The organism is Chloroflexota bacterium (assembly GCA_018829775.1).
GTDB lineage: Bacteria > Chloroflexota > Dehalococcoidia > Dehalococcoidales > RBG-16-60-22 > E44-bin89.
On record JAHJTL010000082.1, the window covers coordinates 1 to 42262 of the forward strand.

37 protein-coding genes and 1 tRNA gene are annotated in these 42262 nt (G+C 53.8%); 16 read left to right on the forward strand and 22 right to left on the reverse strand.

The genetic code is table 11. The annotated features are described in order from the left end of the window. Nucleotides 1–447: N-acetyltransferase (locus KKD83_08090; protein MBU2536104.1), on the reverse strand; the 447-nt coding region annotated here is incomplete at its 3' end. Nucleotides 448–583: 136 nt separating this feature from the next. Between KKD83_08090 and KKD83_08095 the strand changes: the two genes are divergently transcribed. The 3 genes from KKD83_08095 (at nucleotide 584) to panB (ending at nucleotide 3160) form a co-directional block, all read left to right on the forward strand. After that, nucleotides 584–1252 carry an endonuclease III gene (locus KKD83_08095; protein ID MBU2536105.1) on the forward strand — a complete coding sequence of 223 codons (669 nt, stop codon included), beginning with the start codon at nucleotides 584–586 and terminating at the stop codon, nucleotides 1250–1252. Between the two features lie 93 nt (nucleotides 1253–1345). Beyond that, nucleotides 1346–2281 carry a U32 family peptidase gene (locus KKD83_08100; protein MBU2536106.1) on the forward strand — a complete coding sequence of 312 codons (936 nt, stop codon included), beginning with the start codon at nucleotides 1346–1348 and terminating at the stop codon, nucleotides 2279–2281. 21 nt (nucleotides 2282–2302) lie between these two features. Continuing rightward, the gene (gene panB, locus KKD83_08105; protein MBU2536107.1) at nucleotides 2303–3160 is read left to right on the forward strand and encodes a 3-methyl-2-oxobutanoate hydroxymethyltransferase; all 858 of its coding nucleotides are present in this window, start codon (nucleotides 2303–2305) and stop codon (nucleotides 3158–3160) included. A gap of 65 nt (nucleotides 3161–3225) precedes the next feature. On the opposite strand, the gene KKD83_08110 is transcribed toward panB, so the two are convergent. From KKD83_08110 to KKD83_08135, 6 genes are all read right to left on the reverse strand, one after another. Next, entirely contained in the window at nucleotides 3226–5052 is a 1827-nt protein-coding gene (locus KKD83_08110; protein ID MBU2536108.1) for a DUF4445 domain-containing protein, read from the reverse strand. Further along, the gene (locus KKD83_08115) at nucleotides 5053–5847 is read right to left on the reverse strand and encodes a dihydropteroate synthase (GenBank protein ID MBU2536109.1); all 795 of its coding nucleotides are present in this window, start codon (nucleotides 5845–5847) and stop codon (nucleotides 5053–5055) included. Between the two features lie 25 nt (nucleotides 5848–5872). Next, a complete protein-coding gene (locus KKD83_08120; GenBank protein MBU2536110.1) occupies nucleotides 5873–7072 on the reverse strand; it encodes a hypothetical protein in 1200 nt (399 codons plus the stop codon). Between the two features lie 72 nt (nucleotides 7073–7144). Beyond that, on the reverse strand, nucleotides 7145–8065 hold the full coding sequence (locus tag KKD83_08125) for an ADP-ribosylglycohydrolase family protein (GenBank protein ID MBU2536111.1): 921 nt from the start codon (nucleotides 8063–8065) through the stop codon (nucleotides 7145–7147). Nucleotides 8066–8124: 59 nt separating this feature from the next. Then, entirely contained in the window at nucleotides 8125–9492 is a 1368-nt protein-coding gene (locus KKD83_08130) for an aminotransferase class III-fold pyridoxal phosphate-dependent enzyme (protein ID MBU2536112.1), read from the reverse strand. A 26-nt stretch (nucleotides 9493–9518) separates the two neighbouring features. Then, nucleotides 9519–10688, reverse strand: a complete 1170-nt coding sequence (locus KKD83_08135) for an iron-containing alcohol dehydrogenase (protein MBU2536113.1) — start codon at nucleotides 10686–10688, stop codon at nucleotides 9519–9521. 253 nt (nucleotides 10689–10941) lie between these two features. On the opposite strand from KKD83_08135, the gene KKD83_08140 reads away from it, so the two are divergent. Both KKD83_08140 and KKD83_08145 read left to right on the forward strand, forming a co-directional pair. Then, the gene (locus KKD83_08140; GenBank protein ID MBU2536114.1) at nucleotides 10942–11940 is read left to right on the forward strand and encodes a hypothetical protein; all 999 of its coding nucleotides are present in this window, start codon (nucleotides 10942–10944) and stop codon (nucleotides 11938–11940) included. A gap of 28 nt (nucleotides 11941–11968) precedes the next feature. Beyond that, nucleotides 11969–12877: a PAC2 family protein gene (locus KKD83_08145; protein MBU2536115.1), complete on the forward strand. Its 909-nt coding sequence runs from the start codon at nucleotides 11969–11971 to the stop codon at nucleotides 12875–12877. A gap of 16 nt (nucleotides 12878–12893) precedes the next feature. Here the strand turns inward: KKD83_08145 and KKD83_08150 are convergent, their stop codons facing one another. From KKD83_08150 to dnaA, 7 genes are all read right to left on the reverse strand, one after another. Next, nucleotides 12894–13928 carry an MtaA/CmuA family methyltransferase gene (locus KKD83_08150; GenBank protein MBU2536116.1) on the reverse strand — a complete coding sequence of 345 codons (1035 nt, stop codon included), beginning with the start codon at nucleotides 13926–13928 and terminating at the stop codon, nucleotides 12894–12896. An 11-nt stretch (nucleotides 13929–13939) separates the two neighbouring features. Next, the gene (locus KKD83_08155) at nucleotides 13940–15064 is read right to left on the reverse strand and encodes a hypothetical protein (GenBank protein MBU2536117.1); all 1125 of its coding nucleotides are present in this window, start codon (nucleotides 15062–15064) and stop codon (nucleotides 13940–13942) included. 21 nt (nucleotides 15065–15085) lie between these two features. Further along, entirely contained in the window at nucleotides 15086–16207 is a 1122-nt protein-coding gene (locus KKD83_08160) for a hypothetical protein (GenBank protein MBU2536118.1), read from the reverse strand. A 29-nt stretch (nucleotides 16208–16236) separates the two neighbouring features. After that, nucleotides 16237–16872 (reverse strand): corrinoid protein, encoded by a 636-nt coding sequence (locus KKD83_08165; GenBank protein MBU2536119.1) that lies wholly within the window; start codon nucleotides 16870–16872, stop codon nucleotides 16237–16239. Nucleotides 16873–16979: 107 nt separating this feature from the next. Next, the gene (gene nadD / locus KKD83_08170) at nucleotides 16980–17582 is read right to left on the reverse strand and encodes a nicotinate-nucleotide adenylyltransferase (GenBank protein ID MBU2536120.1); all 603 of its coding nucleotides are present in this window, start codon (nucleotides 17580–17582) and stop codon (nucleotides 16980–16982) included. A gap of 4 nt (nucleotides 17583–17586) precedes the next feature. After that, on the reverse strand, nucleotides 17587–18852 hold the full coding sequence (gene obgE / locus KKD83_08175) for a GTPase ObgE (protein ID MBU2536121.1): 1266 nt from the start codon (nucleotides 18850–18852) through the stop codon (nucleotides 17587–17589). Nucleotides 18853–19097: 245 nt separating this feature from the next. Beyond that, nucleotides 19098–20459: a chromosomal replication initiator protein DnaA gene (gene dnaA / locus KKD83_08180; GenBank protein ID MBU2536122.1), complete on the reverse strand. Its 1362-nt coding sequence runs from the start codon at nucleotides 20457–20459 to the stop codon at nucleotides 19098–19100. 354 nt (nucleotides 20460–20813) lie between these two features. On the opposite strand from dnaA, the gene fmt reads away from it, so the two are divergent. The 4 genes from fmt to KKD83_08200 all read left to right on the forward strand — a co-directional run bounded on the left by fmt (nucleotide 20814) and on the right by KKD83_08200 (nucleotide 23104). After that, complete coding sequence (gene fmt / locus KKD83_08185; GenBank protein MBU2536123.1) at nucleotides 20814–21761, forward strand: methionyl-tRNA formyltransferase; 948 nt, start codon at nucleotides 20814–20816, stop codon at nucleotides 21759–21761. Between the two features lie 32 nt (nucleotides 21762–21793). Next, complete coding sequence (mazG, locus tag KKD83_08190) at nucleotides 21794–22555, forward strand: nucleoside triphosphate pyrophosphohydrolase (protein MBU2536124.1); 762 nt, start codon at nucleotides 21794–21796, stop codon at nucleotides 22553–22555. Nucleotides 22556–22656: 101 nt separating this feature from the next. Next, a complete protein-coding gene (locus KKD83_08195; GenBank protein ID MBU2536125.1) occupies nucleotides 22657–22857 on the forward strand; it encodes a hypothetical protein in 201 nt (66 codons plus the stop codon). Next, entirely contained in the window at nucleotides 22829–23104 is a 276-nt protein-coding gene (locus tag KKD83_08200; GenBank protein MBU2536126.1) for a type II toxin-antitoxin system RelE/ParE family toxin, read from the forward strand. The genes KKD83_08195 and KKD83_08200 overlap by 29 nt, the downstream gene beginning before the upstream one ends. 3 nt (nucleotides 23105–23107) lie before the next feature. Here the strand turns inward: KKD83_08200 and KKD83_08205 are convergent. After that, nucleotides 23108–23185, reverse strand: a tRNA-Pro gene (locus tag KKD83_08205). A 47-nt stretch (nucleotides 23186–23232) separates the two neighbouring features. On the opposite strand from KKD83_08205, the gene KKD83_08210 reads away from it, so the two are divergent. Then, entirely contained in the window at nucleotides 23233–24426 is a 1194-nt protein-coding gene (locus tag KKD83_08210) for a cofactor-independent phosphoglycerate mutase (protein ID MBU2536127.1), read from the forward strand. After that, a complete protein-coding gene (locus tag KKD83_08215) occupies nucleotides 24426–25643 on the forward strand; it encodes an aspartate kinase (GenBank protein ID MBU2536128.1) in 1218 nt (405 codons plus the stop codon). The genes KKD83_08210 and KKD83_08215 overlap by 1 nt, the downstream gene beginning before the upstream one ends. 17 nt (nucleotides 25644–25660) lie before the next feature. Here KKD83_08215 and KKD83_08220 read toward each other — a convergent pair whose 3' ends face one another. Then, a complete protein-coding gene (locus tag KKD83_08220; protein MBU2536129.1) occupies nucleotides 25661–25879 on the reverse strand; it encodes a NifU family protein in 219 nt (72 codons plus the stop codon). Between the two features lie 167 nt (nucleotides 25880–26046). On the opposite strand from KKD83_08220, the gene KKD83_08225 reads away from it, so the two are divergent. The 4 genes from KKD83_08225 (at nucleotide 26047) to KKD83_08240 (ending at nucleotide 31532) form a co-directional block, all read left to right on the forward strand. Further along, complete coding sequence (locus KKD83_08225) at nucleotides 26047–27312, forward strand: hypothetical protein (protein MBU2536130.1); 1266 nt, start codon at nucleotides 26047–26049, stop codon at nucleotides 27310–27312. A 104-nt stretch (nucleotides 27313–27416) separates the two neighbouring features. Next, on the forward strand, nucleotides 27417–28235 hold the full coding sequence (locus KKD83_08230; GenBank protein ID MBU2536131.1) for a tetratricopeptide repeat protein: 819 nt from the start codon (nucleotides 27417–27419) through the stop codon (nucleotides 28233–28235). Between the two features lie 13 nt (nucleotides 28236–28248). Next, the gene (gene gyrA / locus KKD83_08235) at nucleotides 28249–30771 is read left to right on the forward strand and encodes a DNA gyrase subunit A (protein MBU2536132.1); all 2523 of its coding nucleotides are present in this window, start codon (nucleotides 28249–28251) and stop codon (nucleotides 30769–30771) included. Beyond that, nucleotides 30768–31532: a 3-oxoacyl-ACP reductase FabG gene (locus KKD83_08240; protein ID MBU2536133.1), complete on the forward strand. Its 765-nt coding sequence runs from the start codon at nucleotides 30768–30770 to the stop codon at nucleotides 31530–31532. The genes gyrA and KKD83_08240 overlap by 4 nt, the downstream gene beginning before the upstream one ends. Here the strand turns inward: KKD83_08240 and KKD83_08245 are convergent. The 4 genes from KKD83_08245 to hrcA form a co-directional block, all read right to left on the reverse strand. Continuing rightward, nucleotides 31529–33361 (reverse strand): TIGR03960 family B12-binding radical SAM protein, encoded by a 1833-nt coding sequence (locus KKD83_08245; GenBank protein MBU2536134.1) that lies wholly within the window; start codon nucleotides 33359–33361, stop codon nucleotides 31529–31531. The two genes, KKD83_08240 and KKD83_08245, sit on opposite strands and share 4 nt — an antisense overlap. A 210-nt stretch (nucleotides 33362–33571) precedes the next feature. Next, a complete protein-coding gene (gene dnaK / locus KKD83_08250; protein ID MBU2536135.1) occupies nucleotides 33572–35497 on the reverse strand; it encodes a molecular chaperone DnaK in 1926 nt (641 codons plus the stop codon). Beyond that, nucleotides 35498–36046: a nucleotide exchange factor GrpE gene (locus KKD83_08255; protein MBU2536136.1), complete on the reverse strand. Its 549-nt coding sequence runs from the start codon at nucleotides 36044–36046 to the stop codon at nucleotides 35498–35500. It abuts the gene before it with no gap. A 64-nt stretch (nucleotides 36047–36110) separates the two neighbouring features. Then, a complete protein-coding gene (gene hrcA, locus KKD83_08260) occupies nucleotides 36111–37121 on the reverse strand; it encodes a heat-inducible transcriptional repressor HrcA (protein MBU2536137.1) in 1011 nt (336 codons plus the stop codon). Between the two features lie 124 nt (nucleotides 37122–37245). Between hrcA and KKD83_08265 the strand changes: the two genes are divergently transcribed. Continuing rightward, on the forward strand, nucleotides 37246–37878 hold the full coding sequence (locus tag KKD83_08265) for an MBL fold metallo-hydrolase (protein MBU2536138.1): 633 nt from the start codon (nucleotides 37246–37248) through the stop codon (nucleotides 37876–37878). 38 nt (nucleotides 37879–37916) lie between these two features. Here the strand turns inward: KKD83_08265 and KKD83_08270 are convergent, their stop codons facing one another. After that, entirely contained in the window at nucleotides 37917–38933 is a 1017-nt protein-coding gene (locus KKD83_08270) for a hypothetical protein (protein MBU2536139.1), read from the reverse strand. A 103-nt stretch (nucleotides 38934–39036) separates the two neighbouring features. Then, on the reverse strand, nucleotides 39037–42096 hold the full coding sequence (locus KKD83_08275; protein MBU2536140.1) for a hypothetical protein: 3060 nt from the start codon (nucleotides 42094–42096) through the stop codon (nucleotides 39037–39039). Nucleotides 42097–42262: the final 166 nt, after the last annotated feature.

Below are 42262 nucleotides of genomic sequence, written 5' to 3' on the forward strand. Positions count from 1 at the left end.
CCGTAACTCTAAAACCATCCAGGCTTCTGCAGGAACTTCAAATTCGCAATCAATGCCTTTGGGCCTGGCCGGAACAAAACCGAAGCGGGGATAATAATCGGGGTGACCCAATACGACTACTATCTCATAGCCAAGAAGTTGGCACTCTCTGAGACCAGCCCGAACCATTTGTGAGCCAATCCCTTTACGCTGGTGCGTTGGAAGAACCGCCATCGGGGCAAGGGCGATTGCCTCGAAGCTCGAACATTCCGATTCTATAACTACTGGGCTGAACGCAATATGCCCCACAATCCTATTATCCTGAACCGCAACCAGCGAAAGTGTCAAAACGCCTCGCTTTCGAAGCTTTTCAATGAGTTCTCCTTCTTCCTTTTGACCAAATGCCTCTTCATTAACATGGCGAATTGCATCTTTATCTTTAGTTGTTTCTGGACGTATTATTAGCAAACAAGTAGCCTCCTGCCAACTTCGCTAGTCTGTCGGCCATTATATCATTAGGGAAGATTGGACGTCACTACAGAAGTTCACCTATTGATACTCCAGCCCCTTTTTAAGACGGTGAATCCCCGTATATAATGTCTATATGGATAAAGCACGCATTGAACAAATCTTAAAACTTTTAATCAACGAGTATGGAAATCGGGACTGGCGGCCGGATGATAGTCCGCTGAACGTGCTGGTCCAGACCATTCTCTCTCAAAATACCTCTGATACAAATTCAAGAAGAGCTTTCAAGTCTCTCCTCACCTTTTTCCCTAGATGGGAGGATGCTGCCGCTGCTGATGTTTACCAGATCGCCAACGCCATAAAAGGCGGGGGGCTGGGGGAAATCAAGGCGAGGTACATCAAGCAGGCGCTCGGGGAAATCCAGCGAAAGCGAGGCCGCCTGGAGCTCGACTTTTTAAATGAGCTTCCTCTGGACGAGGCCAGGGACTGGCTGACGCAGCTGCCGGGAGTGGGCACCAAAACGGCCAACTGCGTCTTTCTTTTTTCTCTGGGCCGACCGGCCCTGCCGGTGGATACTCATATTTATCGCGTGGCAATGCGGCTCGGGCTGATTGATGCCAATACCACGGTGGCGAAGGCCCACAGGTTGCTGGAAAGCCTGGTGCCGCCGGATAAGGTCTATCCTTTTCATGTGCTGATGATTGAACACGGCAGAAAAGTGTGTAAGGCGCAGCGACCACGATGTCCCGCGTGCGCTTTACGGAGGCACTGCCTATATTTCCGGCAAAACCAGCCATCGAAGTAAAGTTCCTTGACAAGAAAAAGGCAATGTAATAAGCTTTTCTTCGGGTCGGACACTGGAGCATTCCTGAATTCCAAATGCACTGGAGGGACGTATATGGATAAAATTGCACGGGCTATGGAGAGCGCGGGATTTCCCAGTGGCGACCGGTATGACCTGCCAAGCTCGACCAAAACCTTCCCCGACGGCGCACACTACCGCGTGGAGATTTCCGGTATGGAGACACCCAAAGTCCTGGCCGCGACATGCGACGAAGCTAAAAAGCAGGGGGTTCCCTTCCACCGCTCGATTTCCGTGGTACGGGGAGCTTCCATGCTCACCCGTGAACAGCTGAGAGAATTTGCCGAAATCGCCCGTGATAACCAGGTGGAGGTTATCATGACGCCGGGACCGCGACCTACCTGGTACACCGGCCGGCAGGTTGCTACTCCAGAAGGTGCCCTTTCCGGGATGCGGATGAGGGGAATGGATTCCGTCCGGCACTACCTGATGGAACTGGAACGCTGTATCGAGCTTGGCTTCCGCGGCTTTCTGGTCTGGGATGAGGGAGTCCTTTCCCTGCTCAATACCATGAAGCAGAACGGTGACCTGCCCGAGGACATCGTATTCAAGGTCTCCATCTTCGCCGGACACGCCAATGCCACGGGAGTAAAACTGGTGGAGTCCCTCGGGGCAGGCAGCTGCAATCCGGTGGCCGACCTGACGCTGCCGGAACTGGCCTCTATTAGGAGCGTGGTGAACATTCCTCTCGATGTACACATTCAGCTCTGGAGCTCAATGGGCGGCTTCAACCGCATCTTTGAGACGCCGGAAATCGCCCGGGTGGCTTCTCCCTGCTACTTCAAGATGGAGCCGGGTCCGGGCCTGGCAATGTACATGCCCTGGGGCATGTCCGAGGATATGCTGGCGGAACTGGGCCGGGAAAAAATCCGCTCCATCAAGAATATTATCGAACTGGTAGAACAGGTTCATCCTGAACTAATAGTATCAAAGCAGGGACCGGAAGACCTGAGAGTGCCCGTGCCAAAGTAAAAGAAGGAGGATTATAGACAGATGCCAAAGAAATCCGTTCTCGATTTTGTGGAGATGAAAAAGAAGGGTGAGAAAATCACCTATCTAACCGCCTATGATTTCCCCATGGCCAGTTTCTGTGAAAAAGCCGGTATCGACATGATACTGGTTGGCGACAGCGCCGCTATGGTTGTCCACGGTTTGCCCGGAACGGTGCCGATGACCATGGACCAGATGATTCAACATTCCCAGATAGTCAGACGGGGCGCGCCCAACACGTTCATCATCGGCGACATGCCTTTCCTCTCTTACCAGGTTTCAAGGGAAGGCGCCATTGAAAACGCCGGTCGGTTCTTCAAAGAGGCGAGCATGGATGCCGTCAAACTGGAAGGTGGTCGCCGGGTCATCAAGCAGATTGAGGGCATCGTTGAAGGCGGCATGTCCGTGATGGGGCACATCGGCCTGACCCCGCAGAGCTCCGGGCAGCTGGGCGGTTTCAAGGCGCAGGGGCGCACCGCGGATACCGCCATGGAGCTGATAAAGGACGCTCTTGCCATTGAAAAAGCGGGTGCCTTTGCCCTTTTGGTGGAAGCAGTTCCTCCGGAAGTGGGTTTGAAAATTTCCGAGATGCTTAAAATCCCGGTGCTGGGCATCGGCGCCGGCATGTACACCGACGGCCAGGTATTGATTATCGGTGATATGCTGGGCTACTTTGAGGCGTTCACGCCCAAGTTCGTCAAGAAATACGCCAATCTTGCCGAGGTCATTGACAAAGCGTTCCGCGAGTATATCGACGATGTCAGAACCGGCAAGTTCCCCGAGGAGAAGCACTGCTACCGCATGGTTGAGGGGGAACTCGACAAGCTGGAATCAATGCTGAAGAATCTGCCACCGCAGTAATAAGCATATACTGGTGAAATCCAAGAAAAGGTAACGGGCGGCGTGGCATTACGCCACGCCGCTTTTTAATCGCCGAGCGACAGGCAGCGCAGAAAGGTTTCCTCGAAGTCCGGCCTTCCAGACAACTCGATATGGTGCGCTTCAGAAGCAATCTTTTCTGCCTGACGCCTTTCTTCCAGGTCGAGCAGGGCTTTCAGGGCACCATCCATGGCCCCGTTGCCGATGAAATGTATTTTTTCCAGTGGGAACGGTGGAATCAGCCCCAAAGTGACCGCCCTTTCACGGTTGATATAGTTGCCGAACACGCCGGCGAGAAGGACTTCCTGGATATCATCGGCGCTGATGCCGGCTTCTTTCATGAGCAGTTCCACACCAGCGCGTATGGCCCCCTTGGCCAGCTGCAATTCGCGGACGTCCTGCTGGGTCAGCGTGACCTCTCTTTCTTCATCTCTGAAGATTATAAATTCCCGCGCTTCCTCACGGACTCTGACCCTCGGTGCCAGTTCCTCCGCCCACCTGGAGTTTACCTCTGCGGGCTGTAGAATGCGGCCTTTGCGGTCGAGCACTCCTGTCCGGTAAAGCTCCGCCACCAGGTCAATCAGACCGGAGCCACAGATACCTTTAGGTGCCACGCTACCGATTACCGAGTAATCTATTTCTGGAGTGGCCTGAAAAGCGCTGATGGCGCCCTTCACCGCACGCATGCCATATTTAATCCGTCCCCCTTCAAAGGCGGGGCCGGCCGCGGTGGAGGCGGTCAGGACTCCCTTTCTGGTAGCCAGCATCACCTCGCCATTGGTGCCGATATCAATGGCGAGCCTGGGAACACGGCTCTGATGCAGCCTTGTCGCCAGGATGACGGCCACGGTATCGGCGCCCACAAAGCTGGCAATCGACGGCATGATGTGTACTTTTGCTCTGGGGTGAATCTGCAAATCCAGTTCGATTGCCGGCAGGTCGAACGGTTGATTCAAGCCTCCAACATACGGCGCCAGCGCAATATATCTGGCCTCCAGTCCCAGTAACGTATGGAGCATGGTGGTATTGCCCACCACCGTAGCTTCGAAAATTCTGTCCCGTTCTCGTTTGGCATTGCGGCACAGCCGGAGCAAAAGCTGGTTTAAACCTTTTACCAGTTCTTTCTGCAGTTTTTCTCGCTTTTCAGGACCCTCTTCTGCATACATTATCCGGGAAACAACGTCGGCACCAAAGGTGATTTGGGGATTGAGCTCCGCATCCAGGGCAACCACCTTACCGGTATGCAGGTCGGCCAGCGCCGCCGCGAGGGTGGTGGTGCCGATGTCGATGGCCACGCCCAGCATATCTCTTTCAGCGCCGGGTGGGTCCAGTTCCACCACGTCATTTCCCACCACCACCGCCTCCCCTTTAAAATTCCACTCACGGAGGCGAGCCGATAGCTCCCGCAGCAATGGCAGTTCGGTGCTTACTGGTTTATCTACGGACCGTTCCAGATACTCGGCGAGGCGGTCCCAGTCGGCCCGCTGGTCCTTTAGAGAAGGCTTACTCAATTCGAAATGAATGCTCCGGACGTTGGGCTGCAGGGAGATTTCCTCCCCGAGCAACCCAAAACTTGCCTTGGCCCTTGAAATCTCTATCTCAGGAAGGCGGACTTCGCCGGACTCCTCCACGGTAACCTGGCAGGCAAGGTGCCAGCCACTGTCCAGTTCCTCCCGGGACAGCTTCTCCTTCTCCGGTTCCGTGTATTTCCGGCTGATTCCAGAGAGCTGTACCTTGCACTTGAGACAGGTACCCTGTCCTCCGCAGGGTGAATCGAGGGGAATCCCGGCTTCTATGAGTGCGGTGCGCAGGTTATCGCCTGCCTTCAGTTTCAGTTCGCGGTCGGGAGGAATGACCCGGACGTTAACCTTCATCTATGACAGCTTCCCCTGCCGATAAGCGGTGATGTATCCGGCGCAGAACTTGTCCCTGTCCAGAATCGTCTCCGCCGCCGCCAGACCGGCCATAAGCTCGCGGTCGGTGGGGTCAATGATTGCCGAATCAAGCCCCTGGGCCATGGCCGCAATTAAGAACGTGCGGTTGATAAGCTTCCGCACCGGCAGCCCATAAGATACGTTGGTCAGCCCGCAGATGGTGTGCACTTCCGGCATTTGCCTGGTGATTTCACCGATAGCCCCGAGCGCGGCGACTGCCGACTGGGTATCGGTGGCTATGGGGTAAATGAGCGGGTCAATGAAAATGTCATCCGGCGCCACACCTTCTTTGGTCAAAATGTCGACCATCTGCCGGGCTATATCTACTTTTTCATCAACGGTACGGCCCATGCCGGCATCGCTCTGGCACAGCACGACGATTCTCGTCCCGTACTGTTTTATCAACGGCAGCATCCCAGCCATACGCTGCTTTTCCATGGTGATGGAATTTACCAGGCACGGCTTCTTCACCAGCTTCAGGGCAACCGCGATTGCCGCCGGGTCCGGACTGTCCAGGCAGAGCGGCAAATCGGTGGCACCCTGCACCACTTCCACCAGCCAGCACAGGAACTCCGCCTCCTGCCCGACGAAGCTGCCGGCGTTTACGTCAATGTAGCTTGCGCCGGCTTCTGTCTGGGACCTTGCCTCATTCCGGATAAAATCGGCATCTTTGGCTTTTATCGCCTCGCTGATTGTCTTGCGAGACGAGTTAATTCTCTCGGCGACAATTAGCATAAAAATTCCTCCTCAACTGATATCGCTAATCGGGCAGCTTGTCCAGGCCGGCAATCTCCCGGAGCAGATTGATGAAGTATTTAAAATTATCAAAAGAAACGTCCGGCGGAATGGCGTGGTCCAGACCGGGGAAGAAACCACCCGTCTTACAGAGGTACGGCACCTTGGACATTACTTCCTCGCGCAGCGCATCTTTCCCCTTGAGGAAAGCCCTTTTATCAATGTGGCCGCCCAGAATGAGCTCCTTGCCGAACTTCTTCCTCAGGGCAATGCCGTCCATGCCTGCCGCCACCTCGAGCGGCCAGGGGAAATTGACTCCGACCTCCTTGAGCCAGATAGGTATCAGTTCTTCGATATTGCCATCGCTGTCCACATGGATGATATCGATACCATTGCTGTGAAGGAAATCGGTAATTGTTTTGTAGCGGGGTATCATGAATTTCTTGAACATATCGGGGGAAATCAAGGGCCCTGCCTTATAGGCCATATCTTCCCAGAACCGGACGAAATCAATCCTCAGGTCTTTGACCGCCCTTTTGGCCACGCCCAGCACCAAATAGAGCACCTGGTCCATCATGTCCTCAACCAGTTTGGGGTCGTCGTAGAACCAGTAAAGCAGTCTCTCCAGCCCCGCCCACTCCCGCAGCACCCCGAAAAAGCCAGCCATCAGCAGTACGGTGGGGGCGTCTTCACTGTTTCGCTGTGCCACATAAGCATCCCAGTCTCTGGGCCATCGCTCGGGAGTATCGGGGTCAAGCCGTTTCTTGTATTCGTTCCAGGAAGCTCTATCCTTAACCGGATGGTCTAAATACTTGGGCATGCGCAGGGGGTGCTCTTTGGAAACCTCAACCGTCTGACCGCCGAAAGCGATTTCGACCCGATGGCGTTCATCTTCTCGAATGACCTTCCGTTCAAAAACGGGGACCACCGGCGGGGTGATAAGGTAATGCCCCGGGCCCATCTGTGTGGGGTCTTCCTTTAAATCGGCACGGTTTACCCCGGCCACGATTTCCTGCGTGCTGTGAATATGGTCAAGCTGAAAATAACGGTTGTAACCATCCTGGTTTAAAATCTCTTTTGGGGCGCCCTGCCTGACCCAGGTTTCGGGTGTTTCCGACCAGTACTTGTTGAACCAGTCATATATCGGGACTTCGTCCGGTCGTTGGCCAAGGCACAGCTCCCGAAAGCGTTTCCGATTGGGCCTGAGAACACTTGATTCCTTCATAGCGCGGTCTCCTTCAGGTCCAGCAGAATGGATTCAATAAGAATTTTTTATCTGTTTAAGTATAGTATCTTTCTAAATGTTGCACAAACTCTCGGCCAGTTCCGCGATGTAGCGGCGGTTTTCCAGTTTACCCTGCCACCGGCCGGGAATGGCATCCACGCCGAGATACGCCCCGGAGATTGCGCCCGTCATCGCTCCGATGGTATCCGTATCGCCACCGAGGCTGATTGCACCAAGTACCGCACCGGCAAATAAATCGGGCCGGGACAGAAAGCAATAAATGGCGGTGGGGACGGAATTAAAGGCTTCAATGCCGTTTCCCAGCTCAAGCACCGTTTTTTCCGGGTCTGGCTGAACCATCAACGCGCTTATTTTGTTCAACTTCTCGCGGTACACCTTTTCCAACGTAAAGTTGATTAGCTTGGACAGGAATTCAGCCCGGTCGAAGTCCGGGGACGGTTCCAGAACAGTAGCCAGGGCAATGGCATAAGCCTGTATAGCAGCGCCTTCCCTGCCCAGCGTATGGGCATGCGTAATTTGACTAGACCCGTAGGCCACATCCCGCAGGGTCTCCCGGTTATCACGATAAAATACGCCGATAGGTGCCGCCCTCATTGCCGAGCCGTTGCCGAAGGAACCACCGCGGTATAATCGCTGGGCCGCTTCATCCCAGGGGACACCGTCTCGAATCATACGGAAGATGCGCGGCGGCCCGGGTCCATAGCCGCGATAGGGCTCGCGCTCATAGTTGCGGACAAAGGTGTATGCCATATCCTCGCCGTCAAATCCCCGGCACCGCAACAGCGATTCGGCAACGCCGAGCATCATGTGGGTATCGTCGGTATAGGTCAATACGGGCAGCCTTTCCGCCACCGTTTCAATTTCCTCGGGTTCCACGCGGTCATAACCTTCAAACGGCGCGCCCAGGGCGTCACCCACTGCCGTGCCGATAAAGGCACCGAGGAATTTCGACTTCAGAGCCGGACCGTCCATCTGAGAAAAGCTTACTTGCTGCTCAGACCCATCGACTGAGCATTCGGGCATTTCTCTGCCTAGAGAAACTCCTTCTCAAAATCGGTGATGGCGGCGTCCAGCAGGTCGAAGGCTTCGTCTATCACCGGTTCGGTGATAGTGAAGGGAGGTGAGACCAGCAGAGCATCACCGCTGACGCCGTTCTTGATGCCAATGGTGGGATAACTCATAATGCCGTGTTCCATGGCGATATGCTGGAGGCGGTTGGCTGCCTGCCGCTTCAGGGCAAAAGGCTCCCGTGCCTCTTTGTTCTGCACCAGCTCGATGCCCATGAGCAGGCCCTTACCCCGTATATCCCCCACCACAGGATGATGGGCCAGCTTTTCTCTCCCCTTCTGGAAAAAGTGCTCGCCAAGCCGGGCACAGCGCTCCACCAGCCCCTCTTTCTGGAGGACATCGATAACCGCCAGGCAGGTGGCCGCCGAGACGGGGTTGCCCTCCATGGTGAAACCGTGCACGAAGCTGGCGCCCGTCTCCGAAAATACCCTGCCGATTTTTTCGTCGATAATCACCACCGCCATCGGGGTATAGCCTCCGGTCATCCCTTTGGCCGAGGTGATGATATCGGGGTTGACGTCCCAGTGATTAATACCAAACCACTTGCCCGTCCGGCCAAAGCCACAGATGACCTCATCGTCGACGAGCAACACATCGTACTTGTCGCAAATATCGCGGATAATAGGGTAGTACTCCGGAACGGGCACCATGCAGGCTGTGCCGGCGCCACCTATCGATTCGATAAAGAAGGCGGCAACGTACTGCGCGCCGACCTGATTGATAATCTCTTCGAGTGCCCGGGCGCATTTAATGTCGCAACCCGGATAGGTGAGCTCGTAAGCACAGTGGTAGCATAACGGGGCCGGTATCTTGGGCCACTGGTGCAGTACCGGCTCAAACTTCTGCCGCCGCATGGTATGCCCGGAAACGGAGAGCGCACCGAGCGTCATGCCGTGATAGCTCTGCCAGCGGGATAGCACCATGTACTTCTCCGGCTTGCCCCTTTCCACATGATACTGGCGGGCGATTTTTATCGCTGTCTCGTTGGCCTCGGAACCGCTGTTGCAGAACTGGCACTGTGTTAAATTGGCCGGGGCAACGCTGATAATGCGTTCTGCCAGTTCCAGAAGCGGCTCGTTGAGCCAGAAGGCACGAAAGAAGAAGGACACTTTATCAATCTGCTTTTTCGTTGCCTCATTTACCTTCTGGTTGCCATGCCCGAGGGAGACGACATGAGGCCCGCCGCTGAAGTCAATGTACTTCTTGCCATTCTGGTCATACAGGTATACGCCATCGCCGCGCTCGCAAATCACTTGCGGCGGAAGGGTTCCATGTAATGTCCCGAAAAGGTGGCTGTTCCGTTTCTGCGCTGTTCCCAATCTATCTGCCATATACTCCCCCTCTGTACTCCGGATGATTACTTTCCGTAAGCTATTTTGTATAGCTCGATTATCTCTTCTTTGCTTGCCTGACGCGGATTATTGGCCGGGCTGCCGCTGGCAATGGCATCCTCGCTCATTTTCGGCGCCAGCTGGTCGAGCTTTTCTTTATCCACGCCCAACTCACGCAGCGACGGTATCTTTATATCCTTAATGAGCTTCTTGACCGCCTCAGCGCCGCGCTTCGCCGCTTCCATTTCGGACAGGCCGTTTATATCCACTCCCATAGCCTCGGCAATACGCGCGTACCGGGTCGGATTTCCCTCCAGGCTGAATTCCATCACCGTGCCGAGGAGGGCGGCATTCGACGCGCCGTGACGCACGTGGAAATAGGCCCCTATGGGCCGCGCCATGCCGTGCACCAGCGCCACGGAAGAATTGCTGAACGCTATCCCGCCCATGAGCGCGCCTATCATAGTCTTTTCCCTCGCCTCCAGGTTTTTCCCGTCAGCCCAGGCCTGCCGCAGATTGCCGGCAATCTGTTCTATGGCGGCAAGGCAGAATAGGTCGCTTATCGGCTGGGCTTTCACCGAAACGTAAGCCTCGATGGCATGGGTCAGCGCATCGATTCCGGTGGCAGCGGTAATATCGGGTGGCAGCAGTACGGTAAGCTGCGGGTCAACGATGGCTATCTCGGGCATCAAAAATGGGCTGCCGATGAGCATTTTAACGTCCCGTCTGGTATCGGTAATGATGGTAAACGGTGTAACCTCGCTGCCGGTTCCGGCCGTCGTGGGCACGGCGATAACCGGTCGGCCTTTCCTGGGGACCTTGCCCAGCCCCATGTAGTCCTCTATTGAGCCTTCGTTGGTGGCCATGACCGATATGGCCTTGGCGGTGTCCATCGGGCTTCCCCCACCGACGGCCAGAAGACAGTCGCACCCGTGGCCCCGAAATGCCTCCAGCCCTTCCTGAACATACTCTACGACTGGTTCCATATTGACGCCATCATAGATGGCATATGCCACGCCGCCCTGTCGCAGCGACTCCAGAACACCATCAAGTATGCCCAGTTTCACCTGGTTCCGGTCGGTCACAATCAGGGCTTTCTTTAAATTTAATTTCTTGCACTCATCGCCAACCTGTTTTGACGACCCGGAACCGGTGATAACGGCGTTGGGAATGCGGAAAGTTTTGACGGGCAGCATAAAGCTCCTCCAGAGATTAATAAATAGGCTAGATGGTAAGCCCCTTTCCAAGGAAAAGTGACTATCGACAAAAGTCTATTATATTCGACTCTTTACGTCAATCCATATGGTAACAGTCCCGCCTTAGTCGTTTGACAAAGATGGCATCCGCAGTTACGATAATGCCATACATCATAACAGGATACGGAACCCGGCCTTTTGGTGATTCACCAACAATGTTGATGCTATAATTGATTGAGGAGGCGTGAAAAATATGGCCGAAAAACCCTTTGAACTGTCATTGACCCCGGATTACCTGAAAAGAATCGAGGAAATCATCACTGCGGGAGGGCGGAGCTCGCTTTATGGCCCGGAAGAAGCGGTTGCCGCCATGAAGCAGCCGAATTTCGACAATGAACGTATGTGGGGCCTGCTACGCGGCTCATATGATATCCACCAGCACACCGGGCCCTCATCGACCACCCAGCGCCTTTTCAGCCAGATCGATTTCGCCATTCAGGCCTGTGAAATGGGGCAGGCGGGCATCGTCTGCAAGGACCATACCCTGCCAACCTCTCCCTCGGTGCAGCTCACCCAGACGGTCGTTGATAAATGGGCCGAGGAACATAACAAGAAAAAGACCGAGGTCTTCGGCGGCGTGGTGCTCAATTATGCCGTCGGCGGACTCAACCCCGACGCGGTCGTGGCCAGCTACCGGGTGGGGGGCAAATATATCTGGTTGCCCAACATGGACGCCGCCCATCACCGCAGTGTAACACGACACTCCAAAGGCGGGGGCATTTCCGTCATCGATGAGAAGGGAAACGTGGTACCGGAGATGAAGGAAATTCTAAAACTGATGGCGGAGACGGATATGGTGCTCGGCCTGTGTCATCAAAGCACGGCGGAACGCTTCGCCGTGGTCAAGGAAGCGGTCGAGATGGGAGTGGAACGCATCGAGGTCAACCACGTCAATTATCCGCTGACCATGGTGACGCCGGAGCAGGCCAAGGAACTGGCCAATATGGGCGCCTGTATCGGCATCTATGCCATGCACCTGGCGCCGCCGGCCTTCGTCTGGGATGAGACGATAGCCTTTTATCAGGCAGTGGGTCCGGAGCGGATTGTCTTCGGCTCTGACTGCGGTCATATTGAGACCGGCCTCCCCTGGGAACAGATGAGAAAACTGATTCTCGGCTTCCTGTTCCGCGGCGTGCCTGACGAACACATAAAAATGATGTGCCAGACCAACGCGCACAATCTGCTGCACTGATATCTATCCTGATAAGTGGAGGTGGGGTATGATGGCGAAACAGAACAATTTACAATTTTTGGAAAAGCCAGAGCTAAGGCAGCCATATCTGATCTGCGGCATTAACGGCTGGGTGGATGGTGGAGAGGCGGCTACGGGCACGACACAGTACCTTATCAAGAAACTGAAAGCTAAAAAATTCGCGGAAATGCCCCTCGACCGTTACCACGTATTCCAGGTGCCGGGGCAGCTATCCCTCAGGCCCCAGATAAAAATCGCGGACGGGCTGCTGAAACAACACGTATTTCCGCGTAACGAGTTCTTCTACTGGGTCAACCCTCATTCGGCTAATGACCTGATTCTCTACCTGGGCACGGAGCCAAACACCAACTGGGAAGAATACACGGAGAATATACTGAATCTCGCCGCGGATTACAGCGCCAGCCGAATTTACGTGCTGGGAGGCGTCCTGGACAAGACGCCGCATACCAAGGAGGCCGGCGTGTTCTGCGCCTGCACATCGAAAGAGTTACGACAGGAGATGTTGAAGTACAGTATGCAGTCGAGCAACTACGAGGGACCAGGCAGCTTCAGCATCACCATGCTCCATCTGTCGCAGAAGAGGAAAATGCCACTGGTGAGCATTATCGCCCGGTCCACCTACTACCCCGAATTCAACATCGTCATTCCGCGCAATCCCAAGGCGATAAAAGCGGTCGTGCTCCGGCTGAACAGCCTTTTCCATCTCAATCTGGACCTCTCTGACCTTGACCAGGAGGCTGACGAGCTGGAGGTGAAGCTCAACTTCATGGCGAGCCATAACCAGGAGTTCCAGGCCTATATTGAGGAGCTGGAAAAGGAATACGTCGAGGTTAAATACGAAGCGCCGCTCGACCTCACAGCCAATGAAGCGGTACAGCTGGCCGAGGAATTTCTGAAAGAGACGAGGGAAGAATAGCTAACTCCGTGGGCGGCTAATAGCCCTCTTCCGCGGCGGCGATTATCGCCTTCAGGTTTTCAATAGGGGTCTGTAGCGAGATGGCACACTCCGGCCCGATGGAGGCAACGCCCGCTTCTATGTTGTACCTGGCCTGTTTATACACATCATCCGGCGTACCCTGCAGCAGGCCCTCAATATTGCCGATGCCCCCCAGCAGCGATACCTGGCCCCCCGCCGCTTCAACAGCTTTCTTCGGGTCGTTCTGCCATTCAAAGTGATAGCCGTCATAGCCCTCGGTGGCGATGTACGGAATACGGTCGAGGCACCGTCCACATATATGCAGGATGGTCGGCCCCCCTATCTGCGCCAGCATCTTACGGTGCACCGGCACCAGGAAGTCGGCATAGGTCTGGGCGCTGACCATGGCTCCGGTGGCGTGGTCGGGAAGCACCACCGCATCGGCACCGGCGCGGAGCTGGGCGTTAGCAACGGCAATGGTCACCGGCATGTACGCCTCCAGGTATGCTCTCACCTGCTCGGGGTCAAGTCGCACCAGGATGAGGAAGTCCTCCACACCGACCGTATGGTAGCAGATGGTCCACGGGCCCATCACCTTGCCGAGTATGGCCACGCGGTCGCCGTACTCACGGCGCAGCTTCGAGATGGCATCGAGCACCACCTTTATGGACGGTTTTTCCAGCAGATTGTCCGGGATAACGACGTCCCCGGGGTTCTTCACCGGGTGCGTCATCGTCTCTGGCATCATATTATCGCTGCCCCAGTTCACCTCGCAGCCGAGGGCGGCCGCCTCCTGCTGAACGCTGAACTCCGGCATGATGGTATCGAAGCCCAGAACCTCGTAGCCGGCGGCGGCCAGTTCCGCCATGGCACTGGCATCGGTATGGGCATCGGGAAAATGGACGCCGACCTTGTTTATCAGTTCCACACAGACAATTGAGGTGGGATTGGAGACGGAAATGCGCTTGCCCTTACGTCCGCCCATCAGGTTGGCCAGGAAACGTCGCCTCGGGGTCAGGTCAGGCTTTTCTCCGTTGGTCTCAGCAGTCATCTTCTTTACTCCTAGACTTCGATTGGTAGGCTGCCATACTTATCAATCAACTCGACGACCCGTCGCACGCGGTTGATATCACCATCGAAGGGTACGTTGTCCCCCATCCCCACGATGAACCGATAACCCGGCGCCATCTCTTTAAACATATTCATGACGTAGGCGTCGAAGTCCTCGTCGCTGTACATCGGCTCAAACAGTATCGACGGTATCCCTCCCCATATGGTTACCTCATCGCCCAGCTGCTCCCGAAATTCTCTCATGGTAACCCCGGTCTGTGGGGCCGGCGTAATCGCCTCTGCGATGTCGATACCGGTCTCACGGAACAGGGGGTTCAAGCGTCTCATCTCCCCGTCGGCATGTACCGTGGCCAGGCAGCCGTGGGCATGGAGAAAGTCGCACACCTCCCGAAACCAGGGCACAAAATACTTCCGGAATACCGGCGTCTGAATGTCATCGCTCCAGTTGCTGCAGACCTGCAGTATCTCAAGTCCGCTGGTGACGGTTATCTCACGCTTTTTGCGGTCCAGTTCGTTCAAGAGCTCGATCAACTCCTCAACTTCCGCCGGGCGGTCAGCAAGCTCGTAGAAAAAAGTTTCATAGCCCAGTATTTCACGCATGACCCGCTGTACCGGCGACCAGGCCCTGCCCACCGGCGCAATAACTGTCCCTTCCTCACCAAGCTCGTCGCGCATCTTCTCCAGTGGCTCAAAATTGGCCACCGGCACCGTGTGCTCGATGACATACTTGAGCACCGGGTAGTCTTTTTCGCTCTTGAATAGTTTCTCCATCTCGTACTTGACCGAATACCCCTCGGACGTGTCCAAAATTTCTTTCTTGGTTACCGTTCCGACAGGAGTACGGTACTCGGTATCGATATAAGGCGGGTCCTGTTTCTCTATCACTTCCATATCATGGTATTCTTCCCTGACGAGGGAGGCGAACAGGCGATACTGAATGCCGGCGCCGAGGTCACGGACGACGTCTATCTGGCTCCGGCCCCGGTATTTATCGGGAAGCGTGCCGTGGGCATCGTGATATTTATACCAGAGGTCGATGCGCGCCCCGAAGGGCAGTTTGTCCTGCTTTTCGCCCCGCGCCGCCGCCAGTATCCTTTGCTTCTGCGTCATTGTCATTTGTAACCTGAACCCCTGTGCTTATATCTGAACCGGCAGTCGACCATGTTTATCGATAAGCTCCGCGACCCTGCCGACGCGGTTGATATCGCCGTCGAAGGGCAGATTATCTCCCATCCCCACGATGAACCGGTACCCCGGCGCCATCTCTTTAAACATATTCCTGACGAAGGCATCAAAGTCCTCATCGCTGTACATCGGCTCAAAGAGTATCGACGGTATCCCTCCCCATATGGTTGCCTCATCGCCCAGCTGCTCCCGGAACTCCTTCATACTGACCAGGGTCTGTGGGGCGGGGGTGATTGCCTCGGCAATATCTATAGAGGTTTCCCTAAACATGGGATTCAGGCGCCGCATTTCGCCATCGGTGTGCGCCATGACCAAGCGCCCGTGGGAATGGAGAAACTCGCATACCTCCTGAAACCAGGGCACAAAATACTTGCGGAATACCGGCGTCTGAATATCATCGCTCCAGTTGGCGCAGATATTGAATATTTCCAGGTCGCACTCTATGCCCACCTGCAGCTTTCTTCTCTCCAGGTCTTTCACCACCTCTATCATCTCCTCCACCCGCGCCGGGCGGTCCGCCAGCTCATAGAAAAACTCTTCGTAGCCGATTATTTCACGCATTACACGCTGTACCGGCGACCAGAGCCCGCCGGCTGCGGTCATCACCATGCCGTCCTCGCCAACTTCTTCCCGTAATTTAGAATATGGCTCAAAATTCTCCACCGCCTCGGTGTGTTCCATGACGTACTTTATTACCGGGTAATCTTTCTCACTCTTAAAGATTTTCTCCATTTCATACTTTATCCAGGGCCCTTCGGAAGTATCGAAGAGTTCCTTTTTGGCCACGGTGCCGATGGGTGTATGGTATTCGGTAGTGATATAAGGCGGGTTGTTTGTTTCCACCACTTCCATATCCCGGTATTCTTCCCTGGTTACGGCAAAGAAGCGCATCTGGGCGCCGGCACCCAGGTCGCGCAGAATATCGGTCTGGCTCCATCCCTTATATTTATCGGGGAGTGTGCCGTGGGCGGAATGGTAGTTATACCACACGTCAATGCGCGCCCCGTAGGGCAGTTTATCCAGATGCTCACCACGCACCGCCGCCAGTATCTGCTGTTTATGAGTCATTGCCATTCGTAATCTGGATCTCTCGAGATAAGTTCCTATTTCCCCAGAAGCTGCTTGCACGCTGGCACCGCCCGGCCACCGTCATGAGCATAGCTATCGGCGCCGATGTAGTTGGCATAGTCCTGCGTGACCGGCGCCCCACCGACAATCACCTTCACGCTGGAACGCAGCCCCACCTCCTCCAGCGACTTGATGACCTTACCCATCACCGGCATGGTCGTCGTCAACAGGGCCGACATGCCCAGAATATCCGGCTTTTTCTCCTTCACCTCGTCAATGAATTTCTGGACCGACACGTTGAGCCCGAGGTCAAAGACCTCAAAGCCGTTCCCGCTGAGAAAGGTGGCGACCACGTTCTTGCCTATGTCGTGCATGTCGCCCTCAACGGTGCCGATGACCACCCTGCCGATGGTCAGAACGCCGGTCTTCTCCAGTGCCGGCTGGAGCACCTCAAGGGCAGCCTTCATCGCCCGCGCCGCCATGAGCATATCGGGTAAAAAGTACTCGCCGCTGGAGAATTTCTCACCCACCACCGCCATGCCGGCCTGTAATCCCTGCGCGACGATGTCCTGCGGGTTGGTGCCGGCATCGAACGCCGCCTGAGTCAACGCCACGGTTTTTTCACGGTCGCCCTGGTCAATCGCCTGGGCCAAAAGAGACAAATCAGCCATCTAACCGACTCCTTTCTTTCTTGATAAAGACAAATAAATGGTAAAACTATTAAATTCTAGGCAAACGCGGCATAATTGTCCAGTAATCCTGGTACCGCCCGATGCAGTCAGCTAACATATAATCTATTCTCTTTGATATACCGGTTGACCGGCTCGGGGACAAGGTGGCGCACCGAAAGGCCTCTGGCAACGCGTTCCCTGATGTCCGTGGCGTTGATATCAACCTGCGGCTGCTTCATGAGCATAACCCGCTGCGTTATGCCCGGGATTTCCGCCTCCAGCGCTTTCAAATCCGGCTTTTTCACGCCCGGCCTGGGTACCGCTACCAGGTAACAGAGCTCGATGAGGTTTGGCGCTTCATGCCACTGCGGGAGCTGCATCAGGTTATCCTGCCCCAGTATAAAGAACAATTCATCCTCGGCATTGAGTTGCTCTTTCAGCGCGGTAATGGTATCAATCGTATAAGTTGGTCCAGACCGTTCTATTTCGATTTCAGAGATGCTGAAATAGGGCGTGTCGTCCAGCGCCAGCCGCAGCATATGCAGTCGGTGTTCGGCCGCCGTGATGATACGCTCTGGCTTGAGCCATGGCTGGCCAGCCGGGATGAAAAGTACTTCGTTCAAGTTGAGCTGCGCTCTGACCACATCGGCGACGATAAGGTGACCGTTGTGCACCGGGTCAAATGTGCCCCCCAGAATACCTGTGTTCATTGCATTACCACTCCCACTCCAGAGCTCCGCAGCGTACCTTGTTACCGGGCTTAATACCCGCCTTCTCCAGTTCCCTGACAACACCGGCCCGGGAAAGCTGATGCTTGAGCTGGGCGCGTAACTCATCCTCAGAAACCCCCCGCACGGTCACAATACGTTCCAGTTCAGGGAACTGAATGACAAAGGTTTCACCTTCCCTCCTTACCCTTGGACCACGATCTCTGGGCTGAGGACGAAATACCTTCCTCGGTGCCTCCTTAAGAGCAAGTTGGCTCCTCTCTACCTGTTTCAGCTTCTCGGCCAAGGCCACCATAAGCTCGTTAACACCCTGTCCCGTCGCTGCCGACACGAAAAATACCTCGATTCCTCCCTGCTGAAATGATTCCTCTATCTCTCTTTGCCTGGCTGCTACCTGCGGCAAGTCAATTTTATTCACCGTAACAAGTTGCGGTTTTTGTGCCAGTGCCGAATCATAAAGGCTGAGTTCATTATTCACCCGTATCATATCATCCGCCGGCGATTCGTGGCTGCCATCAATGAGGTGGAGCAGCATCTTGGTGCGCAAACTGTGACGGAGAAATTCGTGGCCCAGGCCACGACCGAGGTGAGCGTCCTCAATCAATCCCGGTATTTCGGCCAGGACAAAATTCTGTATCCCGACCTCTGCTGCTCCCAGAATCGGTTCCAACGTGGTGAATGGATAGCTGGCGATTTTAGGCCTGGCGGCGGAAGCTTTTGCCAGTAAAGTCGACTTACCCGCGTTGGGATAGCCAATGATGCCGACATCGGCTATGAGCCTCAGTTCCAGTATAATTTCTCGTTCCTCACCGGGTTCTCCTCGCTGTGCGATACGCGGGGCCTGCTGGGTGGAGGAGGCGAAACGCGCATTGCCCCTGCCACCTCGCCCACCCCTGGCTCCAATCACCTGCTCACTGTCTACCTTCAGGTCGGCAATCAGCTCATCCTCAGGCAGGGCTGTTTTATTGGCAACCACTGTCCCCGGAGGCACTGCCAGTATCAGGTCGCTGCCATTCCTGCCGTGTTTTCTCTTGCCCCCGCCATGTCGGCCATCACTGGCACGATATAGCTTTCGGTACCGGTATTTTCTCAGATTGGTTACTGCTTTCTCTGCCCTGATAACCACGTTTCCTCCGTTTCCCCCGTCCCCTCCATCCGGACCACCGAAGGGTACAAACTTCTCTCGCCTGAAGCTGATTATACCATTGCCGCCATCACCGGCCTTAATCAGTATTTCTACTTTATCTATCATTCTAGCAAATTACCCATCTATTAAATCCGTATATTATATATAATTATATAAAGTATATAAGAATTTAATAGTAGTTATAATTATAAGCCTTTTTCCTTTTTATTTTTCAAATTAGGTTGAACTCGTGTTGTAAGTGGCAAGGTCGGATAGAATTATCAAAAATTATTCAAAAACAAATAAAAAAGAAGTATCGCTGCAAAAAGAACAATTAAATGCTGCCGATATGTTATCAATACAGGGAGGTTTTACTTTGAGTTTTCTTTTAGCGGGTGCTTGATAATTTTTTGTATTTCGGCAACCTTTTGCTTTAGTGCTCTGTTGCTGCTTAGTTCGGCAGCGAGCTTTTTACAGGAGTTGGTAACGGACGAGGGGTCTCTATCTCCCAGCAGGGCACCAACCTGGGCCAATGAACAGCTGGTGTTCTGGCGAAGGAGGTACATGGCAACACGTCGGACCAGGGAGGTCTCTTTATCTCTCTTGCTGCTCCTCAGGTCATCCGGTTTCAGGCCAAAGCTGCTGGCAACGGCGTTAATCACCAAGCTGTGCGTACTTATATCGACAGTCCTCTCTCTGCTGCCTATGTCTGCTATTGCTTGTTCTGCAAGTTCCAGAGAGGGCGGGGCATCAAGTAACTTAGCGAAAGCGGTCACGCGATTCAATGACCCCTCGAGCTCTCTGATGTTCTGCTGCCCCTGGCTGGCGATGAATTTAAGGACATCATCGGCGATATTTATACCCCTCTGCTTGGCTTTTGATTGTAAGATGGCTTGGCGTGTCTCCAAGCCCGGGGGCTGAATATCGACCACGAGCCCCCACTCGAAGCGAGACCGCAGCCTTTTATCCAGCAGTGGAATTGCCTTCGGCGGCTGGTCACTGGTGACCACAATCTGGCGGTTAGCATTGTGGAGGGCGTTAAACGTGTGGAAAAAGCTCTCCTCCGTCTGCTTCTTGCCGCCGATGAATTGGATATCATCGATTAAAAGCATTCCAGCATGGCGATATTTCAGGTGAAAATCGTCAACCTTTTTCTTGCGGATTGCACTGACGAATTCATTGGTAAACTGCTCGGCGCTGATGCAAATGACCTGGATATGCCTGGACTGTGCTATATGCGCAATGGCAAGTAAAAGATGAGTTTTGCCCAGCCCCACGACCCCGTAGATATAGAGCGGATTATAGATTTTACCCGGATTCAAGGCAACGCCCTGAGCCGCCGCATAGGCCAGCCGGTTACCATCGCCAACGATGAAGCTATCGAAGACGTATTTAGGATTGAACTGAGGAGTATCTGTTAGCGCCGGATTTAAAATGTCCGGGTCCTCTTTGTGCCCATTCGATGAATTCTTATATTTGCCATCGACCTGAAAAGAAACCCGGATTTCCGGGGAGGATGTGAGGTGAATGAGCGTCTTTTCAATCAGGGAACGCTGGTTCCGGTCCAGATATTCGGCGATAAAAGTGTTGGGTACGCTGACAACAAAGTGGTCATTGTGGTACTCTAAGCCTACCGTCTTTTCAAGCCATGTTCGGTAATTTGACCTGCTGACCTGAATCTGCAATTCGCCCAGGGCCGCGCCCCAAATTTCTCGTGCTGGTCTATTTTCCATTAATCAGTTCAGAATAGTAAAAGAATTTTTCAATATATATATCTGGCAAATCCCCTCGACCTGGATTCGACTCCTCCTTTTTAAAGCAAAAAAATACCCCTACCAAAAATGGATGTCAGAAATTTTACCGGGGTAGTTGCTGGCTGGAAGATTAATTAATAAATAAGAACAACGATTAATAGAATACTACCGTGCCCTTTTTCTGGCAAGGGTTTTGCTGGTAATCGCTGGGCATTTTCAAACCCCATCAAGCCTTACCAAGTGTATCAAACTCCGTTTCTTGCTCGATTTTGCAACCATAAGTACAAAATATAAAGTTGTTGTAAAAAATTAACAATGTTACAATTTTACACGATGAGACCAGAATTGCGCGTGCTTTTCATGGGTACCCCGGAATTCGCCATCCCCCCGCTTGAGAAGCTGGTTCACGAGCATTGCCGGGTGGTGGCGGTCTATACCCAGCCCGATAAACCTGGCGGCAGGGGACGCTCTCTGCTTATCTCACCGGTGAAGATGGCGGCGTTGAGTATGGATTTGCCGGTGGTTCAGCCGGCCAGTTTAAAAGAGAAGGCGGCCGTGGGACGGCTCGCTGGTTTCCAGCCGGATGTTATCATTGTAGCGGCCTTCGGGCAGATATTGCCCCAAACGGTTCTGAACATCCCCCGCTACGGCTGCCTGAATATTCATCCTTCACGGCTGCCCAGGTACAGAGGCGCATCGCCGGTGGCAGCAGCGATACTCGCCGGCGACGAGGTCACTGGTGTTACCATCATGCTGTTAGACAGCGGCCTGGATACCGGGCCTCTCCTTGCTCAGGAAAAGATGGCGATATCGTCGCCGGACACGACGGGCTCACTGTCAATCAAGCTCTCTCATATGGCGGCAGAGATGCTCCCCCGTGTGCTTAGTCGCTGGACGGCAGGTGAAATTACACCCCGGCCCCAGAACGAGGCCGAGGCCACCTATTCGCACGCCATTAAAAAGGAGGACGGCGAGATCGACTGGCAACTCCCGGCAGATGATATCTGGCGGCGCGTCCGTGCCTTTCAACCCTGGCCGGGAGCATATACCCGCTGGGCTGGCAGGCGACTTGAAATCATTGACGCCGTGGCTCTGTCGGGTCAAGGTGAGCATAAAGTGGGTGAGGTGGTGGCATTGAGGGAGGGAGCCGCCTTCGGCGTCAGCACGGGGAAAGGGATTCTGGGTGTCATTAAGGTGCAGCTACAGGGCAAACAGGCCATGTCCGCGGTTGATTTCCTGAGAGGGCAGCGGCGGTTAGTTGGCGCCGTGCTGCCGAGTTAGGCAAGGAGGAAAGATTGGTTTCGGAAAACGACCTGGATAAATTTGAGACACTGGTGGCGATAATCGCCCGGCTGCGCGGACCGGGAGGCTGTCCCTGGGATAAAGAGCAGACCCATGAGTCGCTGCGTGAAGCGTTGCTTGAGGAGTGCTATGAGGTTCTGGAAGCACTCGATGAAAAGAGCAGCCGGAGACTGTCCGAGGAACTGGGCGACCTGCTGATGCAGATAGTATTCCACGCGCAACTCGCTGCCGAATCAGGCGAATTCCAGCTGCGTGACGTGATACAAAATATCAACCGCAAGCTCATTCAGCGTCACCCCCACGTCTTCGGCTCGGTAAAGGTAAAGGATGCCGGCGAGGCACTGGTCAACTGGGAGGCACTGAAGAAAAAGGAGAAGGGAGAGAAAGCCTCACTGCTGGACAATGTGCCGAAAAAGCTGCCGGCGCTGGGCTACAGCCAGGAAATCCAGGACAGGGCGGCCAGAACCGGATTTGACTGGGAAAACATTGGAGGTATTATTGACAAGCTGGTCGAGGAAGTTGGCGAACTGAAAAGGGCGGACAGCCAGCAAGAAAAGGTGCACGAGTTCGGCGACCTGCTCTTTACGCTGGTTAACGTGGCGCGCTGGTTGGGTATGGACTCGGAGTCGGCACTGCGGGAGGCTAACCGCAGGTTTTATAAGCGTTTTTCCCATATGGAGGAGACCTGCCGCAAACGTGGGGTGAGCCTTGCCGACTTATCCTTTGACGAGCAAAACGAACTGTGGGAAGAGGCGAAAAAGAAGGTAGATTGATACTGAACGGCATAAATATCTGTTCTGTAGTTCGGAAATTCGTTATGTTATAATACTTTAAAACGATGTGGTTAGGAGAGCAGAGGGAGGCGAAGTTTAAAATGATTGGAGTATTTTCAAGGCCGAAAATTTCTCCTTTTATGATTAATAGGATAGAGAATCTGCGTCGTGCACTGGAGGAAGAGGAGGAGGATATTCGGGAGGGGTTAGAGGCTCTGGCGGACAAAAAAGGTACTATCACTTGGGAACAATACGAACGGCAGAGGATGGAGCGTGAATCCCGAGGCGAGTTACCAGATTGATCTACGCCGAGCCGCCCAGAAACAGTTAGACAAGCTTACTGGCCGAGATTACCACGTTGTTGCTGAAGCTATCTCTGCTTTAGCGAAACAGCCAAGACCACAAAATGTAGAAAAACTCGCAGAAAGCGGCCTATTGCGTATCAGAATTAGAGCTTTCCGGATAGTCTATTCAATCGATGATAAGGAACGTCTGGTTACAGTAGTTAAGGTAGCCAGGCGTTCAGAAGATACTTACAGAAGACTGTGAAAATGGTCGGGGCGAGAGGATTTGAACCTCCGACCTCAGCGTCCCGAACGCTGCGCGCTAACCGGACTGCGCTACGCCCCGACAGCACTAATTATAGACGGAATTACCTGTTCTATCAAGGAAAGCAGATGAAATACGTTATTTTAATCATGGATGGGGCCTCCGGATATCCCATCCCCGAGCGTGCGGGAAAGACATCTCTGGAGCTGGCACACACACCCAACCTGGATGCGCTGGCGAAAGAAGGCACCGTCGGGCTGGCCCGCACCGTGCCGCCCGGCATGGAGGCGAGCAGCGCCTGCGCTTGCATGTCGGTGCTGGGCTATGACCCGAAAGTGTATTATAAGGGCCGCGCCGGCATTGAAGCGAGGAGCATGGGTATTCCCATCAGCGATGGGGAGGTGGTGTTCCGCTGCAACCTGGTGGCAGTTCGGGACGGGAAGATGTGGAGCTACAGCTCGGGCTACATCAGCACCGAGGAAGCCCATGCCATGATTGATGCCCTGAATGCAACCCTTGCCAGCGATGAGGTGCAGTTCTACCCCGGCGTCAGCTACCGGCATATCTGCAAAATCAAGGGGCACGAGGAGACACTCCAGGCCGAGTGCACGTCGCCGCACGATATTCCCGGGAAGGCAATTGCCGAACACCTGCCCCGTGGCCAGGGAAGCGAAGTGCTGCGCGACCTGATGGCACGCTCGGAGGCGGTTCTCAAAAAACACCCGGTGAACCGGGAACGGATAGCGCGCGGTGTCATACCGGCCACCATGATATGGCTGTTCTGGGGGAGCAGTCGCTTGCCGGATATGCCGTCTTTTGAAGGCAGGTACGGCCTCGGAGCAGCCATGACCTCGGGGGTTGATTTGCTCGACGGGTTGGCGCAGCTTGCCGGGATGGAGGTACTGGATATCCCCGGCGTAACCGACAACATAGATAACGATTATGCGGCGCAGGCCAACGGAGCCATTGAGGCACTGTCGGAATATGACCTGGTGGTAGTTCACATTGAAGCGCCGGACGAGGCGGCGCATGACCGCGCCATCGACGCCAAAATCGAGGCCATTCAGAAAATCGATGCCGAGGTGGTCAGCCGACTGCGCGCATATCCGGGCGATATCCGCCTTCTCATTATGCCTGACCACCCCACCCCGATACTCGTGCAGACCCATACCGATGACCCCGTGCCCTTTCTCATCTGGGGAGCGGGGGTAAAGCCAAACGGCGCCGGCAGGTTTACCGAGGACGAAGCGAAAAGAACTGGCCTTTTCCTCGAGAAAGGGTATACAATTATGAATAAACTTGTGGCGAAGGCTGGCGGATAATGGCATTAATCGTGCAGAAATACGGCGGGACATCGGTGGCCGATGCCGAGCGCATCAAGAACGTGGCCAAGCGGATTGCCCGCACCAGGGACCAGGGCAACCAGGTGGTGGTGGTCGTCTCGGCAATGGGGGATACCACAGATGAACTTATCCAGCTGGCCTATCAGATTTCGGAGGGACCGGACAACCGCGAGCTTGATGTCCTGCTTTCTACCGGTGAAGTTGTCACCAGCACCCTGCTGGCCATGGCGCTGCACAGCATGGGCTATCAGGCTATCAGCCTCAACGGTGCTCAGGCTGGAATTCGCACCGATTCAGCTTATAGTCGGGCGCGCATCCTTCAGATAGAGCCCAAGCGGGTGGTCAAAGAGCTGGATAAAGGGAATATCGTCATCGTGGCCGGCTTTCAGGGCATTACCGATGACATGGATGTCACTACACTGGGGCGGGGTGGCTCGGATACCACGGCCGTCGCACTGGCGGCCAGCCTGGGGGCGGAAGTGTGTCAGATATACACCGATGTTGAAGGGGTATACAGTGCTGACCCGCACCTGGTTTCCGAAGCACATCATCTTGACGAAATACACTATGAGGAGATGCTGGAGCTGGCGACTTACGGAGCGAAGGTGGTACACCCACGGGCGGTGGAGCTAGGGGAGTTGTTCAATATTCCCATCCTGGTGGCCTCCAGCTTTACGGAGAATCCGGGGACTCTAATACATGGAGGGGTATCAATGGAAGTTCGGGACAAGGTAAGAAGTATTGTATATGACCTCAATGTAGGTAAGATAACGGTCGTCGGTGTACCGGATCGCCCCGGGATTGCCGCTACTATCTTCAGCCCCCTTGCCAAAGCGGGAATCAGCGTGGATACCATTGTGCAGAACGCCAGCATTCAGGGTATCACTGACCTGACCTTTACCGTGGTCAAGGGCGACCTTGCCCGGGCGATGGAGGTGGTCAGGCCAATCGCATCACAGATCAATGCCAGAGAGTGCGCCAGCGATGATAAACTGGGTGCGGTGAGCATCATCGGCACCGGGATGCAGAATACTCCCGGCTTTGCCGCCCGTATGTTCAGCACCCTCAGCGAGAACAATATCAATATCCATTTGATTACGACCTCGGAAGTGCGGATAACGTGTATCATTAACGCTGAAGAGGTCCAGGAAGCGGTGCGTGCCCTGCATCGGGCGTTTGAGATCGAAGAAGAATAGGCGGCTGCCCCGCCGCGTTAAACCGCCACTACTTCTTTAACTTCCGGTATCTGCTCTTTCAGGATTTTCTCAATCCCCATCTTGAGCGTCATGGTGGACATCGGGCAGCCAGCACAGGCACCAGTCAGTCTGACCTTCACGGTGCCATCATTAACTTCGACCAGTTCCACATCGCCGCCGTCTCTTTGTAGGGCGGGGCGAATCTTGTCCATTACCTCCGTGACTTTGTCCTGCATCACAAACTCCTATAGGAAAAAATAGCTCTATCTTTTATTTTATATACTGCGAAAGTTATAGTCAAACCAGCACAAAATCCCCTTTTAGTCAATCTTGGTTGGTGGCTATTAAAGGTATATAATACCCTTAATATGATAAAATAAGGCAAAAATTGTAGAGGTATATTATGGAAAATACTTTTTATCATGGGGATTGCCTATTTGTTTTGAATCATGATATAACCCCAGAATCAATAGACCTCATTTATCTAGACCCGCCATTCTTTACTGGTAAGGTTCAGAAAGGGATATGGCGTCCTGAGGCTATGGAAGTATCCTATGAAGATTCCAAGCGTTTTTGGTCTGAAAAAGCCGACATAATGAGAGAGAAAGCCCCACAGTGGTTACGATACATAGCTATTAAGCGTCCCGATTTTGCCTCATACTTGTATTACATGCTAGAGAGATTGAAGGCTTGTAAGACCGTACTGAAAAGGACTGGCAGTATATATCTACATTGCGATTATAGGGCATCCCATTATCTCAAAATGATAATGGACGAAATATTTGGGGTTAACAATTTCAGGAATGAGATTATTTGGTGCTATAAACTTGGTGGTAGACCTAAAAAGGGATGGGCGCGTAAACACGATAACATTTTATATTATACAAAAAGTGATTCATTTATATTCAATGCTGACCCTGTGAGAATCCCCTATGAAAGTAGCGGTGGTTATATATCTAGTGGTAGAAAAATCGTTAAAGGTAAAGAATACAAAGTAAATCCTTTGGGTAAAGTGCCAGAAGATTGGTGGTTTATTTCTGCATTGAATCGTGAGGAAAAGGAACGTCTTGGCTATCCCACTCAGAAACCAGAGGAATTACTGGAGAGGATAATAAAAGCTTCTAGTAATGAGGATAACTTAGTGTTAGACCCTTTTTGTGGTTGTGGCACAACTGTCATAGTAGCGTCAAAGTGGAATCGTAAATTTATAGGAATTGATATTGATACTTCTGAGAGGAGACTAGGAGAGTTGCCTACAGCTTTTACTGTTATCAGGAATCGGGGACATGAATTATTTGCACGGTCAAAATATATAACTAGAGACTCAGGGGAGATTTTAGAGATGAACCCTCGTCATTTTGAGGATTGGGTTAATGAATATTATAAAGCTATGAAACCTCATCCTGATAAAGGTGTAGATGGTATTACACGTGACGGCATACCCATACAGGTCAAATCTTTTGTAATCAAATATGATGTTCTTAGTAAATTCATTACTGACGCAAAATATCACCCTAACGTGCCTCAGCCTATCAAAATGGTTCTCGTAGTATCCCAAATTGGCTTTGATGATGGGGCTAGAAAACGGAAATTTGAGATTGAAACGGCTGAAGGGATAGAAGTGCAATTGGTTGCTCCTGAAGATATGTTAAGGATGGAGACCATATAATGAGCCAACAACCAAGATTGAGTAGAACCAATCCCCTTGTTTCGTTGACCTGTTTAATGTAGAATATAATGCTTGCAATCGGGCTTATTTTTTCAGGGGGGATGATGACGTACCAGGAAGAGAGACTGGCGAGCCTGAAACGGCAGCGCACCAAGCAGGCAATAGACCTGGCAATGCAGGGTCGCTGGCAGGAGGCAATTGCCGCCAACAAGGCAATTCTGGAGGACTTCCCTAACGATGTGGATGCCCACAATCGCTTGGGCCGTGCTTATATGGAACTGGGAGAATATCGGCAGGCCAAAGAAGCTTATGGCCGAACCGCCGAGCTTGACCCTTTCAACACCATTGCCAAGAAGAACCTGCAACGCTTGAACTATCTCGGTGAGGCTAAAGTCACCGCCGAAAGCACGGCACGTAAGGTTGAGCCGCATCGGTTCATTGAGGAAATCGGCAAGGCTGGCGTGATAAACCTCTATCATCTGGCGCCAACGCAGGTACGCGCCCGCCTCGTCGCCGGCGATGAGGTATTTCTCAAGATAATTGGTATCCGTTTGGTAGTTGAGGATGACCTCGGGCAGTACGTGGGGCATGTTGACCCGAAGAACGGGCAGCGCCTGATTAAACTGATGGATGGCGGCAACAAGTATTCGGCGGCGGTGGTGAGCTCCACTGAAGAAGCGATGACCGTTATTATCCGTGAGGTCTATCAGGACCCGAGCCAGATAGGGAAACTGTCTTTTCCATCAAAAGGAGTGGGGGAAACCAAGCCTTACGTTGACGAAAAGGTCTTCAAGCTTGAGTCTGAAATTGAGGAAATAATGCCGGAGGAATCTGGCTACACCATTATTGGCGGCGATGAAATAGAAGTATTGCCGGAGGAGTCTACTGACATCAGTGACGAGTCCGTCAGCGAAGAAGAATAGGGGGTCATAGCCCATGACAATTGGCACGGTGAAGCCGGTATCAATAGAACGGGAGATGCAGAGCTCATATCTCGATTACGCCATGAGTGTGATAGTGTCCCGCGCTCTACCGGACGTGCGTGACGGATTGAAACCGGTGCACCGGCGCATTCTTTACGCCATGAATGACATGGGCCTCACCTTTGACCGTGCGCACCGCAAGAGCGCCCGTATCGTTGGAGAGGTACTGGGTAAATATCATCCTCACGGCGATACTTCGGTCTATGATGCTATGGTGCGCATGGCGCAGGAATTCTCCATGCGCTATCCGCTGGTGGACGGGCAGGGCAATTTCGGCAGCGTGGACAATGACCCTCCAGCCGCCATGCGGTATACCGAAGCGAGGCTGGGCCGTATCGCCGGTGAGATGCTGGTTGATATTGAGAAAGATACTGTCGACTTCATGCCCAATTTTGATGACAGCCTCAATGAGCCGAAAGTGCTACCCACCCGCATTCCGAACCTTCTCCTCAATGGGAGCTCAGGGATTGCCGTCGGCATGGCGACCAATATCCCGCCCCACAACCTGAATGAGGTCTGCGATGCCGTCTCATATCTCATCGATAATCCCAACGCGACCATTGAAGAGCTGACCCAGTTCGTCAAGGGGCCGGACTTTCCCACCGCGGGCATTATCAGGGGCGTTGACGGGATTAAAAGCGCGTACGCCACCGGACACGGTAAAATTGTGGTTCAGGCCAGAGCCCGCATTGAAGATATCGCCCGGACCGGGCGCAGTCAAATCGTGGTCACCGAACTCCCTTACCAGACGAACAAGGCTCACCTGATGGAGACGATTGCGGAGCTGGTCAAGGACAAGAAGGTCACCGGCATAAGTGACCTGCGTGACGAATCTGACCGCAACGGCATGCGCATCGTCATTGAGCTGCGGAGAGAGGCCTTCCCGGAGCAGGTGCTCAACAACCTGTACAAACATACTGCCATGCAGTCCGCTTTTTTCGCCAATATGGTGGCGCTCGTAGACGGGCAACCGAGAGTTATAAGCCTGAAACAGGCGCTCCAGAGCTTCATTGATTTCCGTCATCAGGTCATCACCCGTCGTTCCAAATTCGAACTGAAAGAAGCCAGAGCCAGGGCACACATTCTGGAAGGGCTGAAAATCGCCCTCGACCAGATTGACGCGATAATCAGCACCATACGCAAATCGGAGACGGCAGAGGCGGCGCGCCTGGCTCTGATGAACAACTTCGGCCTGACCCAGATACAGGCGCAGGCCATTCTCGATATGCAGTTACGCCGTCTGGCCAGTCTGGAGCGGAAAAAGATACTCGATGAATACCTCGGGGTACTGAAAACGATTTCCTATCTGGAAGACCTTCTCGCCAATCCGCGCCGCATGCTCCTCCTAATCGAGGGGGAGGTGGATGACCTGAAGACAAAGTACGGTGACGAGCGGCGGACCGAAATCGTTGCCGATGGCGAGGTGCAGTTCCGTGAAGAAGACCTCATCCCGCACCAGAGGATGGTGGTGACCCTGAGCAGCCGTGGCTATGTTAAACGAGTCCCCGCCCACCTTTACACCCCGCAGCACCGCGGTGGCAAGGGGATAATTGGTGCGGTGAACAGGGAGGGCGACCCGGTGCGAATACTCACCGTGGCCGATACGCACGATGTCATTTTCTTCTTCACCAACCGGGGTAAGGTCTACAGCCTGAAGTGCCATGAAATGCCGGTGGACAGCTCCCGTATCGCGCGGGGTACGGCCGTGGTCAACCTCTTCCCCGTTGTCGAGGGAGAAATGGTGACGGCAATAGTGGCGGTGACTGATTTTACACCAAAGACATACCTGCTTCTGGCCACGGTTAAAGGAGAAATAAAGAAGACGTCGGTGGACAAATTCGCTGTGGTGCGCAGTAGCGGGCTCATTGCCATGGACCTGGCCGAGGGCGACGAGCTGGTGGGCGCCTGTCTGGCCACGGATAAAGACGACGTTATACAGGTTACGCGGAAAGGCCAGTCAATCAAGTTTACCGTGGCCAGCCTGCGGGCGAGTTCCCGGGTAAGTGGAGGCGTGCGCGCCATTCGTCTTGCCGCTCACGACCGTGTTGTCAGCCTGGACCGTGTTGACGCGGAAGCGTACCTGCTGGTCGTAACCAGCGGAGGCTTCGGCAAGCTGACGCCGCTCAAGCAGTATCCACGACAGCGCCGGGCCGGCAGCGGGGTCAGGACTTTTAAAGTTGCCGAGAAGACCGGTGAAATCGCGGCGGCCAAAGTGGTTACCTTCCAGGAACAGGTGATGATTATATCGGCCAATGGTATTGTCACCCGCATCCCGGTAAAGGAAAAAGACCCCCGGCAGGGCATTACCCTGCAGGGCAGGAGTACGCAGGGAGTAAAGCTGATGAAGCTGGAGGCCGGGGGCGAGGTGGTGGCGGTGGCCGCCTTTGATGGGGGAAAGGAAGGGAGCCGGGATAGGACGGACAATAAAGAGAAAAAGCCAGCCGCGAAAAAGGGAAAGAAGGAGGGCAGGAAATGAGTATGCCCAGCCTTTCGATGGCCGGCAAGGTGGCTATTGTTACCGGGAGTTCTCGCGGGATAGGCAAGGGAATTGCCCTCATGTTTGCCGAGGCAGGCGCCGATGTGGTGGTCTGCAGTCGAAATCTGGATGGGAAACTGGAGCTGGCGGCGGAGGAAGTAAGGAAACTGGGGCGACGTTCGCTGGCGGTCACCGCCGATGTCGCTAATAGCGTCGATATAGATAATCTGGTAAAGCAAACGATGGCTGAGTTCGGTGCTATTGACGTTCTGGTCAATAACGCCGGAACCGGTATCAGGACACCGGTGCTTGAACACAGCGAAGAGGACTGGGATAAGGTCCTTGACACCAATCTGAAGAGCTGTTTTCTTCTGTCAAGGGCGGTGGGGAAAATAATGATGGAGCAAAAGCGGGGCAACATCATCAATATCGCCTCGATGCGGGGCATCGTGGCGGCCTCAGGCCGGGTCAGTTACACCGTTTCCAAAGCGGGCATTATCATGCTCACCCGGGTGCTGGCGCTGGAATTTGCTCCCTATATACGGGTAAATGCTATCGCCCCAGGCTGGATCATGACTGAACTTACCAAGGTTCAGTGGCAAGACCCCAAAATCCGCAAGGAGATCGACGCTACCATACCGATAGAGCGCTGGGCAACGGTGGAAGAGATGGCCAGCGTGGCTCTTTTCCTGGCCTCGGACGCTTCCAGTTATGTCACCGGTCATACCCTTGTGGCGGATGGCGGCATCTCTACGACCTAGCTTCTGGCCTTGAGCTTCTGCCGGCAGCCGGGATGCCGGCGTTGCAGTCCACAGGAATAGCAGTCGTTATAGCGGCAGTCAGGCGTTTCTTTGCCCTCCATGGCAAAGCGGTACTCCTTCTTCAGAAAAGCAGTCGATATTCCCAGGTCGATGTGCGCCCAGGGCAGCAACTCGTCGAAAGTGCGTTGACGGTGTGCGTAAAAGGCGGGGTCAAGTCCGCTCTCGTCGAAAGCACGGCGCCAGTTCTCGTAATTGAAATGCTCGTTCCAGGCATCAAATTTGGCGCCCATTTTCCAGGCACGGTGGATTGCCGCGCCCAGGCGCCGGTCGCCGCGTGATATAACTGCTTCCAGAAGGCTGGCCTTCGGGTCCTGCCAGGAAAGCTTTGCTCCCAGCCGGCGCAGCCCCTGCCTTAAAATTTCATGCTTGGCATTTAACTGCTTCTCATCTTCCTGACCCACCCACTGGAAAGGGGTGTGCGGCTTGGGGATAAAAGTGGCGGCACTGACCCTCAGGCTCGGCACCTTTCCACTCACCTGCTTTCCCAGGGAGCGGATTTTCTCTACCAGCCTGACAATCTCGGCGACATCTTCGGCTGTCTCCGTGGGCAGGCCGAGCATGAAGTACAGTTTTAAGCCCGTCCAACCCCGCTCAAAGGCGATGGCCGCCGTTTCCAGGAGTTCTTCTTCCGGAGTATTTTTGTTGATGACTCGACGCAGTCGCTCGCTGCCAGCCTCCGGGGCAAAGGTCAGTCCCGTCCTGCTGCGTTCCGGGAGCGTGCCCATCAACCGGACGGAAAATTGACTGATGCGCAGGCTGGGCAGCGATAGGGCAAGGTTCGGGTATTCAGCTACCAGACCGGTGACCAGCTCATCAATGCCGCCATAGTCGCCGGTGCTCAGCGAGACCAGGGATATTTTATCGTAGCCGCAGCGGCCGATGATTTCGCCCGCTGCCTTGAGTACCTCTTCCCTTGGGCGCTCCCGTACCGGACGGTAGATAATGCCTGCCTGGCAGAAGCGGCAGCCACGACTGCACCCCCGCTGTATCTCTATGGCGCCGCGGTCGTGCACGACCTCAATATAGGGAACAACCTGATTGGTTATCGGTGGCGGCAGCTTGTCCACGATGCGCCGCTGGATGCGTGATTTTGCTTCCGGCACGGTCGGCGTGAAGCTGGTCAAGAGTCCGTCAGCCTGATATTCTACCTGATACAGGCCGGGAACATATATGCCCGGAATGGGTGCCGCCTGCCGCAGGAAATCGCTCTTTCCGGAACCGCCCGCCTTTTTCCACTGGCGGTAAACCTCCAGAAGCTCGAGGGCGACCTCTTCCCCGTCGCCGATGACAAAGAGGTCGATGAAGTCGGCCATTGGCTCGGGGTTCAGCACAGTGCTGCCACCGGCGATGATAAATGGATAGTTCTCGCCTCTCTCCGCGACGAGAACCGGGATATGCGCCAGGTCAAGCATATTCAGCACGTTGGTGTAGGTGAGCTCATAGCCGAGGGAGAATCCGATGATATTAAAGTCTTTTAGCGGACGTTTGGACTCAAGGCTGAAGAGAGGCATGTCTCTTTCCCGCATCACTGCTTCCATATCCACCCACGGCGCAAAGACACGCTCGGCAAGCGTGTCCGGCTGGCGGTTGAAAAAGTCATAGAGAATGGGCAGGGCGATATTGGACATGCCGATTTCATAGGTATCGGGGTAGCTGAGGGCGATTTTTATCGGCGTGCTGTCCCAGTCCTTGGCGATGCTGTTCCACTCGCCGCCGGTGTAGCGCCCTGGCCTGGTTACTTTGGGCAGAATATCATTTAGATTGGTCAAGTTGTTCCTCTGTGCTAACGGGATATCTGACTTTATCTTAAAAGGGGGATAAAATCAATAAAGAGAGGTGAAGCCTCTCTTTTTAGCCTTGTTTAGCCTTCTTCCAGAGTGAGTTGGCAGATTGTTTTCTACCTCACCCCCTGAATCCCCCTCTCCTTTGAAGGAGAGGGGGAGGTGGGTAAAAGGGGCGAAGCCCCTCTATAACTCCTTTCACACCTCGCGGAATTCGCCTTCCACGGTGCCTTCACCTTCCCCGCCGCCGCCTTCTCCGCCACCTTCCTGTTCGGGAGGTGCCTCACCTTCCGGGGGTGGTGGGGGCTGCTGCTGGTACACCGCAGCGCCGACTTTTTGCATTACGTCGTTTAACTCCTGGCTGGCCGTCCGGATGGCTTCAACATCTGAGCCCTGCAGCGCCGAGCGCACAGCAGCGACCTTGGCTTCCACCTCCTGGTTCAGTTCGGCGGGTATCTTGTCCTTGTTGTCGCGGAGGGTCTTCTCGGCGGTAAAGGCGAGGGTATCGGCCATATTACGGGCTTCCACTTCCTCGCGTCGTTTGCTGTCTTCGGCGGCATGCGTTTCCGCATCTTTCTGCATTTTGTCTATCTCTTCCTTGCTCAGACCGCTTGAGGCGGTGATGGTTATCTTCTGCTCGCGGCCGGTGCCCTTGTCCACCGCTTTGACATTGAGGATGCCGTTGGCATCTATGTCGAAGGTGACCTCAATCTGGGGTATACCGCGCGGCGCGGGCAGGATGCCATCAAGGATAAAGCGACCCAGGGTGCGGTTGTCGGCGGCCATGGGCCGTTCCCCCTGCAGGACGTGGATTTCCACGCTCGGCTGGTTGTCGGCAGCGGTGCTGAAAATCTGGCTCTTGGAGGTGGGTATGGTGGTATTGCGCGGGATTAGGGGTGTGGCCACAGCACCCAGTGTCTCGATGCCCAGGGTAAGCGGGGTAACATCGAGCAGCAGGACTTCCTTTACTTCACCCTTGAGCACACCGGCCTGAATGGCGGCGCCGACGGCAACCACCTCATCCGGATTCACGCCCTTGTGCGGCTCCTTGTTGAAAAACTGCTTGACCTTGTCCTGCACCAGCGGCATCCGGGTCTGTCCGCCGACGAGGATAACCTCATTGATTTGACCAGCGGTCTTGCCGGCGTCTTCCAGCGCCTGCTTGCAGGGACCCAGGGTCTTCTCCACCAGGTCTATAATCAGCTGCTCCAGCTTCGCCCGTGTGAGCGTGTAGTTCAGATGTTTCGGGCCACTGGCGTCAGCGGTAATGAAGGGCAGATTAATTTCCGTCTGCTGGACGGTGGAGAGTTCAGTCTTCGCCCTCTCCGCGGCTTCCTTCAGGCGCTGCAATGCCATCTTGTCCTGCCTGAGGTCGATTCCCTGGTCGCGCTTGAACTCGTCGCCGAGCCAGTCTATGATTCTCTGGTCAAAGTCATCGCCACCGAGGTGCGTATCACCGGCGGTTGATTTGACATGGAAAGTGCCCTCGCCAATCTCAAGGATGGAGATGTCAAAGGTGCCACCGCCCAGGTCATAGACGGCAATAGTCTCCTCTCTCTTTTTATCAAGGCCGTAGGCGAGGGACGCTGCGGTGGGCTCATTGATAATGCGCAGCACGTTGAGGCCGGCGATGGTGCCGGCATCTTTGGTTGCCTGTCGCTGTGCATCATTAAAGTAGGCGGGCACGGTTACCACGGCATCGGTTACTTGCTCCCCGAGGTAGGCCTCGGCATCCGTCTTCAATTTCTGCATAATCATGGCCGAGATCTCTTCAGGCCGGTACTCCTTGTCTCCCATCACCACCGTGGCTTCATTGTTCTTCCCTTTAGTCACTTTGTAGGTCTTGCGCTTGGCGTCCTCTTCCACCGGGAGTTCACGCCCGACAGGCTCTCCCCATTTGCGGCCCATAAACCGCTTGATGCTGTAAATGGTATTTTCAGGATTGACGATTGCCTGGCGCCTGGCTATCTGCCCGACCAATCGTTCTCCGTTCTTGCTTACTGCCACTACCGATGGTATCAGGTTGCTGCCCTCGGCCGATGGTATGACCACCGGCTCGCCACCCTGCATCACCGCCACTTCGCTCATCGTTGTTCCCAGGTCAATTCCAACAGCTCTTCCCATTTACTCTTCCTCCTTCTCTGTGTCTTCTCCATTGCCCACCACTACCATGGTCGGGCGAATAACTTTGTCATGTAACTGGTAACCTTTTAGTATTTCCTCGATAATGATGCCTTCCTTGCCTTTATCCTGTCTTACCGCTTCATGAAGGTTGGGGTCGAATGGTTTCCCCAGCGCTTCAATCTGGGTAAGCCCCTGCGCTTCCAGGGTGGCTTTGAATTTACGATAGATAAGGTTAACACCATCCACCCAGGCGATGCTGGCCAATTTTGCCGGCACATGCTCGAGCGCTCTCTCCAGGTCATCAAGGACAGGTAAAATTTCTAGCATGAGACTGGCATTGGCAAAACGGGTGTATTCCACCCTATCCTGCTCGCTGCGCCGCTTGAAGTTAGCGAAGTCGGCCTGAGTCCGCTGCCAGCCGGCCAGGTTGGCTTCTGCCTTTTCCTGTTCCTCAACCAGTGCCTGCCCCAGGCTTTCCACATCCTCATTTTCAGCGACCTCTGATACCGCGTCCATGTCCTGCTTTTCTTCTGATTCCGATGACATCATAATCTATCTTACGTTATCTTATGAAATTTGCCTATGACTTAAGTCACGAATTCATTCGCGTGCTTCAGTAGAGTCCAGACATCAACTCGCTGAGTATCTTGGACAGATAGTCAACCGTGGGGATGGTATGTGAGTAGGGCATACGGGTAGGGCCAAGAACGCCAATCGTGCCTACGGCTTCGTTGGAGATGCCGTACTTGCTTATCACGATACTGTAGTCGTGTAAGGTTTCATCCTCATTTTCGCTACCGATGATGACCCTCGTCTTCTGGTTTTCCAACTCCCTCGGAATGATGGTCTTGGTGAGGCGCCGCTTCTCCACCAGCTCCATGAGATTGCGTATTCTATCGCTGTGTGTAAACTCGGGCTGGCTGAGCATGAAATGAAAGCCATCGAGATACGGCTCTTCATACTCCTGCTCATCCTCGTCCTGCATCATACGGCTCAGGATTTCTTTAATCTGTTCTTCGGCAGGGGAAAGGTCGATTTCTCTCTCCGCGACCTGCGCTCTGTTCCGGTCGGAAAAAGCAGCGCTGAGCTTATTGGACATGACGGTCAGGCTTGGCTGCGGAATTGCCTCGTCGAACGTGATTAATTGCTCTTTAACTTTGGCACCGTGAAGGACAAGAACCACAAGAGCCAGCGTGTCCTGCAGGGACAGCAGTTCCATATGCTTGAACCGACAACCTGTCGGCTTGGGGGTGGTCACGACTGCCATATTCTGTGCCTGCTGCGCCAGCAGCGTCGCTGCCAGGCTCAACCACTTCTCCAGGTCTCGCTCAACCTGGTGAAAAAGGTGGCTGATCAACCGTTGCTCCGATTCAGAAAGCAAGATATCTTTGAGAGATTCTACATGGAAACGGTAGCCCTTATCCGAAGGCACGCTGCCGGCGGAGTGATGGGCGCGGATAATGTACCCTTCGTGTTCCAGCCGTGCCATCTCATTGCGGATGGTGGCTGGACTAACCCCAAGCGCCGATTCCCGGGCAAGGCTCTGGGAAGGGATCGGCACCGCCTGGTCAATATACTTTGATATAATCAGGTTCAGTATGGTTTCCGCTCGCGGAGATAGCATTTTAAACTCCAATTAGCACTCTAAGCCCGAGAGTGCTAATCAGTTATAATTTAGCATCTTGCCCCCCATATTGTCAAGCGTTATTTCCTTGACCATTATGCCTGCCTGTGATATATTTGGCAGGATGGATATTAACTGGTTGGGCCATTCGTGTTTTCGTATCAGGGGCAAACAGGCAGCCATAATCACCGATCCATTTCCACCGGATATAGGCTACACACTGGGTAAACCGACCGCTGACATTGTCACCGTGAGCCATCAGCATCACTCCCATGCTTATGATACGGGTATAGGTGGCGACCCAAAGGTAATTACCGGCCCCGGCGAATATGAAATTAAAGGCGTCCTGATAATCGGCATTGCGACCTTTCACGACGCCGATGGAGGCAAAATAAAAGGCAAAAATACCGTCTATCTCATAGAGGTCGACGGTATTACGGTTTGTCATCTTGGAGACCTGGGTCATGTGCTCACAACAGAGCAGGTGGAAGAAGTTGATGATGTGGATGTGCTCCTCCTTCCCGTAGGCGGAGGGTCCACGATTAACGCATCCACAGCCGCCGAGGTAATCCGTCAGATTGAGCCCAAAGTGGTGATACCGATGCACTACAAAACGCCCGTCATTAAGCGGGAACTGGCACCCGTGGACAGCTTTATGAAAGAGATGGGAATAGAGCGGCCGGCCTCCCAGCCAAAGCTTTCCTTAAATCCTTCAAGCCTCCCCATGAGCACACAAGTGTTTCTGCTTGATTACTGAAATAAGTCGTAGCTCTGGTGGGAAAAGTAAAACCCTGACTACTCTGGTATTTTATCCGAAATATCCTTGAGCTTCTCTAAGGCTTCTTTAGTGCTGACTTTCCCGTCTTGTAATTCTTTGCAGACATCTTGAATCTGTTTTAGACTATCGATAATTTGCTTTTCTTTTTCCGCCTCTTGCCTCGTCCGTTTTTCCGCTTCCTCGGCCTGCTTTCTGGCTGATTCCTCAGCCTCTCGGGCTTTCCCGGTTTCTTCGACTTCCTGTTTGGCCTGTTCCCTGGCTTCGCGTTCCTCCTCCAGTTTGGTCAGCCTTTCGATTTCTTTTGCTCTCTTGGCTAATTCGGCTTCAAGTCTTGCTTTTTCCCTTACCTCTTCTGCTTCTCGTTTAGCCTTTTCCCTGGTTTCGCGTTCCGCTTCTGGTTTAGCCCTTTTCTCTTCCTCTTCGGCCTGCTTTCTGGCCAATCTCTCAGCTTCCTGGGCTTTCTTGGCTTCTTCTGCTTCACGCTTGGCCTGTTCTCTGGCGGCTATTTCGGCATCCTTTTTAGCTCTTTTCTCCGCCTCCTCCGCTTCCTTTACCGCCTTTTTCTGTTCCTCTTCAATTCGCTTGGCTTCTTCAGCTTCTCGTTTAGCCTTTTCCCTTTCCTCGCGTTCAATTTCTCTCCTGGCTGCCTTTTCCGCTTCTTCGGGCTGCTTTCTGGCCAGTCTCTCAGCTTCTTGTGCTTTCTTGGCCTCTTCAGTCTCTTGCTTGGCCTTTTCCCTGGCTTGGCGTTCGGCTACTGCTTTAGCCCTTTTCTCTTCCTCTTCGGCCTGCTTTCTGGCCAATCTCTCAACTTCTTGTGCTTTCTTGGCTTCTTCAGCTTCTCGTTTAGCCTTTTCCCTTTCCTCGCGTTCAATTTCTCTCCTGGCTGCCTTTTCCGCTTCTTCGGCCTGCCTCCTGGCAAGTACTTGCGCCCGTTGCTGTCTGGCACGACCGCCCTTCAATATTGGATACTGACAGTACTGACAGTAATCACCGCTACCGGTCGTCTCTTGGCCACAGTTGGGACACCTTGCCATTTATGACCTCATACCTTCAAATTTATAATATATTCTATCCTATATTATGCGTATAGGCAAAGGGTAACACAGGGCATCGTTTAATATCCGTCTGTAGGGATAACTAGCTGCGTCTAAGACCTAGCGCAAGCACCACAATGGTAACAATGAGCAGAATGATAGCGAGAAGGAGTGCGCCAATAAGGTAGACCACCCAGTCAGGGGTGTGCTGGACCGGTGCCGACGACGGTGGTACGGGTGGCGACGGTTGTGGTGGAGCCGGGGGCACCGGTGGCGTTGCTGGTGATGGGGCAGGTATGGGAATCATTGCCGTTGGCGGCGCCGATGGTTGCACCAAAGATGGTGGTGGCAGCTCGGTGGTGAATATGCCAACCGCACTCCAGGCACTTTTGGTATCAGCGCTAATGGCCCTGACCTTCCAGTAGTAAGTGGTACCGAGATTGAGATCAAGGTTGCCCTGCCAGGCAGTAGCGGGCAGGGAAAAATCACCGGTTCGGCTAATAACCAGGTTGGAAAACTGAATATCGCTTGATACGAGTAATTCGTAGGTTACTGCTTCAGGCACTGCGCTCCATTGAAACAACGGCTTGACGGGGACACCCATTTCCCCCGATTCAGGGCTCTCCAGCCGGATGTTCGTTGTATCCGTATCCAGGCAGGTGGTGAACAACCATTTAGACGACCAATGGCTCAATACCGGCTCTTTTACGCGTACACGCCAGTAATATGTCGTTGCTGGCTCAAGGGTTGGTAACCTTGTTGTGCTTGCTTTGGTTGTACCTTCAAAGTCGGTGGGGACGGAAGAAAAGTCGGTATCAAAGTCAAGCTGCCACTCATATGTGGTTGCACCGCCCTCCGCGTCCCAGTCTAAGTGAACGTTACTGACGGTGTGGTTAATCAGAGTGCCAATGCCATCTCCGTTATCGGCAGGTGAGAGTGACGTGACAGGCGAGGTAAGACTATCGTAAAAGGTAAGTAATCGGGCCTGATTAGTATCGATTGCCCACAAGTGAAAACCATGGTACCACAGGCCGGACAACTTTACACCATCGCTGAGCCCTCGGGTAATTGTCTCAAAAGTGGGGCCGAGTGAGTAGGTAGGATTAAGGCAGCGTTCCATACCGCCGTCAGCCTTTGTGTTGCTGGCATATAGCACTCCACTGGGAGTAGCGATTACCTGGTTGAGTGTCCCGCCGCTGGGCAGCGTGCTATCGATGCTCTCCCACTCATCACTGGAACCTATCTTAAAGCGGTAAACTCCTTTACCGGCGGTGGTACTGGCAGCATAGACAATATGATTGCTGCTGAAATCTGGATCAAAAGCCACGGATACTGATCCGCTGAGCGGCGGCGACGTAGCATCAGGTGGCAACGGTTCGAATTTTTCCCCATTATTGTTAGAAAGATAGACCCAGCCATTACTGTTGCCAATGAGTATCGTTGCATCGTGGTCAAAGTCGGGTGATAGCATAATGGAGTTTATCGTCTGGCTGCCCGCAATGGTTCCGCTTTGGTAGGTATAGCCGCCATTTGTCGTGCGGTAGACATAAGCATTACTGCCGACGTAACTGCCAATGAACAGAGTGTCATCATCAACCACGGTCCAGGCGTGAACTGGCAACGAGATGCCGGAATCAGGGTCAATGGCGAGGTGCTTTGCATACCGCTGCCCGTTATCAACTGATTTCCACAGTACCGACTGACCGTTGCTATTTCCGGCCAGGAACAGAACCTGGCTGTCATTTCCGTATTTTGGGGAAGGCTCAATCAGGTCGATGGTATCAACACCATCCAGACTGCTGGACAACAGCCTTTCCCATTTCTGCCCGTCGTCAGTACTTCGCCAAAAGCAGTAATTACCCCCGAAAGTCAGCAGAAAAAGCGTGTTATCTTGATTATAATCAGGTGAAGGCGCGAAATCTGTGATGTCGGAAATATAGTTATCAATCAAACCAACCTGATTCCAAATAATTCCTCCATCGTCGCTCAACGAGAAGGCGCTGTCACTGCCGCTGGTCGCCGCATATGCTTTGTAATCACTATTAGAGTCGGTGTTCATGAGTACATAGGTATTGGAACCGCCGGTAGGCTCTTTTCGGCTTTTAGTCCAGTTGCGCCCATCGTCCTCGCTGTAATAGGTCTGAGCACTATTGGCGGCTCCAGCCAGCAGGTATATAGCATTATCAGCGCTGGCCGCTGCCAGGCCGGTAATATCGATGTTGCTAATACTATAAGCAGAGCCCACATTGAGGTCGGTGGCGCTGGAACTTCCCGGCGACTCCCCGGTGACAATTTTGTAGGCATCGCCGGCACCGGTGCCGGTATCAATAGCGACGAATAAAGTAGCATCTGGAGATGTGCCCTCATATTCTGTGGGGAAAGCAATAGCAGCAGAGTTGTTAGCGGCCACGGAAGCAGGTGTTCCCGAGTTGTCTTTGTCGAGCTTGGCATTGCCGAAGGTAGCACCCCAGCCAGCATCACCGATTTTAAACCGCACCAGGGTATCAGTCTCATCGGTAACCACGGCCACTAGCTGCCAGTCGGTTGCGTAGCTTGGCGAGAAAGCCAAGGCGTAAACGTCATAGCTGCCGATATTGCTATCGACCCAGCTGGTTATCACCGGTTCCTCATCCAGGATGTAAACGCCTCCGAATTCAGAGCTGTCCGTGTCTCTGGTGGCGACGGCGATAATGTTGCTGCTGGGATGGGTGACAGCGATATCAGTAATCTCTATATTATTGCTTCCCGCCCCGCCCGGATTGGCGGCAAGCTGGACAAATTTCTTACCACCATCGGTGGAGCGGCGGACGTTGGCTGTCGTAGCGTAGTAAATGGTGTTTTCGTCCTGCGGGGAGATGGCAATGTCCACAATGCTGTCCTGGACATCACCGATATATGACCAGCGGTAACCACCATCTGTGGACCGATAAAGAGTATAGGAAAGCCCTGGTACGTAAGCATAGAGGGTGCCATTGGCTGACATCGTCAGGTGCTGAACGTCAGAACCATTGGCCAGCAGCCAGTTGCCGGCGTTTCCTTCAGCCGGAGTGTTCACCCGGCTCCATTTGACTTCATCGGCAGAGACAGAGGTGCTTGGTGCCAGGCTAAATATCGGCATGGATGCAAGCAAGGCAAGTGATAAAAGCAACTTTAACTTTGCCATGTGGCGAATTCTACTCTTGGGTGGAAGCAAAGTCAATAGCTTTGGGCAAAAAGAGAGCCCCCCATTCGGGGGGCTCTCGGAGTTACGGAGTGTTACCGATACCGTACCTTAGACCGCTCGTCTGGTCCTCATGATGAGGACGATGAGCGCGATTACCAGTACCGCA

Coding starts and splice junctions, on each gene's coding strand:
- KKD83_08135 (MBU2536113.1), bottom strand. CDS start 10,688: ATGCTGCCCGTCAAAACTTTCCGCATTCCCAACGCCGTTATCACCGGT.
- dnaK (MBU2536135.1), bottom strand. CDS start 35,497: ATGGGAAGAGCTGTTGGAATTGACCTGGGAACAACGATGAGCGAAGTG.
- KKD83_08145 (MBU2536115.1), top strand. CDS start 11,969: ATGATGGCGAAACAGAACAATTTACAATTTTTGGAAAAGCCAGAGCTA.
- KKD83_08155 (MBU2536117.1), bottom strand. CDS start 15,064: ATGACAATGACGCAGAAGCAAAGGATACTGGCGGCGGCGCGGGGCGAA.
- KKD83_08195 (MBU2536125.1), top strand. CDS start 22,657: ATGATTGGAGTATTTTCAAGGCCGAAAATTTCTCCTTTTATGATTAAT.
- KKD83_08140 (MBU2536114.1), top strand. CDS start 10,942: ATGGCCGAAAAACCCTTTGAACTGTCATTGACCCCGGATTACCTGAAA.
- panB (MBU2536107.1), top strand. CDS start 2,303: ATGCCAAAGAAATCCGTTCTCGATTTTGTGGAGATGAAAAAGAAGGGT.
- dnaA (MBU2536122.1), bottom strand. CDS start 20,459: ATGGAAAATAGACCAGCACGAGAAATTTGGGGCGCGGCCCTGGGCGAA.
- hrcA (MBU2536137.1), bottom strand. CDS start 37,121: ATGCTATCTCCGCGAGCGGAAACCATACTGAACCTGATTATATCAAAG.
- KKD83_08270 (MBU2536139.1), bottom strand. CDS start 38,933: ATGGCAAGGTGTCCCAACTGTGGCCAAGAGACGACCGGTAGCGGTGAT.
- KKD83_08275 (MBU2536140.1), bottom strand. CDS start 42,096: ATGGCAAAGTTAAAGTTGCTTTTATCACTTGCCTTGCTTGCATCCATG.
- fmt (MBU2536123.1), top strand. CDS start 20,814: ATGAGACCAGAATTGCGCGTGCTTTTCATGGGTACCCCGGAATTCGCC.
- KKD83_08110 (MBU2536108.1), bottom strand. CDS start 5,052: ATGAAGGTTAACGTCCGGGTCATTCCTCCCGACCGCGAACTGAAACTG.
- KKD83_08230 (MBU2536131.1), top strand. CDS start 27,417: ATGACGTACCAGGAAGAGAGACTGGCGAGCCTGAAACGGCAGCGCACC.
- KKD83_08240 (MBU2536133.1), top strand. CDS start 30,768: ATGAGTATGCCCAGCCTTTCGATGGCCGGCAAGGTGGCTATTGTTACC.
- KKD83_08255 (MBU2536136.1), bottom strand. CDS start 36,046: ATGATGTCATCGGAATCAGAAGAAAAGCAGGACATGGACGCGGTATCA.
- KKD83_08120 (MBU2536110.1), bottom strand. CDS start 7,072: ATGAAGGAATCAAGTGTTCTCAGGCCCAATCGGAAACGCTTTCGGGAG.
- KKD83_08100 (MBU2536106.1), top strand. CDS start 1,346: ATGGATAAAATTGCACGGGCTATGGAGAGCGCGGGATTTCCCAGTGGC.
- KKD83_08215 (MBU2536128.1), top strand. CDS start 24,426: ATGGCATTAATCGTGCAGAAATACGGCGGGACATCGGTGGCCGATGCC.
- obgE (MBU2536121.1), bottom strand. CDS start 18,852: ATGATAGATAAAGTAGAAATACTGATTAAGGCCGGTGATGGCGGCAAT.
- KKD83_08165 (MBU2536119.1), bottom strand. CDS start 16,872: ATGGCTGATTTGTCTCTTTTGGCCCAGGCGATTGACCAGGGCGACCGT.
- gyrA (MBU2536132.1), top strand. CDS start 28,249: ATGACAATTGGCACGGTGAAGCCGGTATCAATAGAACGGGAGATGCAG.
- KKD83_08115 (MBU2536109.1), bottom strand. CDS start 5,847: ATGCTAATTGTCGCCGAGAGAATTAACTCGTCTCGCAAGACAATCAGC.
- KKD83_08125 (MBU2536111.1), bottom strand. CDS start 8,065: ATGGACGGTCCGGCTCTGAAGTCGAAATTCCTCGGTGCCTTTATCGGC.
- nadD (MBU2536120.1), bottom strand. CDS start 17,582: ATGAACACAGGTATTCTGGGGGGCACATTTGACCCGGTGCACAACGGT.
- KKD83_08225 (MBU2536130.1), top strand. CDS start 26,047: ATGGAAAATACTTTTTATCATGGGGATTGCCTATTTGTTTTGAATCAT.
- KKD83_08265 (MBU2536138.1), top strand. CDS start 37,246: ATGGATATTAACTGGTTGGGCCATTCGTGTTTTCGTATCAGGGGCAAA.
- KKD83_08095 (MBU2536105.1), top strand. CDS start 584: ATGGATAAAGCACGCATTGAACAAATCTTAAAACTTTTAATCAACGAG.
- KKD83_08220 (MBU2536129.1), bottom strand. CDS start 25,879: ATGCAGGACAAAGTCACGGAGGTAATGGACAAGATTCGCCCCGCCCTA.
- KKD83_08130 (MBU2536112.1), bottom strand. CDS start 9,492: ATGGCAGATAGATTGGGAACAGCGCAGAAACGGAACAGCCACCTTTTC.
- KKD83_08150 (MBU2536116.1), bottom strand. CDS start 13,928: ATGACTGCTGAGACCAACGGAGAAAAGCCTGACCTGACCCCGAGGCGA.
- KKD83_08210 (MBU2536127.1), top strand. CDS start 23,233: ATGAAATACGTTATTTTAATCATGGATGGGGCCTCCGGATATCCCATC.
- KKD83_08160 (MBU2536118.1), bottom strand. CDS start 16,207: ATGGCAATGACTCATAAACAGCAGATACTGGCGGCGGTGCGTGGTGAG.